Annotated in this window: 50 protein-coding genes and 1 tRNA gene (1 of these 51 cut by a window edge); 30 read left to right on the top strand and 21 right to left on the bottom strand. The window is 58.5% G+C overall.

The genetic code is table 11. The annotated features are described in order from the left end of the window. The first annotated feature begins 245 nt into the window (after nt 1-245). The 5 genes from DXT96_RS12245 (at nt 246) to DXT96_RS12225 (ending at nt 5,310) form a co-directional block, all read left to right on the top strand. Nucleotides 246-1,352: an ABC transporter substrate-binding protein gene (locus tag DXT96_RS12245; RefSeq protein WP_149900141.1), complete on the top strand. Its 1,107-nt coding sequence runs from the start codon at nt 246-248 to the stop codon at nt 1,350-1,352. A gap of 102 nt (nt 1,353-1,454) precedes the next feature. After that, entirely contained in the window at nt 1,455-2,339 is an 885-nt protein-coding gene (locus tag DXT96_RS12240) for an ABC transporter permease subunit (protein ID WP_149900140.1), read from the top strand. Further along, nucleotides 2,336-3,118, top strand: a complete 783-nt coding sequence (locus tag DXT96_RS12235) for an iron ABC transporter permease (protein WP_149900139.1) — start codon at nt 2,336-2,338, stop codon at nt 3,116-3,118. Before DXT96_RS12240 ends, DXT96_RS12235 begins: the two co-directional genes overlap by 4 nt. Before the next feature lie 12 nt (nt 3,119-3,130). Further along, on the top strand, nt 3,131-4,189 hold the full coding sequence (locus DXT96_RS12230) for an ABC transporter ATP-binding protein (protein WP_153515022.1): 1,059 nt from the start codon (nt 3,131-3,133) through the stop codon (nt 4,187-4,189). Between the two features lie 77 nt (nt 4,190-4,266). Further along, complete coding sequence (locus DXT96_RS12225) at nt 4,267-5,310, top strand: zinc-dependent alcohol dehydrogenase family protein (RefSeq protein WP_153515127.1); 1,044 nt, start codon at nt 4,267-4,269, stop codon at nt 5,308-5,310. A gap of 44 nt (nt 5,311-5,354) precedes the next feature. Here the strand turns inward: DXT96_RS12225 and DXT96_RS12220 are convergent, their stop codons facing one another. Then, the gene (locus tag DXT96_RS12220) at nt 5,355-5,999 is read right to left on the bottom strand and encodes a hypothetical protein (RefSeq protein ID WP_153515021.1); all 645 of its coding nucleotides are present in this window, start codon (nt 5,997-5,999) and stop codon (nt 5,355-5,357) included. A 333-nt stretch (nt 6,000-6,332) separates the two neighbouring features. Here DXT96_RS12220 and DXT96_RS12215 point away from each other — a divergent pair, with 333 nt between their 5' ends. Together DXT96_RS12215 and DXT96_RS12210 are read left to right on the top strand one after the other, a co-directional pair. Further along, nucleotides 6,333-7,109 (top strand): AAA family ATPase, encoded by a 777-nt coding sequence (locus DXT96_RS12215; protein WP_153515020.1) that lies wholly within the window; start codon nt 6,333-6,335, stop codon nt 7,107-7,109. A 79-nt stretch (nt 7,110-7,188) separates the two neighbouring features. Next, nucleotides 7,189-8,520, top strand: a complete 1,332-nt coding sequence (locus DXT96_RS12210; protein WP_153515019.1) for an MFS transporter — start codon at nt 7,189-7,191, stop codon at nt 8,518-8,520. A gap of 67 nt (nt 8,521-8,587) precedes the next feature. Here DXT96_RS12210 and metH read toward each other — a convergent pair whose 3' ends face one another. Further along, a complete protein-coding gene (gene metH, locus DXT96_RS12205; protein ID WP_371418849.1) occupies nt 8,588-12,361 on the bottom strand; it encodes a methionine synthase in 3,774 nt (1,257 codons plus the stop codon). Nucleotides 12,362-12,553: 192 nt separating this feature from the next. On the opposite strand from metH, the gene DXT96_RS12200 reads away from it, so the two are divergent. Beyond that, on the top strand, nt 12,554-13,795 hold the full coding sequence (locus DXT96_RS12200) for an AGE family epimerase/isomerase (RefSeq protein WP_153515017.1): 1,242 nt from the start codon (nt 12,554-12,556) through the stop codon (nt 13,793-13,795). 165 nt (nt 13,796-13,960) lie between these two features. Here DXT96_RS12200 and DXT96_RS12195 read toward each other — a convergent pair whose 3' ends face one another. Both DXT96_RS12195 and DXT96_RS12190 read right to left on the bottom strand, forming a co-directional pair. Further along, a complete protein-coding gene (locus DXT96_RS12195) occupies nt 13,961-14,521 on the bottom strand; it encodes a dual specificity protein phosphatase family protein (protein WP_153515016.1) in 561 nt (186 codons plus the stop codon). 211 nt (nt 14,522-14,732) lie between these two features. Continuing rightward, nucleotides 14,733-15,185, bottom strand: coding sequence for a hypothetical protein (locus tag DXT96_RS12190; protein WP_149900130.1), 453 nt, complete (start codon nt 15,183-15,185; stop codon nt 14,733-14,735). 433 nt (nt 15,186-15,618) lie between these two features. Between DXT96_RS12190 and DXT96_RS12185 the strand changes: the two genes are divergently transcribed. From DXT96_RS12185 to DXT96_RS12175, 3 genes are all read left to right on the top strand, one after another. Continuing rightward, the gene (locus DXT96_RS12185; RefSeq protein ID WP_052818041.1) at nt 15,619-16,251 is read left to right on the top strand and encodes an outer membrane protein; all 633 of its coding nucleotides are present in this window, start codon (nt 15,619-15,621) and stop codon (nt 16,249-16,251) included. Nucleotides 16,252-16,468: 217 nt separating this feature from the next. Then, on the top strand, nt 16,469-16,843 hold the full coding sequence (locus DXT96_RS12180; RefSeq protein ID WP_149900128.1) for a hypothetical protein: 375 nt from the start codon (nt 16,469-16,471) through the stop codon (nt 16,841-16,843). 229 nt (nt 16,844-17,072) lie between these two features. Continuing rightward, the gene (locus DXT96_RS12175) at nt 17,073-17,936 is read left to right on the top strand and encodes a DUF4238 domain-containing protein (RefSeq protein ID WP_153515014.1); all 864 of its coding nucleotides are present in this window, start codon (nt 17,073-17,075) and stop codon (nt 17,934-17,936) included. Nucleotides 17,937-18,045: 109 nt separating this feature from the next. Here DXT96_RS12175 and DXT96_RS12170 read toward each other — a convergent pair. Further along, nucleotides 18,046-18,121 (bottom strand) — tRNA-Ile (locus DXT96_RS12170). A 181-nt stretch (nt 18,122-18,302) separates the two neighbouring features. Here DXT96_RS12170 and DXT96_RS12165 point away from each other — a divergent pair. Beyond that, nucleotides 18,303-19,046 carry an SIMPL domain-containing protein gene (locus DXT96_RS12165; RefSeq protein ID WP_153515013.1) on the top strand — a complete coding sequence of 248 codons (744 nt, stop codon included), beginning with the start codon at nt 18,303-18,305 and terminating at the stop codon, nt 19,044-19,046. A 164-nt stretch (nt 19,047-19,210) separates the two neighbouring features. Here DXT96_RS12165 and DXT96_RS12160 read toward each other — a convergent pair whose 3' ends face one another. Then, on the bottom strand, nt 19,211-19,558 hold the full coding sequence (locus tag DXT96_RS12160) for a hypothetical protein (RefSeq protein ID WP_149900104.1): 348 nt from the start codon (nt 19,556-19,558) through the stop codon (nt 19,211-19,213). 149 nt (nt 19,559-19,707) lie between these two features. Then, nucleotides 19,708-20,130 carry a secondary thiamine-phosphate synthase enzyme YjbQ gene (locus DXT96_RS12155; RefSeq protein WP_149900103.1) on the bottom strand — a complete coding sequence of 141 codons (423 nt, stop codon included), beginning with the start codon at nt 20,128-20,130 and terminating at the stop codon, nt 19,708-19,710. Between the two features lie 266 nt (nt 20,131-20,396). Here DXT96_RS12155 and DXT96_RS12150 point away from each other — a divergent pair, with 266 nt between their 5' ends. Further along, nucleotides 20,397-22,949, top strand: coding sequence for an HWE histidine kinase domain-containing protein (locus DXT96_RS12150; protein WP_153515011.1), 2,553 nt, complete (start codon nt 20,397-20,399; stop codon nt 22,947-22,949). A gap of 268 nt (nt 22,950-23,217) precedes the next feature. Here the strand turns inward: DXT96_RS12150 and DXT96_RS12145 are convergent, their stop codons facing one another. The 3 genes from DXT96_RS12145 to dnaG all read right to left on the bottom strand — a co-directional run bounded on the left by DXT96_RS12145 (nt 23,218) and on the right by dnaG (nt 28,824). Further along, nucleotides 23,218-24,141 carry a DUF930 domain-containing protein gene (locus tag DXT96_RS12145; RefSeq protein WP_207133868.1) on the bottom strand — a complete coding sequence of 308 codons (924 nt, stop codon included), beginning with the start codon at nt 24,139-24,141 and terminating at the stop codon, nt 23,218-23,220. Nucleotides 24,142-24,398: 257 nt separating this feature from the next. Beyond that, complete coding sequence (rpoD, locus tag DXT96_RS12140; protein WP_149900100.1) at nt 24,399-26,453, bottom strand: RNA polymerase sigma factor RpoD; 2,055 nt, start codon at nt 26,451-26,453, stop codon at nt 24,399-24,401. Between the two features lie 382 nt (nt 26,454-26,835). Beyond that, nucleotides 26,836-28,824, bottom strand: coding sequence for a DNA primase (dnaG, locus tag DXT96_RS12135; protein WP_153515009.1), 1,989 nt, complete (start codon nt 28,822-28,824; stop codon nt 26,836-26,838). Nucleotides 28,825-29,010: 186 nt separating this feature from the next. On the opposite strand from dnaG, the gene DXT96_RS12130 reads away from it, so the two are divergent. Both DXT96_RS12130 and DXT96_RS12125 read left to right on the top strand, forming a co-directional pair. After that, on the top strand, nt 29,011-29,304 hold the full coding sequence (locus DXT96_RS12130) for a BrnT family toxin (RefSeq protein ID WP_153515008.1): 294 nt from the start codon (nt 29,011-29,013) through the stop codon (nt 29,302-29,304). Beyond that, entirely contained in the window at nt 29,267-29,596 is a 330-nt protein-coding gene (locus tag DXT96_RS12125; protein WP_149900097.1) for a BrnA antitoxin family protein, read from the top strand. The genes DXT96_RS12130 and DXT96_RS12125 overlap by 38 nt, the downstream gene beginning before the upstream one ends. 289 nt (nt 29,597-29,885) lie before the next feature. Here the strand turns inward: DXT96_RS12125 and DXT96_RS12120 are convergent, their stop codons facing one another. Continuing rightward, nucleotides 29,886-30,338: a GatB/YqeY domain-containing protein gene (locus DXT96_RS12120; protein WP_153515007.1), complete on the bottom strand. Its 453-nt coding sequence runs from the start codon at nt 30,336-30,338 to the stop codon at nt 29,886-29,888. Nucleotides 30,339-30,672: 334 nt separating this feature from the next. On the opposite strand from DXT96_RS12120, the gene carA reads away from it, so the two are divergent. After that, entirely contained in the window at nt 30,673-31,878 is a 1,206-nt protein-coding gene (carA, locus tag DXT96_RS12115) for a glutamine-hydrolyzing carbamoyl-phosphate synthase small subunit (RefSeq protein WP_153515006.1), read from the top strand. A gap of 40 nt (nt 31,879-31,918) precedes the next feature. Here the strand turns inward: carA and DXT96_RS12110 are convergent, their stop codons facing one another. Then, entirely contained in the window at nt 31,919-33,316 is a 1,398-nt protein-coding gene (locus tag DXT96_RS12110) for an MATE family efflux transporter (protein ID WP_153515005.1), read from the bottom strand. A gap of 329 nt (nt 33,317-33,645) precedes the next feature. Here DXT96_RS12110 and DXT96_RS12105 point away from each other — a divergent pair, with 329 nt between their 5' ends. Together DXT96_RS12105 and DXT96_RS12100 are read left to right on the top strand one after the other, a co-directional pair. Beyond that, on the top strand, nt 33,646-35,736 hold the full coding sequence (locus DXT96_RS12105) for a methyl-accepting chemotaxis protein (RefSeq protein ID WP_153515004.1): 2,091 nt from the start codon (nt 33,646-33,648) through the stop codon (nt 35,734-35,736). A gap of 137 nt (nt 35,737-35,873) precedes the next feature. Then, the gene (locus tag DXT96_RS12100; protein WP_153515003.1) at nt 35,874-36,353 is read left to right on the top strand and encodes a DUF2938 domain-containing protein; all 480 of its coding nucleotides are present in this window, start codon (nt 35,874-35,876) and stop codon (nt 36,351-36,353) included. Between the two features lie 40 nt (nt 36,354-36,393). On the opposite strand, the gene DXT96_RS12095 is transcribed toward DXT96_RS12100, so the two are convergent. Then, the gene (locus DXT96_RS12095) at nt 36,394-37,329 is read right to left on the bottom strand and encodes a neutral zinc metallopeptidase (RefSeq protein ID WP_153515002.1); all 936 of its coding nucleotides are present in this window, start codon (nt 37,327-37,329) and stop codon (nt 36,394-36,396) included. Nucleotides 37,330-37,415: 86 nt separating this feature from the next. Then, nucleotides 37,416-37,904 carry a DUF2306 domain-containing protein gene (locus DXT96_RS12090; protein WP_153515001.1) on the bottom strand — a complete coding sequence of 163 codons (489 nt, stop codon included), beginning with the start codon at nt 37,902-37,904 and terminating at the stop codon, nt 37,416-37,418. A gap of 48 nt (nt 37,905-37,952) precedes the next feature. Here DXT96_RS12090 and DXT96_RS12085 point away from each other — a divergent pair, with 48 nt between their 5' ends. From DXT96_RS12085 to DXT96_RS12075, 4 genes are all read left to right on the top strand, one after another. Next, a complete protein-coding gene (locus DXT96_RS12085; protein WP_153515000.1) occupies nt 37,953-38,807 on the top strand; it encodes a LytTR family DNA-binding domain-containing protein in 855 nt (284 codons plus the stop codon). Nucleotides 38,808-38,963: 156 nt separating this feature from the next. Then, nucleotides 38,964-42,452 (top strand): carbamoyl-phosphate synthase large subunit, encoded by a 3,489-nt coding sequence (carB, locus tag DXT96_RS12080; RefSeq protein WP_153514999.1) that lies wholly within the window; start codon nt 38,964-38,966, stop codon nt 42,450-42,452. 146 nt (nt 42,453-42,598) lie between these two features. After that, nucleotides 42,599-42,727 carry a hypothetical protein gene (locus DXT96_RS27320; protein WP_256368011.1) on the top strand — a complete coding sequence of 43 codons (129 nt, stop codon included), beginning with the start codon at nt 42,599-42,601 and terminating at the stop codon, nt 42,725-42,727. A 4-nt stretch (nt 42,728-42,731) separates the two neighbouring features. Further along, nucleotides 42,732-42,920, top strand: coding sequence for a hypothetical protein (locus tag DXT96_RS12075; RefSeq protein WP_153514998.1), 189 nt, complete (start codon nt 42,732-42,734; stop codon nt 42,918-42,920). Here DXT96_RS12075 and DXT96_RS12070 read toward each other — a convergent pair. The 3 genes from DXT96_RS12070 to DXT96_RS12060 all read right to left on the bottom strand — a co-directional run bounded on the left by DXT96_RS12070 (nt 42,917) and on the right by DXT96_RS12060 (nt 46,888). Next, nucleotides 42,917-44,056, bottom strand: coding sequence for a GGDEF domain-containing protein (locus DXT96_RS12070; RefSeq protein WP_153514997.1), 1,140 nt, complete (start codon nt 44,054-44,056; stop codon nt 42,917-42,919). The two genes, DXT96_RS12075 and DXT96_RS12070, sit on opposite strands and share 4 nt — an antisense overlap. Nucleotides 44,057-44,204: 148 nt before the next feature. Next, a complete protein-coding gene (locus tag DXT96_RS12065; RefSeq protein WP_153514996.1) occupies nt 44,205-45,656 on the bottom strand; it encodes a UdgX family uracil-DNA binding protein in 1,452 nt (483 codons plus the stop codon). Further along, the gene (locus DXT96_RS12060) at nt 45,656-46,888 is read right to left on the bottom strand and encodes a putative DNA modification/repair radical SAM protein (protein ID WP_153514995.1); all 1,233 of its coding nucleotides are present in this window, start codon (nt 46,886-46,888) and stop codon (nt 45,656-45,658) included. Before DXT96_RS12060 ends, DXT96_RS12065 begins: the two co-directional genes overlap by 1 nt. Before the next feature lie 221 nt (nt 46,889-47,109). Between DXT96_RS12060 and greA the strand changes: the two genes are divergently transcribed. Further along, nucleotides 47,110-47,586 (top strand): transcription elongation factor GreA, encoded by a 477-nt coding sequence (greA, locus tag DXT96_RS12055; protein WP_149900083.1) that lies wholly within the window; start codon nt 47,110-47,112, stop codon nt 47,584-47,586. Between the two features lie 84 nt (nt 47,587-47,670). After that, a complete protein-coding gene (locus tag DXT96_RS12050) occupies nt 47,671-48,726 on the top strand; it encodes a glycosyltransferase family 4 protein (RefSeq protein WP_153514994.1) in 1,056 nt (351 codons plus the stop codon). A gap of 31 nt (nt 48,727-48,757) precedes the next feature. On the opposite strand, the gene DXT96_RS12045 is transcribed toward DXT96_RS12050, so the two are convergent. Further along, the gene (locus tag DXT96_RS12045) at nt 48,758-49,225 is read right to left on the bottom strand and encodes an Lrp/AsnC family transcriptional regulator (protein WP_149900081.1); all 468 of its coding nucleotides are present in this window, start codon (nt 49,223-49,225) and stop codon (nt 48,758-48,760) included. Between the two features lie 250 nt (nt 49,226-49,475). Between DXT96_RS12045 and trxB the strand changes: the two genes are divergently transcribed. The 4 genes from trxB to DXT96_RS12025 all read left to right on the top strand — a co-directional run bounded on the left by trxB (nt 49,476) and on the right by DXT96_RS12025 (nt 53,503). Next, entirely contained in the window at nt 49,476-50,450 is a 975-nt protein-coding gene (trxB, locus tag DXT96_RS12040; protein ID WP_153514993.1) for a thioredoxin-disulfide reductase, read from the top strand. 24 nt (nt 50,451-50,474) lie between these two features. Next, entirely contained in the window at nt 50,475-51,371 is an 897-nt protein-coding gene (locus DXT96_RS12035) for a LysR family transcriptional regulator VtlR (RefSeq protein WP_003513405.1), read from the top strand. A 601-nt stretch (nt 51,372-51,972) separates the two neighbouring features. After that, nucleotides 51,973-52,263 (top strand): helix-turn-helix transcriptional regulator, encoded by a 291-nt coding sequence (locus DXT96_RS12030; protein WP_149900079.1) that lies wholly within the window; start codon nt 51,973-51,975, stop codon nt 52,261-52,263. A 127-nt stretch (nt 52,264-52,390) separates the two neighbouring features. After that, nucleotides 52,391-53,503, top strand: coding sequence for an alkene reductase (locus DXT96_RS12025; protein ID WP_153514992.1), 1,113 nt, complete (start codon nt 52,391-52,393; stop codon nt 53,501-53,503). Nucleotides 53,504-53,557: 54 nt separating this feature from the next. Here the strand turns inward: DXT96_RS12025 and DXT96_RS12020 are convergent, their stop codons facing one another. Then, nucleotides 53,558-53,947 carry a DUF6220 domain-containing protein gene (locus DXT96_RS12020; RefSeq protein WP_153514991.1) on the bottom strand — a complete coding sequence of 130 codons (390 nt, stop codon included), beginning with the start codon at nt 53,945-53,947 and terminating at the stop codon, nt 53,558-53,560. After that, a complete protein-coding gene (locus tag DXT96_RS12015; RefSeq protein WP_153514990.1) occupies nt 53,947-54,984 on the bottom strand; it encodes an NAD-dependent epimerase/dehydratase family protein in 1,038 nt (345 codons plus the stop codon). The genes DXT96_RS12020 and DXT96_RS12015 overlap by 1 nt, the downstream gene beginning before the upstream one ends. 89 nt (nt 54,985-55,073) lie before the next feature. Here DXT96_RS12015 and DXT96_RS12010 point away from each other — a divergent pair, with 89 nt between their 5' ends. After that, a complete protein-coding gene (locus DXT96_RS12010; RefSeq protein WP_153514989.1) occupies nt 55,074-56,018 on the top strand; it encodes a LysR family transcriptional regulator in 945 nt (314 codons plus the stop codon). A 109-nt stretch (nt 56,019-56,127) separates the two neighbouring features. Here the strand turns inward: DXT96_RS12010 and DXT96_RS12005 are convergent, their stop codons facing one another. After that, on the bottom strand, nt 56,128-56,394 hold the full coding sequence (locus DXT96_RS12005; RefSeq protein WP_153514988.1) for a DUF2188 domain-containing protein: 267 nt from the start codon (nt 56,392-56,394) through the stop codon (nt 56,128-56,130). A gap of 197 nt (nt 56,395-56,591) precedes the next feature. Here DXT96_RS12005 and DXT96_RS11995 point away from each other — a divergent pair, with 197 nt between their 5' ends. Beyond that, nucleotides 56,592-57,671, top strand: the 5' portion of a protein-coding gene (locus DXT96_RS11995; RefSeq protein WP_149900073.1) for a calcium:proton antiporter. 27 nt of this gene lie beyond the right edge of the window; 1,080 of the gene's 1,107 nt are visible here — the first part of the coding sequence; the start codon lies at nt 56,592-56,594; its stop codon lies beyond the right edge, outside the window.

Raw genomic sequence — 57,671 nt, 5'->3', positions numbered from 1 at the left:
ATTGGATACCTGTGATCGCTACCAGCACGATAAAACAGGGGAAAACACCAAGCTGGGGAACGTATCCTGCCAAACGGACGACAACGGACAACTCCCGCAATTGCAGGCAAAAAGCCTGATAATGGCGGAAAACGGGCGTAAAGTGACGGAATCCGGATAAATAAATTGCAATCCGGCCGTCACATTAGCTTCATCTAGAATCCGTATCAGCGTCCGCAATATGAGAACACGAAGAGGAGAAAAAAGTGATCTCTCACTGCCGCCGACTGCTCGCTACGACCACCGCACTGGTCATCGCCTCCACCGCCATCGCTGCCGCTGAACCGAGCGCCGAACTAATCGCTGCCGCCAAGAAGGAAGGCATGCTGACCACCGTCGCGCTGCCGCACGACTGGTGTGGTTACGGCGACGTCATCGCCGCCTTCAAGGCGAAGTACCCGGAAATCACCGTCAACGAACTGAACCCCGACGCCGGCTCCGCCGACGAAGTGGAAGCAGTCAAGGCGAACAAGGACAACAAAGGCCCGCAGGCTCCTGACGTCGTCGACGTCGGTCTCGCTTTCGGCCCGCAGATGAAGGCCGAAGGCCTGCTGCAGCCTTACAAAGTCTCCACCTGGAGCGAAATCCCTGATAACGTCAAGGATGCCGACGGTTACTGGTACGGCGACTATTACGGCGTGATGTCGATGTTCGTGAACAAGGACCTCGTCAAGAACACGCCGAAGGACTGGGCCGACCTGCTGAAGCCGGAATATTCCGGTCAGGTCGCTCTTGCCGGCGATCCGCGCGCCTCCAACCAGGCCATCCTCGGCGTTCTCGCCGCTGGTCTTTCCACCGGTGCGAAATCCGGCAAGGAAGCCGGTGAAGCTGGCCTGAAGTACTTCGCCGACCTCAACAAGGCCGGTAACTTCCTGCCTGTTATCGGCAAGGCCGGCACACTGGCACAGGGCGCAACCCCGATCATCGTCGCCTGGGACTACAACGCACTGTCCTGGAAGAAGACGCTGAACGACAACCCGCCGACGGAAGTCGTCGTTCCCGAGAAGGGCGTTCTGGCTGGCGTCTACGTGCAGGGCATCTCCGCTTACGCGCCGCATCCGAATGCTGCCAAGCTCTGGATGGAACACCTCTATTCCGACGACGGTCAGCTCGGCTGGCTGAAGGGTTATTGCCACCCGATCCGCTTCAACGCCATGGTCAAGGCCGGCAAGGTTCCGCAGGAACTGATCGACAGCCTGCCGCCGGCAGCAGCCTATGAAAAGGCGATCTTCCCGACGCTCGAGGAAGTTGATGCCAACAAGGCCGCGGTTACGGCCGGCTGGGATAGCGTCGTCGGCGCGAACGTGAAGTAAATTGTTGAAAACGCACCCCGGCTGATCAAAGGCCGGGGTGTTTCTCTTATAATAAATACCTTAATAGACAGACCGTTCGAAAACGGCGTTTGGGGACAACGCATGCCATCAACCAACACCGGCGGACCATCCGACGCGGGCAGAAAGTTGCCGTTGCACTGGATAGGCGTCTTACCTTTTGCCGTTTTTGTCATGCTGTTTCTGATCATGCCGACGATGAAGATCGTCATCGGCGCGTTTCAGGATGCCGATGGCAGCCTGACATTGGAAAACATTGCCGGGCTTTTCACCCCGTCCATCCTCTCGGCCTACTGGATTTCAATCAAGATCAGCCTCGCTTCGGCGGCCCTCGGCTGCCTGATCGGCTTTGGCGTCGCCGCCGCCGTCGTGCTCGGTGGCCTGCCGCAGCGCATTCGTGGGCCGCTTCTGACCTTTTCCGGCGTCGCCTCGCAATTTGCGGGCGTGCCACTCGCCTTTGCCTTCATCGCCACCCTCGGCCCGGTTGGCCTGCTTACCGTCTTCCTGAAGACGCAGATAGGCATCGATCTTCGGCTGCTCGGCTTCAACATCCTGTCCTTCTGGGGCCTGACGGTCACCTATCTGTTCTTCCAGATTCCGCTGATGATCCTCATCATCACACCAGCGCTGGACGGCCTGAAGCGCGAATGGCGCGAAGCGGCGGAAATTCTCGGCGCAACCGGCTTTCAATATTGGCGCATGGTGGCATTCCCCATCCTGCTGCCGTCGCTGCTCGGCACCATGTCGCTGCTGTTCGCCAATGCTTTCGGCGCGGTGGCCACCGCAATCGCGCTCACCGGCTCCTCGCTCAACATCGTGCCAATCCTGCTCTTCGCGCAGATCCGCGGCGACGTTCTCGGCAATCCGCACCTTGGTTACGCGCTCGCCTTCGGCATGATCGTCGTGACAGGCATTGCCAATGCGCTTTACATCTGGCTGCGCGCCCGCAGCGAAAGGTGGCTGAAATGAAGAAGTTCTTCGCCTGGGGCGCGCTAATCTTCGGCCTGCTCTATTTCGCCCTGCCGCTGATCGGCATGACCAACTTTTCGCTGAAGATGCGGCGCGGCGAATATTCCTTCGACGCCTATGGCAAGGTGCTCAGCGATCCGCGTTTTCAGGAGACCTTCAGCTATTCGGTGGTGATGGCGCTGTTCACCATCGTTTTCGGTGTTCTGCTTGTCGTGCCCACCGCCTATTGGGTGCGGCTGAAACTACCCGGCCTGCGGCCCTATATCGAATTCATCACGCTTTTGCCGCTGGTCATCCCGGCCATCGTCATCGTCTTTGGTTACATCCGGCTTTACAACACCTCCAGCTGGCTGCCGCTGACCGGCACGACCTTCGGCACCAACCTGCTTTTGATGTTCGGTTATGCGACGCTCGCTTTGCCCTATATGTACCGTGCCGTCGATACCGGTCTCAGAACCATCGATGTCTCGACGTTGACGGAAGCAGCGCAAAGCCTTGGGGCCGGCTGGACGACCATCCTGTCGCGCATCATCCTGCCCAATGTTCTGGTCGCCGTGCTGTCAGGTGCGTTTTTGACCTTCGCCATCGTCATCGGTGAATTCACCATGGCAGCCCTTTTGAACCGCCCGGCCTTCGGCCCCTACATGCAGCTGCTCGGCGCCAACCGCGCCTATGAACCGGCAGCGCTTGCCGTGATTTCCTTCGGCATCACCTGGGGTTGCCTGGGTCTGATCCAACTCGTTTCACGCTACCAGAAGGGCGCGCCTCCCAAGGCCTGAGGACAGATTTTCATGAGCTTTTTGACACTTAGCAACATCAAGAAATCCTTCGGTTCCGTGCAGGTCGTGCATGACTTCGACATGGCCATCGAAAAGGGCGAATTCGTCTCCTTTCTCGGACCATCGGGCTGCGGCAAGACCACCGTGCTGCGCATGATCGCCGGCTTCGAAATCCCGACCGGCGGATCGATCGTCATCAACGGCAAGGACCAGACGACACGCAGGCCTAACCAGCGCAATATCGGCATGGTGTTTCAGGCCTATGCGCTGTTTCCGAACATGAATGTCTACGAGAACGTCGCCTTCGGCCTGAAAGTCGCCGGCAAGCCGAAAGCCGAGATCGACGCCCGCGTGAAGGAAATGCTCCAGCTTATCCATCTGGAACATCTGGCCGACCGTTATCCCTACCAGATGTCGGGTGGCCAGCAGCAGCGCGTGGCGCTTGCCCGCGCTCTGGCACCAAAACCGGAAGTGCTTCTTCTGGATGAACCGCTCTCGGCGCTCGATGCCAAGATCCGCGTATCGCTGCGCGAGGAAATCCGCCAGATTCAACAGAAACTCGGCATCACCACCATTTTCGTGACCCACGATCAGGAAGAAGCCCTGTCGATCTCCGACCGTATCGTCGTGATGAATTCTGGCCGCGCCGACCAGATCGGCACGCCCTTCGATATCTACAACAAGCCCGCGACCCGTTTCGTCGCCTCCTTCGTCGGCACGCTGAACCTCATCGATGCGACCGTCATTGACTCCTCGACCAACACCATTCGTGTCGGAGAGCAAAACGTGACACTGCACAAACCGGTCGAAGCTGCGAACGGTGAAAAAATCACCCTCGCATTGCGCCCGGAAGCAGGCGCGCTCGGCAGCGATGCCAAAGGTGATGTCGCCATTTCCGGCCTCGTCACCTCCAGCCAGTTCCTCGGGTCGGTCATCCGAACCCGTCTTGATCTCGGCGGCTCGACCCTGTCTTTCGACATGTTTAACGATCCCGGCACCGCGCCACCCGCCCTTGGCGAACAGGTAACGCTCAAATTCGCAGCGGGCGATCTGATGGTCATCAAGGACTAAATCGCTTTTCTCCATCGGTGGAAGACGCTAGAGCAGGTATTAAATTCGAACCTGCATACCAGCGATAAGAGGCCATGATGCGCGCGCTTTTCTACGAACGATTCGGCGAGACCCCTGTCGTCGCATCCCTGCCCGATCCGGAGCCAACCGATGGTGGCGTGGTCATCGAGGTGAAAGCGACAGGCCTCTGCCGCAGCGACTGGCACGGCTGGATGGGGCATGACACGGATATCCGCCTGCCGCATGTTCCCGGCCACGAATTCGCTGGCGTCATCGCCGCGGTCGGAAAAAACGTCACCCGCTTTCGGGCAGGCGACCGTGTCACGGTCCCCTTCGTTTCCGGCTGCGGTCATTGCCATGAGTGCCGCTCCGGTAATCAGCAGGTCTGCGAAACGCAGTTCCAGCCGGGCTTCACCCATTGGGGTTCCTTCGCCGAATATGTCGCCATCGATTATGCCGACCAGAATCTCGTGCATCTGCCGGAATCGATGAGCTATGCCACCGCCGCCGGTCTCGGCTGCCGTTTCGCCACCTCCTTCCGCGCCGTGACCGATCAGGGACGTCTGAAGGGTGGCGAATGGCTGGCGGTGCATGGCTGCGGCGGCGTCGGCCTCTCCGCCATCATGATCGGCGCTGGCCTCGGCGCGCAGGTCGTCGCCATCGATATTGCCGAAGACAAGCTCGAACTCGCCCGCCAGCTCGGCGCGACGGTCACCATCAACAGCCGCTCGGTCGCCGATGTTTCGGAAGCGGTACGCGAAGTAGCGGGCGGCGGCGCGCATGTGTCAATCGACGCGCTCGGCCATCCGCAGACCTGCTGCAATTCCATCAGCAACCTGCGGCGGCGCGGACGCCATGTGCAGGTGGGTCTCATGTTGGCCGATCACGCCATGCCCGCTATTCCCATGGCCCGGGTCATCGCCCACGAGCTAGAGATTTATGGCAGCCACGGCATGCAGGCGTGGCGTTACGAAGACATGCTGGCCATGATCGAAAGCGGCAAACTTGCACCGGAAAAACTGATCGGCCGCCACATAACCCTCTCCGACGCCATCACGGCCCTGCCCGCCATGGACAGTTTCAGGGAAAGCGGCATCAGCATCATCGACCGTTTCGAATAGTGCAGGCACCCGCAACCACCTTAGATTCGCGAATTGCGTCCGGTTCAGGCACCCCTGCGCCCGAACGCCCGGACAGGAGCGGCTCCCGGGGCAGACGCATGGACCGACGATGCTGCCGGGATACGCGTCGCGTGATCCGTCTGGCTATCGCTCCATTGACGGTTCACCAGCTGTTTCGTGCGGACTTCCAGCGGGTCGGGGGCGTCCTCCTCCTGGTACTGCTTACTTCCCGTGACTGCGGAGGTCGTCGCCAATCGCGAAATCCACCGCACGATCTGCATGCCCTTGTGAACAAGCACAAAGATACCAATAATTGCGACCGCTATGATAATCACGAGGTTCCAGGGAGCATCGCTGCCCCTTGCCGCCCGCTCCATGCGATCTTTTGTCGTCGGATCAAAACCAAGCGTCGCCTTCAGCCTGGCGATGTCAGCATCACTGAGCCTGCTGTACCGCTCGCCACGATACAGTACATAACCGCTCCTATCCCCGCTGTTGAGATAACCAATGTCGAATGCTTCCCCGTCGCGAAGAAAAGGCCCGTTGTCCGGCAGATCATAAACGAGATCGATGGTCTCGCCGCCGCCAAATCCGGGGACGGCGAAAAACCGAGACCTCCGCGCCTCAGCTTCGCTCACGAATATCGCGGAAAATAGAATCGCGACCGAAAAAAGCGCAATATGCTTCATTCACCCTCTCCAATAACAACGAGAATGATGACAACTGGCATTACTGAATTAATTTGAAGTTTATACTTACGATAACATCTTAAATTTAAGGCATTTATTGCGTATATCTAATATATATCACTTTATTACTAAGAGTTAGCTGTACTAATTTATAATAAAATGAATTTCTAACGATGCGACATGACGTATCTCCGCCAACGCTGTAAACCATTGGTGCGAACAGCGCCCCACGTTAAGCCGCAATCGCACGCAATTGCTTTGAGCATAGCGCCGCGATGATGCGACAGAGCGCAACGTCGGTGAACATGACGGATGAGATGCAAGGACCGTGACATGCTGTTTCTCGATAGCGTAACCATGAAAGAAACCCCGGGCGGACGGGATGAATATCCTTTCTCGGTTCCGGCGCTGCGCCATCTGGAACGCCTCGAATTCAAGTCGCCGATCACTTTTTTTGCCGGCAATAACGGCTCCGGTAAATCGACGCTGCTGGAAGGACTGGCGGCCGGAATGACGGCCTACGCCATCGGCAATCATGGCCAGGTTTCGGGTGATCTTTATCTTCAGCATGCCGAGACAGTGGCGAAAGCCTTCTATTTCGCCCGCAAGAAATATCCGAAGATCCGCATGTTCATGCGTGCGGAAGATGTGCTTGGCTATATACGCCGGCTGAACGAGGAGACGCTGGACGATTTTCGCTGGGAGCGGGAAAAAGCCTTGCAAAAAGGCGAAGATTTTCCGGAAGAAACCCCGGAGACCTTTCGCAGGATCGTCAGGAACAACACCATCGATCGGCGGTCGCATGGCGAAGGCTTTCTCGACATCATGCAGCAGCGGGTCCATGGCGCCGGCCTCTATTTCCTCGACGAACCGGAAAGCCCGCTCTCACCGCAAAAACAGCTGGAGCTTGCAGCCATCGTCCGTCACGCCGCCGATAGCGGCGGGCAGCTGATCATCGCCACCCATTCGCCCGTGCTTTTGGCTATTCCCGAAGCGACAATCTATTATTTCGATGAGGACGGTATAACCGAGCGCCTCTATGACGAGCTGGAGAACATCTCATTTCTTAGGCGATTTCTCGATCGTCCATCAAAATTCATGAGCGATTAGGGACCGATAAGGCTTGAAATCCCGCTTCTCTTGCAGCATGCCCATTAGCAACATGTGAATTAGAAAAAGAAGCAGGCTTATGTCTCCCACCAGCACACCGGCAGCGGCCCGGCCCCTGAACAGCCAGGATTACAGAACTCTCGGCCTTTCCGCCCTGGGCGGCGCGCTCGAATTTTACGATTTCATCATTTTCGTGTTTTTCGCCACCGTCATCGGCCACCTGTTCTTTCCGCCGGAAATGCCGGACTGGCTGGTGATGATCCAGACTTTCGGCATCTTTGCCGCCGGTTATCTGGTGCGACCGCTCGGCGGCATCATTCTGGCGCATTATGGCGACCGTTATGGCCGCAAGCGGGTTTTCGCCTTCTCTATCCTCCTGATGGCGCTCTCCACCCTCGGCATGGCGCTCATGCCGACCTATGCCACCATCGGCGTCGCCGCTCCAATCCTCCTCATCATCCTGCGCATGCTGCAGGGTGCGGCCATCGGCGGTGAAGTGCCGGGGGCCTGGACCTTCGTTGCCGAACACGTCCCTTTCCGCCGCGTCGGGCTCGCCTGCGGCTTTCTGACATCCGGCCTTTCCTTCGGCATCATGCTGGGATCGCTGATTGCCTTTGCCATAAACTCGCTCTTTTCGCCGGAAGATGTTGCCGGTTATGCATGGCGTATTCCCTTCCTGCTCGGCGGAATTTTCGGCTTGGTCGCCGTCTATCTGCGCCGGTGGCTGGAAGAAACGCCGATCTTCAACGAGATGAAGAAATCGAAATCACTGACGGACAAGCTGCCGCTCGGGCTGGTGCTGAAGCACCATATGCGCGGCGTCATCATTTCCGCCCTGCTCACCTGGGTGCTGTCGGCGGCCATCGTGGTGACCACGCTGATGACGGCCACCTTCCTGCAGAAGCTCTATGGCTACACCCCGACGCAGGCGCTTGCCGGCACCAGCTTCGGCACGCTGTTTCTGATTTTCGGCGTCATCATCGCCGGCGCATTGATCGACCGTGTCGGCTCCGGCATCTTCTTCATGGCGGCCAGCATCTTCTTTGGCATCGCCACCTTCACCTTCTACAGCTATGCCGGCGCGTCGCTTGAAACCATGTTCATTCTCTACGGCGTCATGGGCCTTTCGGTCGGCATGGCGGGAGCCGTGCCCTATGTGATGGTCCGCGCCTTCCCGGCATCAGTCCGCTTCTCCGGCCTCTCCTTCGCCTATAACGTCTCCTATGCCATCTTCGGTGGGCTGACGCCGATTGGCGTGACCACGGCACTTGCCATCAATCCCATGGCGCATGCCTGGTATCTGGTGTTCATCGCTGTCCTCGCCTTCTGCATCGGCCTTTACCTCTATCTGCGCGGCAGCGAGGTCGAGAGCCATGTCGGCATCGAGGAACTGGCGGCGCTAAGGTCGTAAGCTCAACGACGAGACAAAAAAAGCGCGGGCAGGACCCGCGCTTTTTTATTGCAACACGCCCGGAACATCAGGCCGCGCTGTCGATTTCCTCTGCACCATTTGTCGGCACGTAGTTGAGCACCGGCCCGAGCCAGCGCTCCACCTCCGTGACCGGCATATCCTTGCGGCGCGCATAGTCGAGAACCTGATCCCGCTCCACCTTGGCGACACCGAAATAATAGCTCTCGGGATGGCCGATATAGAGGCCGGAGACCGAAGAGCCCGGCCACATGGCGTAGCTTTCCGTCAGTTCCACGCCCGCCGCATTGGTGGCGTCGAGCAGAGCAAACAGCGTCTTCTTTTCGGTATGGTCAGGCTGCGCCGGATAACCGGGCGCCGGGCGGATACCGGCATAGGCCTCGCCGATAAGTTCATCGCCTGCAAAGGCCTCGTCCGGCGCATAACCCCAGAATTCCTTGCGCACCCGCTCATGCATGCGCTCGGCAAAGGCCTCGGCGAAACGGTCGGCCAGCGCCTTGACGAGAATGGACGAATAATCGTCATTGGCCCGCTCGAAGCGCTCGGCAATCGCCACTTCCTCGATGCCCGCCGTCACCACGAATCCACCGACATAATCGGCAACGCCACTATCGACCGGCGCGACGAAATCCGACAGCGCCACATTCGGGCGTCCATCACGCTTGGAAAGCTGCTGGCGCAGCGTGAAGAAGGTCGCCAGCTCTTCGTTACGGCTTTCATCGTTGAACAGCTTGATATCGTCGCCCACCGCATTGGCGGGCCAGAAGCCGATCACCGCCCGCGGCCGGAACCACTTCTCCTCGATGATCTTCGCCAGCATCGCCTGCGCATCGGCATAAAGCTGCCGCGCCGCCTCACCCTGCTTTTCGTCTTCGAGAATGGCCGGGAAACGGCCCTTCAATTCCCAGGCCTGGAAGAACGGCGTCCAGTCGATGTAACGGGAAAGCTCTTCAAGATCATAGGTCTCGAACACCCTGGTGCCAAAGAACTGCGGTTTGACGACGCTGTAGCTCGACCAGTCGATCTTGTGCGCGTTGTCACGGGCACGGGAAAGCGGCAGGCGCTGCTTTTCGCGCTCATTGCGGGCATGGGCTTCCGCCACCTTCTGATATTCGGCGCGGATGCCGTCAATATAAGCGGGCTTCTGCTCGGCCGAAAGAAGTGCTGAGACGACACCCACGGCGCGCGAGGCATCGGTGACATAGATCGCCTGCCCCGCCTCGTAACGCGGATGGATTTTCACTGCCGTATGCACACGGCTGGTCGTCGCGCCGCCGATCAAGAGCGGAATGTCGAAACCCTGCCGCTCCATTTCAGCCGCCACATGCACCATCTCATCCAGCGACGGCGTGATGAGACCGGAGAGGCCGATCACATCCACCTTCTCCGCAATCGCCGTCTCAAGGATTTTCGTCGTCGGCACCATGACGCCGAGATCGATGATCTCGTAATTGTTGCAGGCAAGCACGACGCCGACGATGTTCTTGCCGATATCGTGCACGTCACCCTTCACGGTCGCCATCAGTACCTTGCCGGCGGCACTGCGCTCGGAGCCGCCATTCTGGCGCTTTTCCTCTTCCATGTAAGGCAAAAGCACGGCAACCGCCTGCTTCATCACGCGGGCGGATTTCACCACCTGCGGCAGGAACATCTTGCCCGAACCGAACAGGTCACCGACCACGTTCATGCCCGCCATCAGCGGCCCTTCGATGACATGCAGCGGCCGGGCGGCCTGCTGGCGCGCCTCTTCGGTATCAGCCTCGATATATTCGGTAATGCCGTTGACCAGCGCATGTTGCAGCCGCTTTTCGACGGGCAGCTCACGCCAGGAAAGATCCTGCACCTTCGCCTGCTTTTCACCCGTGCCTCGAAAACGCTCCGCCACTTCGAGCAGGCGCTCGGTCGCGTCGTCACGACGGTTCAGCACCACGTCTTCGCAGGCCTCGCGCAGTTCCGCATCGATATTGTCGTAAACTGCAAGCTGCCCGGCGTTGACGATGCCCATATCCATGCCGACCTGAATGGCATGGTAGAGGAACACGGCATGCATCGCCTCACGCACCGGCTCATTGCCGCGGAAGGAGAAGGACAGGTTGGAGACGCCGCCGGAAATATGCGTCAGCGGCATAGTCTCGCGAATGGTCTTGGTGGCCTCGATGAAGTCCACGCCGTAGTTGTTATGCTCCTCGATACCCGTCGCCACCGCAAAGACGTTCGGATCGAAGATGATGTCTTCCGGCGACAGGCCCGCCTTTTCGGTCAAGAGCTTGTAGGCACGCGCGCAAATCTCGATCTTGCGCTGATAGGTATCGGCCTGCCCGGTCTCGTCGAAAGCCATGACGACAACCGCCGCACCGTAATTGTGGACGAGCCGCGCCTGCTGGAGAAACTTCTCCTCGCCTTCCTTCAGCGAAATCGAATTGACGATCGATTTTCCCTGAACGCATTTCAGGCCAGCCTCGATGATCTCGAACTTCGAACTGTCGATCATGACAGGCACGCGGGCGATATCCGGTTCGGCGGCGATGAGGTTCAGGAACTCGACCATCGCCTTTTCGGAGTCGATCAGGCCCTCATCCATGTTGATGTCGATGATCTGCGCGCCGTTTTCCACCTGATCGCGCGCGACAGCCAGCGCCGCCGTATAATCACCGGCGGTGATGAGCTTGCGGAAGCGGGCCGAGCCGGTAACGTTGGTGCGTTCGCCGACATTAACGAAGGGAATGTCCTTGGTCAGCACGAAAGGCTCGAGGCCCGACAGCGACATGAACGGCTTGTGCTCGGGAATTTCGCGCGGCTTGTAGCCTTTCACGGCCTGAGCAATCGCCCGGATATGCTCCGGCGTCGAGCCGCAGCAACCGCCGACGATGTTGACGAGACCGTCGCGAACGAAGCCCTCAACCTGACGCGCCATCATCTCGGGCGTTTCGTCGTACTGGCCGAATTCGTTAGGTAGGCCGGCATTGGGATAGGCGCAGACGAAGGTATCGGCGACATCCGACAATTCCTGCAAATGCGGACGCATCGCATCCGCACCCAGCGCGCAATTGAGGCCGATGGTGAAAGGGTTGGCGTGGCGCACCGAGTTCCAGAACGCCGAAGGCGTCTGGCCGGACAGCGTGCGGCCGGAAAGGTCGGTGATCGTGCCCGAGATCATGACAGGCAGACGGATGCCCTTGGCCTCGAAACGCTCCTCGCAGGCGAAGATCGCCGCCTTGGCGTTCAGCGTATCGAAAATCGTCTCGATGAGGATGATGTCCGCACCGCCGTCGATCAGGCCGTCGATCTGCTCGCCATAGGCGATGCGCAGATCGTCGAAGCTGACGGCGCGGTAACCTGGATTGTTGACGTCAGGCGAAATCGAGGCCGTGCGGTTGGTCGGGCCGATTGCACCGGCGACGAAACGACGGCGACCGTCTTCCCGCTCGGCACGCTGGGCGGCACGGCGAACGATCGCGGCACCCTCGCGGTTGAGGTCGTAGACGGCATTTTCCATCTCGTAATCGGCCTGCGCGATGCGCGTCGACGAAAACGTGTTGGTTTCGAGAATATCCGCACCTGCCATGGCGTAGCGATAATGGATTTCTTCGATGGCGTCAGGCTGGGTCAGGATCAGAAGGTCGTTATTGCCCTGCTGGTGACAGGCGCAGCCGATAAAACGCTCGCCCCGGAAATGGTCTTCATCAAAACCGAGACCCTGGATCTGTGTGCCCATCGCGCCGTCGAGAATGAGGATGCGTTCGCTGGCGGCCTTTCGCAGCGCCTGCAAGATTTCCGCGCCGTCGCGCTTTGCCCCTTCAGGACCGAACAGGTTGTCAAACACGGGCACACTCCTCATTTCGATTTGCAAGAACGCAAGCCGTCAAGTCACATAAAGATATGTTTATGTCAATATATCTTCAAGGGCCAGACATAGCTTTGCGCCGTTGCGGCAGCCTACGAAATTTCACTGACAGATGACAGGTTTATACGGCAAGGATATAAGCGCAGGCAGCAAATCGCATGGGAGAACGACATGGCCGACGACGATCGCAAAAACTGGAACGCTTTGCCATGGCACCGCCAATGGCTGGTCAAGCAGGCAGAGGGGCTTTTCGACTTCTTCCAGTACCGCGCCGTGAATTCCGCCGGCGGCTTTTTCGACCTCGACCCCAAGGGCGCACCGTTACAGAAAAACGACCCCGTGCGCGGCATCCATGCTTCGGCGCGCATGGTGCATTGCTTCTCCATCGGCCATCTGCTCGGCCGGCCCGGCTGCGGCGATATCGTCGACCACGGCATGACCTATCTCTGGAACAATCATCGCGACAGCGAGCATGGCGGCTATTTCTGGCAGGTGAACGATGCCGGCCCAGTGGACGCCACCAAGCAGGGTTACGGCCATGCCTTCGTGCTTCTGGCCGCCTCTTCCGCCAAGACCGTCGGGCATCCGCTGGCCGACCGGATGCTGGCCGATATTACCGAAGTGCTGGAAACCCGCTTCTGGGAAGAAGAACACGGTGCGATTGCCGAGGAATTCAACCGCGACTGGTCGCCCATCGACAATTATCGCGGCCAGAATTCCAACATGCACCTGACCGAAGCGCTGATGGCCGCCTATGAGGCAACAGGCGACAGCAATTATCTCAACAAGGCCGAACGCATCGCCGATCTCGTCATTCGCCGCCGCGCCGGCGAACTGGATTTCCGCGTGCCGGAGCATTTCGACGAGAACTGGACGCTCGACAAGGATTATCGCGGCAATGAAATGTTCCGCCCCTCCGGCTCCACCCCCGGCCACTGGCTGGAATGGGCGCGCCTCATCCTGCAATTATGGGTGCTGGGCGAACGCCGCCACGACTGGATGCCGGTGGCGGCAAAATCGCTGTTCGTGCAATCCATGGCGCTCGGTTGGGACCGGGAAAAGGGCGGCTTCTTTTATACGCTCGACTGGAACGACACGCCCGACAAGACGGCAAAGCTGTGGTGGCCGATGTGCGAGGCGGCGGGCGCTGCCCACTTCCTCAACGAAAACCTGCCGGCAGACCCTTTCTACGAAGACAGCTACCGCCGCATCTGGAGCACCATCGCCAACAACTTCATCGACCACGACAATGGCGGCTGGCACGAGGAACTGACGGATAATCTGGTTCCGGCACATACGCTATTCCCCGGCAAGGGCGATATCTACCACGCGCTACAGGCCTGCCTCATTCCACTTTTCCCGGCCACGGGAAGCCTGACGAAGGTGATTGCGGAAAGCGGCGGGGATTATTGAGAGTGTTGCGATAGGCGGATGGCGACGGAGGTCGCGAACCACTCTCCGTCATGCTCGGGCTTGTCCCGAGCATCTGCAACCTATCGACTCAACGAGACGTGGATGGATCCTCGGCACAAGGCCGAGGATGACGTCGAGAGCGGTATCAAAAGCCCTTGAACCGCATCAAAAGCCGATGGTTTCCTCGAAGTCATCCCACGACTGATACATCTCATATCTGCCGATACCGGGAATAGGCACATGCCCGTAATAGGGCGAAAGCTGGAATTCGGCCGCCGCCTCACTCTTGCCAGCCACGGCCCCCACATAGATCGCCGAGGCAAGCCCCGTGCGGTTAGCGCCATGTTCGCAATGGATGAGGATCGGCCTTTCCGCATTCTGCAGCACGGCCACCAGCGTTTCAGCATCTTGCGGCGAGAGCTTTTCGCTTGAACTCATCGGAAAATCGACAAGCCGGATGCCATTGCTTTTCGCCGCCTGGCTTTCGGCGTCATACCAGCCTTCGCGCTTTTCATCGCGCAGGTTGATGATGGTCTTGATGCCGTAGGATTTGGCATAGGCTGCGATGTCCTTACCGCTCGGCTGGGCCGAACGATAAAGCTCGCCGGGGATGACCTCGTGAAAATTTCCGGTCAGCTGGCCGATGCCCATATGCGCGCCCGCCAGAACCGGCAGGGCAACAAGACCGATGGCCGTGATTTTCAAAAACTTCAAAACAATACGCAAAACATCAACCCGCGACATTCATCGAACGGGTGCGGAGATGGCATCGCAAACCGGCGAAAACAAGTCCGACGCCGGCCGAACGGGCATCGGTGTGGCCGGCGGCCCGATGGCAGCCCTCGCACACCCGTTGCGCCGCAGGGGTTTGCCGGTGGCTGCGCAACGGCGCGGAAGTTTTCAAAATGCCGTGATGACGGGAACCGCGTCCAGCCGCTTAGTCGAACTCCGCCGAAATAACGGTAACGCGCCATTCCAGCCGCTGCGGTTCCACGGTTTCATTGTTGCGCAGCCGGAAAGCCCGGCATGCGGCGAAAGTCTCCCCCGCCTCGATGCGCCTTTCGCTGACCTGATAGGGATCAAACGCGACGGAGGCGCGGAAGGCCGGCTCGAACCCTTCAAGCGTATAGGTCAGGCGCTGCACGGCCACATCATTGTCGTTGCGGAAGCTGACGCGAATGGGCAAAGCCGGATCCGCACAGGTCGTATCAAAACTGGCTGTCGCAACGACATGGCCGAGCCGCTGGCTGCCGCGCCACCAGTCATAAATGACAAAGGCAGCGGTCGCCCCCCAGATCAGCAGCAGGCAGATGACGACGGGTTTGAGATGCCGAGGAAATGCAATGAGGGTGAGGAGAAGAATGGCGCTGAGAACGGCTCCGACTATCACGTCGCCCCTCCCACATAAAAACAAACCCTCATACGATCCTGCCCTCCCTTACTCATTCTCGCCTGCGGTAACCATGATCACCACGCCGTTGCAATGACGACCCCGCCACACCTTTTCCGGTGCGCCCGAAGCACCGGACACGCCGCAGACAGCACAACTCTATGGTCATGCCCCCTGCTGTCAAGACAACCAAGCGTGACACCGGCCAACCGCGCCGCCGAACCTTTGAGGACAAGATCAAGGGAACCAAACACCGCCAAAGACGTTCGCAGCATCAGAACAGCATGACGGGGGCGCAAAAAAACGCTCGCGATCCGGGCAAGACAGCCAGAGACACAATGGGAACGATGCCCCTTGGAACTGCCGAGCCCCAACCCATATTAAATTGACCTAATATATGCTAGGAAGGTCATTCAGCTCAGGGAGAATAACGATGAAAACGCTGATCGTAACGTCACTTCTGGCCCTTTCGGCCAGCACCGCAATGGCCGCGGATGCCGTCTACGAAACGCCGGCACCGCCGGTCGCGCAGGAAACCCTGCCGGTCTTCACCTGGTCTGGTCCCTATCTTGGTATTCAAGGCGGCGCGGGCTGGGCGAATGGCGATTTTTCGGCTGGCGGCCCCGTCGCCTCGGATAATTTCGATGGCGGCATTCTCGGTGCCTTTGCCGGTTACAATTACCAGTTCGACAATAATTTCGTCGTCGGCATCGAAGGTGACGTCGATTATAACTGGAACGACAATGACTATGCCGGCGTACAGATCGGCACCGACTGGCAGGGCTCCGTCCGTGGCCGCGTCGGTTATGCCTTCGACCGCGCCCTGCTCTACGGTACGGCCGGCTGGACAGCCACACGCGGTTTCATCGAAACTCCCGGCGCCGGCAAGGACAGCACCACGTTCAACGGCTTCACCGTTGGCGCGGGTCTTGACTACGCCTTCACCGACAATGTGTTCGGCCGGCTCGAATATCGCTACAACGATTATGGCGACAAGGACATTTTCGGCGTCAATACCGATTTCGACCAGCACACCGTCAAGGTGGGTCTCGGTGTAAAATTCTGATCCTGTCCAACCGGATTGAGCATCAAAAGCCCGGCCATCGCCGGGCTTTTTCTTGACTGACAAAACAATGCCCGCCTCAACCCGTCGCCGACGTTAGCGACGCGAAAAACATGAACCCCTCAACAACGAAACATTCACAAACCGTTCAGCAGACCCGTGCCATCATGCGGGCATAATAAGCCTCTATCTCCCAAGGCAGGCTTATGGAGTAGCCCCGATGAAAAAGATCATTCTTTCCACCCTTGCTGCGCTGGTCGCCACCGGCAGCGTCTTCGCATCCTACGGCACCGCTGCCGCGCAGGATTATCCCTATCGTCCGCGCCACGACCGTGGTTATGACCGTGGCGGCCCACCCCCGCCCCCCTACCGCGAACACCGCCGCCACAATGATGGCGCCGCAATCGCCGGCGGCCTCGCTGCAGGCGTCATCGGCGGCCTGATCGGCGGCGCCATCGCCAACGGCAACAACAACGCCCCCCGCTACTACGAACCCCCACCGCCGCCCCGCCCGCGCTGCTGGTTCGAAGACCGCCGCGTTCCCAATTCCTATGACGGCGGCTGGCATACGGAGAGCATGCGAGTTTGTAACTGACCGCATAGCTGAGATTTATAAACGGATGATCCGATCAGTCTGAATGGCTGGTCGGATTTTTTGTTTGGCGGACAAATCCCAAAGACTGCAATGATGATTGAGGTATCGATTCGGTTTGTGGAATCTCGTTAGTGAGAAAAAGGGTGTCTGCAGAAACTGAGGAGATCACCTCGGTGAAATATTTGAACTACCGAGGTTTTCAGCCAAAGCCTACTACTGGAGGACCACTTTGAGCAAAGAAGGCGACCATCACTATGTCCCGCAGTTCCATCTTCGAATGTGGGAGGGAGCGGACGGCAAAATTAATCAGTGGGGTCGTATCCCTTTCAACGACAAGCTCATCTGCACACCCGTCACGTCAGCGGCCACCGCCTACCTACCCGGTCTTTATTCGCTTGAGCATGTAAGCCAATCAGAAGCACAACAGATCGAAAGGGACATATTCGGAAAAATCGAAAGTGAGGCCGGACCAGTTTTGGCGAAGCTAATTAACAAAGGCCCGGACAGCCTGACAACTCGTGAACGGTATTGGTGGGCTATCTATTTGAATGCCTCACTCCTTCGCGTGCCGCATGTGGTCGAAAAGATCAAAGTCGGAGCGAAGGAAATCGTGGAAAAGGAACTCTCGCAGAACATTCCCGAGTACGATGCAGCTAAAGGTGATGCTCCCGAAGCAACACTTTTCGATTGGGCCGCAAATCACGCGCCTGCACGGTTAGCCAACTCAGGCTTGAACGTGCTGGTTAGTTTGCTCGGGAGCAAGAAAGCAATCTATCGTATTATTCAACTTAGTTGGCTGATAAAAGATGTATCATCAGCCTCGCACCGTTTGCTTCTGGGCGATAACCCGTTCGAACGAATTGGAGACCTCTACAAGCCGCGCACGCTGATCTCCATCCCGCTTTCGCCAACACACGTATTTTTCGGTAGTGATGCTTTGGACATCATTGACCATTTGGTGACATTGTCCGCCCGAGAAATTGTGAAAGCGAGCAACGTGTCGACACTAAATACCTCGAAGAAATTTGTGTACGGTGATGCAGAACGACAGTTCATTGAACAACATTTGCCTCGCAATCAACTGAACGCATAAGCGTGCCGCAACATCGATTCGACAGACGGTTTGGTAACGATCAGATCGTTCTAAAGGACTTTAGAAACACTGATATTTGAGACACGCTATGATATGACGTTGAAAAAATTGGTGGGCCTGGAGAGACTCGAACTCCCAACCAAGCGGTTATGAGCCGCCGGCTCTAACCATTGAGCTACAGGCCCTTATCGGAGCAAGGTGATCCGAAATACCGGTTTCGCAATGGTTCGAATCCGGTGGGTCACGCTCTAACGTAATTTTTATAGCCCGACAAGCCATTGATGCTTTCGCAAGGCAGTGCCGCCGTAATAGCTTCACAATCTAAGGCAATACCCTCCAAAGGGACACAATCAACGAGGAAACACCATGACGACAAAAAAGGTCCGCCTTTTCGCACTCACCGCTTTGACCGCAGCAGCAATGGTGCCGCTGGCCAGCCAGGTGCTTGCGCAGGACGCCAACCCGCGTGAAGCCACCATCAGTGTTTCCGGTGAAGGCCAGGCGGCCATTGCCCCTGATATGGCGATCCTGTCCTTCAGCGTCGTCAAGCAGGCGGAGACGGCGGCTGCGGCGCTTACGGAGAATTCCAAGGCGCTCGCCGAGGTTCTGAAAGCGCTGAAAGAAGCCGCCATCGAAGACCGGGATCTGCAGACCAGCAATTTCTCGGTACAGCCGCTTTACAAGCATTATGAGCCCAAGGATGGCGTTTATATTGCGCCAGAGATCACCGGCTATCAGGTTTCCAACGGCCTGACCGTGCGGGTGCGCGACCTGAAGAAGCTCGGCGCGATCCTCGATACCTCCGTCAAGCTTGGCATCAATCAGGGCGGCGATATCACCTTCACCAATGACAAGCCCGAAGCCACGGTGACCGAGGCCCGCAAGCAGGCCGTGGCCGATGCTATCGCCAAGGCGAAGACGCTGACGGAAGCGGCAGGCGTGAAGCTCGGCCGCGTCATTCAGATCAGCGAAAACTCGCAGCGCCCGATGCCGGTACCAGCCGGCGCGATGCGTGCTTCGATGATGAAGGAAGCCGACAGCGTGCCGATCGCTTCGGGTGAGAACAATTACAGCGTGGTGGTCAACGTCACCTTCGCCCTCGAACAGTAAGCACACTTCAGGGGCGGCACCCGCGTGTCGCCTCCCGCCTGTTTTTAAATCCGGCCATCGGCCGGTTAAAAAAGAAATGCCCCTCGCATGCCTTTCCGGACAAGCGAGGGGCATTTTTTATCCATCCGGCGGACGGGGATGTCACCGGATCGATAGTGTCCGCTTTAGCGGCGGATGACCGGGCAGCCGCGCTCATTAGCGAAAACGATGCGGTCACGGCCTCTACGGTCGAAGCCTGCAACCACAACGCGGCGCGGCGATACATCAACAACGCGGGCACGGCGAAGACCCATGCGGCTTGCCTTTTCTTCCGCAAAACGCGGCGAGCAACCAAAGCGCGGGCGATCAGGACGACCCCAGCCCGGGCCACGGCCTCTGTCATGGCCATAGCCATCCTGAACCTGAACTCTGAACTGAACATCCGAACCAGCCGAAGCCGCAGGAGCGGTGACGGAGATGCCGCCGAAGGCAATGAGAGCGGCGAGGCCGGCTTTTGCAAAGGTGTTGAACATGAACTCACTCCATTTGTTCTTCGCCGGCAGGGAACGTCCCTCAGCGATTGAGGAGACCCTAGCCTCAAACATCTGAATATGAACAGAACCGCATGTTCAGCAGAGGTTCATGGTTGTTAACGGGAGAACACACATTATCGAACGAAATATCAGGCGGAGATATGCAGCACGATTTCGCGGCGATGCGGTCGGTCTCGGTGCTCGAACAGATAAAGCCCCTGCCACGTGCCAAGCGCGAGCCTGCCCTGCCCGATCGGTACGCCAATGGAAACCGCCGTCAGGGCAGATTTGATATGGGCAGGCATATCGTCAGGGCCTTCCAGCGTGTGGATAATCCAGCGCATCGAGGCGTCGTCCGAAGGCGGCACGAGGCGGGAGAAGAACATCGAGAGATCGCGCCGGACATCCGGATCGGCATTTTCCTGGATAAGCAGCGAGCAGGATGTGTGCCGGACGAAGACGGTCAGCAAGCCTTCATCCACGCCGGTCTCTCTCACGAAACCCGTGGCCTCGGATGTGAATTCGTAGAGCCCCTGACCATGGGTGGCGATGGTTATTGTCTTTTGCGGCACATTTTTTCTTTCAAACAGGCTGGAACAAAATCGGCGCTGCCAACGTTACGGCATGTCAAATTCTATCCGATAACGATAGAGATAAAATAATAACGCGACGGCGGGCCGTAACAACTAACGGAAAAGCAGCGTCACGGTTGCAAGAAAACGGGGAAGGGTTGGCAATATCAGAATGAACTATTCAGGCTTCCCCGTCCCTCGACGAACAGATCATTTTCAGCGCAAGACAAGAACCAAGCCAGGCACAGGGTGCGAAAGACTTCTTCATGGCATCCACTGACTATCAAGTCGACCTGACCAATTGCGACCGCGAACCCATCCACATTCCAGGTTATATTCAACCGCATGGCTGTCTGATCGCCTGCGACAATTCCCTGCGCATGGTTCTGCGGCATTCGGAAAACTGTCGCGACATTCTGGGTATCGAGGGCGATCTGAACGGCAGGACTGCCGAAGAGGTGCTCGGAAAAGACCTCGTCCACGATCTTCGCAACGCGCTGACTGTCACCGGCAGAACCACGCGCCCCGCCATGCTGCCCCACATGCAGATGATCGATGGCCGCAACTTCGATATTGCTCTGCACCGCTACAAATCCACCACCATCATCGAGTTCGAACCGTCGCAAAGCGAAACACAGCCGCTCGGCACGGCACGCAAGATGGTGGACCGCATCCGCGAGGCCGACAGTCTCGAAAGCCTGATTTCCAGAACGACCCGGCTGATAAAGGCGACGCTCGGTTACGACCGGGTGATGATCTATCGTTTTGAGGAAGACGGGGCCGGCAAGGTCGTGTCTGAGGCAAAGCAGCCGGAACTGGAGAGCTTTCTCGGGCAGTATTTTCCGGCCAGCGACATACCGCAGCAGGCGCGCGCGCTTTATCTCAAAAACACGCTGCGCATCATTTCTGACGCCAGCGGCGCACGCGTTGCAGTCCTGCCCGCTCTCGATGTCTCCGGCGAACCGCTCGATCTGTCCTTCGCGCATCTGCGCAGCGTCTCACCCATCCACTGCGAATATCTTCGCAACATGGGTGTCGGCGCCTCCATGTCGATTTCGGTGATTGTCGATGGTGCTCTCTGGGGCCTGATTGCCTGTCACCATTATTCTCCGCGCGTGTTGACGATGCCGGTCAGGATCGCCGCCGAAATGTTCGGAGAGTTTTTCTCCATGCATCTGCAGGTCCTGAAGCAGAAGCGCCGGCTCGATACCGTCAACCACGCCCATGCTGCACTTGACCGCTTCCTGCGGCTTGCCGCCCACCACGCCAACATCGAAGAACTGCTGATCGACAGTTTTCAGGATTTTGCCGATCTGATGCCCTGCGATGGCGTCGGGCTCTGGGTGGGCAACAACTGGCACGGCCATGGCGCAACACCGCCGCAGGACACCATTCCAAGACTGACGCGTTTCGTTGCATCCGCTTCCGAAGGCAAGGTCTGGGCCACCCATGCGCTGTCGCAGGCCATACCGGAAGCGGAGATCTATGCCGGCACCGCTGCCGGAATGCTCGCCATTCCGTTGTCGCAGGTCAAGAACGACTATCTGCTGTTTTTCCGCAAGGAGATCGTGCAAAATCTGAACTGGGCAGGCAATCCGGAAAAATCCTATGAGACCGGGCCGTTGGGCGACCGCCTCACCCCCCGCAAGAGTTTCGCGATCTGGAAAGAAACCGTTCGCCTGCAGGCGCAGCCCTGGTCGGAAGCCGACCGGGAAATTGCCGAAGCCGCCAGAATTGCGCTTGTCGAGGTCGCCTTCCATCACAGCGAGCTGATGGCCGGCGAAAGGGAGCGCGCGGAAGTGCGCCAGCGCATGCTGAACGAGGAGCTCAACCACCGCGTCAAGAATGTTCTGGCCATCATCAAATCGCTGGTCGGCAATCCCTCGCAGGAGGGCAAGACCCTGCAGGAATACGTCACCGCGCTGAAGGGCCGCATTCAGGCGCTGTCCTTTGCCCATGACCAGATCATTCGCGGTGAAGGCGGCGGAGCGCTGCGCGACCTGCTGGATGCCGAACTGTCACCACATCGGTCGCCGGAAACCGTGGTGCACCTTGCCGGACCCCAGGTCACGCTCGATTCGCGCGCCTTCTCCGTCATGGCGCTGGTTCTGCATGAACTGGCAACGAATGCCGCCAAATATGGTGCGCTTTCGCAGACCGGCGGGCAATTGCACGTGCACTGGGAAATCAACGAGAACCGCGATTGCGAAATCAAATGGCGTGAAACCCTGCCAACCACGCTGCCGACGCCGTCGCGCGCCGGTTTCGGCACGGCGCTCATCAGCCGCAGCATTCCTTATGATCTCGGCGGACGCAGCACGATGCGATATTTGCCGGACGGGCTGGAGGCGGACCTTGTCCTGCCCTCCCGCCACGTTTCATCGGTCGCGGCGGCTTCCACCGCAAAAACCGAAGAAGAAATCGCGCCACAGGCCAGACGTTACAATCGGGAGGAACCGTTGAAGATATTGCTTGTCGAAGACCAGATGCTGATCGCCATGGATGTCGAAAACATGCTGGAAGACAACGGCATCAAGACGATTGAAACAGCGACCTCATCGGCGATGGCAATCGAAAAGCTGAAGACTTACGTGCCTGATGTCGCCATTCTCGACATCAACCTCGGTTCAGACACTTCGATCCCGGTCGCCAGAGAACTTCACCGCCGCGGCGTTCCCTTCCTCTTTGCCACCGGTTATGCGGATGGCAGCATGGTACCGGATGAATTCGGCAATGTGCCGGTGATACGCAAACCCTATGACGAGGATGCGTTGATGGCGGGTATCGGGCTGTTGGTGGGTGATCCGGAGAGGGTGTAACGCCGTTGATTCGCGAGAACGCTGACGCCGTACTCTAAGACATCCTCGGGCTTGTCCCACTGCTGTCCGGTCTGAATTTCCGTGCAGGCTGCAGTCCCCTTGCCGTGAATCGTGAAGGGTGCGCACTCCCTCAACGTCATCCTCGGCCCTGTGCCGAGGATCTAATCACGTCGAATGAAATCAATACGTTGGCAGATCCTCGGGACAGGCCCGAGGATGACGAAAGAGATGTTGGGAGTTTCACTGGCGACATCAGAATCTACCGCCACTACTGGAAACGCGTGAAGCCCCGCTTTTTCGCATCTTCCGGGCTGATGGCGTTCCCGATTTTAAACCGGAATTCCGTGACTGCGTAGTTTTCCAGATCGACGTCACACTGGAACGATACATCATACCAGGTTCCACCGACGTTGAATGCACCGCCAGTCGCGTCGATCGAACTTCCGGAAATCTTACGACCGGTATCCGATGTCGGTATCATGCCACGGGCGGGAAAACCCGCATTTTGAATTTGGGCCAGAGCTTCCGTGCTGCAAAGATTAACAATACGGCGACGCGGCGGCAAATCACCGAACATCTGACGTCTCTGGGCGGGGGAAAGCAGCGACGAGGAAAGCAGACTTTTGGCAGCAGGAAGTTTTGCGGGCTTTTCTTCCGCCACGTCAGCTGGCTTTTCCTCAGTGGGCTTCGCCTGCGGCACAGGCGCCCGCTCCGGCTCAGCCTCTTGCCTGACGGGCGAAACCGCAATTTCCCCCTGATCGGCGGACGCCTGAAGATCGCTATTGGCGGCAGCAGGCGCGGGCTTCTCCTCTGCCGTTTTTTCCGGCTGGCTTTCTGGTTGCTCGGAAGGCTCGGTCTTTTCCGCTTCTTCCGCCTTTCCCGGCTTGTCTTCGGGGTCCGACTGCGCCTCTTCCGGCCTCATGGCGATGGCGGGCAGCGTTGCCGGCATGGGCGGCAAAGGTTTTGCTTCCTCTGCCGGCGGCGCAGGCGGTGGTGGTGGAGGTTGCGGTTTCTCCTCCTGCTTTGCCTCTTCCGCACCGGGCGGCTTGCCTTCCTCTGCCTTCTTCTCCTCGGGCGGCGGCACCAGATCGACACTGATGCTTTCCGGCTCCTGCGGTTCGGCTATCCGCTCCGGCAGTTCGAAAAGGAAGATCGCGACAACGGCAAGATGCAGCAGCACGGAGACGGGCACAGCCCAACCTCTCCACCGCCATTTTTCTGCCGAAACCTGTTCCATCTCATCGAACCTGAGCATTGCCTGTCAAAGCGAAACCGCCGTCACATCAGGACAATGCGTAAAAACAAAGGGATAAAGCATCTGGCTTTTCAGAGAAGAGCGGAGCGCTTTATTTTCACACATAAGGCTTGTCGCAGAGTTCGCCAGTGCGGGAAACAAAAAACCCGGCCAGAGATGACTGACCGGGTTCAATTTTAAAGGAAGCGGAACGCTTAGCTGTCGAGGAAGCTGCGCAGCTTTCTCGAGCGGCTCGGATGCTTCAGCTTGCGCAGCGCCTTCGCTTCGATCTGGCGGATACGTTCGCGCGTGACCGAGAACTGCTGGCCGACTTCTTCCAGCGTATGGTCAGTGTTCATGCCGATGCCGAAGCGCATGCGCAGAACGCGTTCTTCACGCGGCGTCAGCGACGCCAGAACGCGGGTCGTCGTCTCACGCAGGTTCGCCTGAATAGCAGCGTCGATCGGCAGCAGCGCGTTCTTGTCCTCGATGAAGTCACCGAGATGCGAATCCTCTTCGTCACCCACGGGGGTTTCGAGCGAGATCGGCTCCTTGGCGATCTTCAGAACCTTGCGCACCTTTTCAAGCGGCATGGCCAGCTTCTCGGCCAGCTCTTCCGGGGTCGGCTCGCGGCCGATCTCGTGCAGCATCTGGCGCGAGGTACGAACGATCTTGTTGATCGTCTCGATCATGTGAACCGGGATACGGATCGTGCGCGCCTGATCGGCAATCGAACGGGTGATCGCCTGCCTGATCCACCAGGTCGCATAGGTCGAGAACTTGTAACCACGGCGATATTCGAACTTGTCCACCGCCTTCATCAGGCCGATATTGCCTTCCTGAATGAGATCGAGGAACTGAAGACCACGGTTGGTGTATTTCTTCGCAATCGAGATCACCAGACGCAGGTTGGCCTCAACCATCTCCTTCTTGGCGATACGCGCTTCGCGCTCACCCTTCTGCACCATCGAAACGATGCGGCGGAATTCGGCGATGGAAATGCCGGTTTCCGTGGAGAGGTTCTGGATTTCCTGACGAATTTCCCGGATCGTGTTGCTTTCCTCGCGGGCGAATTCCTTCCAGCCGCGAGCGGCCAGATTGGTAATCGACTTCATCCAGTTCGGATCGAGTTCCGCACCGTGATACTGCTCGAGGAAGCTGTCGCGCTTGACGCCGTAGGATTCGGCAAGGCGCAGCAGCCGGCCTTCATTCTGCATCAGACGCTTGGAAATGTCGTAAAGCTGCTCGACGAGGCTGTCGATACGGTTCTGGTTCAGCGACAACGACTTGACGGCCGTGATCAGCTGATCCTTCAGTTCCTTGTAACGACGCTCCTGTCCGGAAGACAGGGTGCCCGTGCAGGCAAGACGCGCCTCGACCTGCTGGTCCTGAAGCTTGCGCAGCTTCTTGTAGGTGTCAGCGATGGTGTCGAGCGTTTCCATGACCTGCGGGCGCAGTTCGGCTTCCATCGCGGCAAGCGAAAGATTGGACTCGTCGTCGTCCTCTTCTTCCTCTTCCGGCGGAAGGCCATCGCCGCCCACGTCAGTCACATCTTCGTCGCCGGTCGGCGCGCGCAGTCTGCGGGTCTTTTCCTTCTCTTCGGCGGCCTTGCGGTCCGCCTCGATCTTTTCCGGGCTCTGGAACTGCGGTGCCGCCTTGGCTTCCGGACCGGAATAGGTGGTTTCGAGATCGATGATCTCGCGCAGCAGCGTCGTGCCTTCGTTCAGTTCGTCGCGCCAGATGATCAGCGCCTGGAACGTCAGCGGGCTCTCGCACAGGCCCGAAATCATCGTTTCGCGGCCGGCCTCGATGCGCTTGGCGATGGCGATTTCGCCTTCGCGCGACAGAAGCTCGACGGAACCCATTTCGCGCAGATACATGCGCACCGGGTCATCGGTACGGTCGGTCGGTTCTTTCTTCTTGGCGGTCGCGAGCGCTGTGCCGCTGGAAGGCGCCAGTTCGCCGCCTTCGGACTCTTCCGATTCCGAATCGTCGCTTTCAGCCTCGCCAGACGCTTCTTCAGCATCCTCGTCTTCGATGACGTTGATGCCCATATCGGACAGCATCGCCATCGTGTCTTCGATCTGCTCGGACGTCACCTCTTCGGACGGCAGGACGGAATTCAGCTCGTCCATCGTCACATAGCCGCGCTTTTTGGCGGCCTTGATCATTTTCTTGACCGCGTCATCCGAAAGATCGAGAAGCGGACCGTCCGTCGCACCGTCGCGTTCGTTTTCTGCTTCTTCGTTTTCTTTGACTTTGGTTGCCATCTATCTCGTCGCTTTCCCTGACGCTAACACCTGTTCCGCCGCATCGCCGTCCGCCCCTTGAGCATCCAGCGGTTTGCCGCGAATCACTGTCAGACACCTAACGGAGTGATCTTTAATTGCCGATTAACCACGGCAGCCTCAGGCAGAATGCAAAGACAGTGCACCCGGAAATGCTTGCTCATGCAATTTCTATCCGCCAAGGCTCATTCCACTTTACTATTCATGAAATGGTGATTCCCGCTATTTCCCGCCCCGTCAAGCCTTTGAGGGCGAGACAGCCACGGAATTTCTCAAAAAAGGCCGCATTTCGCGGTTATCACCAGACTATCCCCTATTTAGGACGCTTGCCGGAAAAGGCAACCCCACACGTCTTTCAATTCTCTCAGCCATGGCCAAAGGCTGGCCCCTTCACCCGGCCGGACATGACCCCGAAACCATCGATGATCGCTTCCTGATTTTCCATGCGGCCGATTTCCAGCTGCACCTCGGCCAGCGCCCGCACCAGAAGCGTGCCGCGCTCGTCATCCGTCGCCTCGGCAATTTCCCGCTCCAGCTCCCGCTTCTGCCAGAGCAGGGATTTCGTTCTCTTGTGCAGCGAAAGCGCCTGTACATAGCCCTCGCGCGCATCTTCCATCGCCGCCTGTTCGGTCGCGGTCCACAGGCGGGCATTGCGCACCTGCTGGTCCATGGTCTTCAACAGCACCTGGAAATCCTGCAGTGACAGGCGCTCGATCAGCCCTGCCCGCGATATATCAGCCGCGCTTTCCGCCGCATAGGTCAGCACTGTCGACCACAGCCGCTGCAGATCGCGGTTCTCGTAGTCAATCGCAGCGATCTCGTCATATTCCTCGAGCAGCAATTCAGGATGGTTGACGATGGTGATGGCAAGAACGCTTTCCCGGAGCGACGGTTTGGTCTGATGCCCCCTGACCAGACCCGACTGCGTCAACCGGTCCGATATACTGCTGGCCGGCGCGGACATGGCCCCGCCCCGCCCCGACGCATTGCGCTGGAAGCCACGGCCCGTGGTCTGCGCACCATTATTGCGGCGGAAGTTATTGCCCTGTTGCCCGCCCTGCTGAAAGCGGGGCTGGAAGAAACCATTCAGCCTGTCGCGCATATCCTGCTGGTAAAACCGCCGTACCGCCTCGTCGCCGATGACGGCAACGATCTGCCGCAGGCGGCTTTCAAGCTGGGCGCGTTTTTCCGGCGTATCGAAGGTCATCGACGACGTCTCGCGGCTCCAGATCATCGCGGCAAGCGGCTTGGCTTCCGAAAGCACGCGGTCGAATGGTGCACGCCCTTCGAGCTTCACGAGATCATCCGGATCCTTGCCATCAGGCAGAAGAGCGAAGCTGACGGAGCGATCCGGCTTGATATGCGGCAAAGCCAGATCAGCCGCACGGTTGGCGGCGCGAATGCCCGCACCATCGCCATCGAAGCAGAGAACCGGCTGCGGCGACATTTTCCAGAGGAGATCGAGTTGGCTTTCCGTCAGTGCCGTGCCGAGCGGCGCCACCGCATTTTCGACACCGGCCTGATAAAGCGCGATGACATCCATATAACCTTCGACGGCGATGACCGTGCCGCCGGCCGCCTGCGAAGCGCGGCGCGCACGGGCGAAATTGTAGAGAACATTGCCCTTGTGAAAAAGCTCGGTCTCGTTGGAGTTCAGATATTTCGCCACCGCATCCGCCGCCATGGCGCGGCCGCCGAAAGCAATGACCTTCTCGCGCGACGACAGGATGGGGAACATGATGCGGTCGCGGAACCGGTCATAGGAAACCGGCACATTTTCATGCACCACCAGCCCGCAGGCCTCCATCTGCTCCTTCGCCACGCCCTTGCTAGCCAGATGTTCCTTCAGCGCATTGCGGCTATCCGGCGCATAACCAAGTCGGAACGTTTCTATGGTGCGCCCGGTCAGCCCGCGATCGCGCAAGTAAGCCCGCGCCCGCGCACCAGGCGCCGTCTGCAACTGATCCTGAAAGAACAGCGTCGCCATTTCCATGACGTCCTGCAGGGAGGTGCGCTCACGTTCACGCTTTTCCGCCTGCGGATCGGGCTGCGGCATGGAAATGCCGGCCATATCGGCGATCTGCTGCACGGCCTCGGGAAAACTCAGACCCTCAAGATCGGTCAGAAACCGGAAATGATCGCCGGACACACCGCAGCCAAAGCAATGATACCGCCCCTTGCGGTCCTCGCAGTGAAAGCTCGGGCTTTTTTCGCCATGGAACGGGCAGCAGGCCCAATAATCACCCTTCGGCGTGTTGGTCTTCTTCTTATCCCAGGACACACGTCGACCGATCACATCGGAGATGTTCACGCGGTCGCGTATCTCATCGAGAAAAGAATTGGAAAAGCGCATGGGTTACCTGTTGGAGGCCAGTCTTTCATATAAGCGCATAAAGACCGCATTACAAAACGGGTAGGTAAATAATACCCGATATTCACAGGCGGCATTGACATCAGTGTATATACAGGCGCATATACGAACGCATATACACGCGCGATGCATAAGTGCCTATGAGCTGAAAACAGCGATAGGTAACTCATGGATGTGGTGACGAAAAACTTCATTTCCTTTGAATGGGATGAAAACAAGCGACTGAGCAACATCGAGAAGCACGGCATCGACTTTCCAAGGGCGGCAAGAGCACTTTCACAACCCCATCTGGAAAGTCGCTCCGATCAAAACGGGGAGTGTCGTATTCTGGCGATATGCCCGGAAACAGACGATCTCATCGCAATCATCTATACGATGCGGGGCGAGGTCTGCCGGATCATATCGGCAAGAGCGACAAGGAAAAATGAGCGAAGAACGTATCGTCAGATATTCTCTGGATGAGATCCGGGAAAAGATCGCCAGAGGTGAAGATCGCACCGATTTGGCCCGCATCGACGCCATGACCGACGAAGATATCGACCGCGCCACGCGCGACGATCCGGACTGGGCCGGCTTTGAAGACATCGACTGGTCAAAGGCCGAAGTGGTTTTCCCCACCCCCAAGCAATCGATTTCGATCCGCGTCGATCAGGATGTCGTGGACTTCTTCAAATCTACTGGCAAAGGCTATCAAACCCGCATGAATGCGGTGCTGCGCCACTATGTGAATGAGCAAAAAAAGCGGCCGGGTTGAAGACGGCCGGCCGCCATTGCGCTGGCTTCAGGCAAATTTATGGCAGTGCAACATCACCAAAAATTATGTTTTTGTAATTTGAGCGGCCCATCGCGACGATGTAAAAACAAAGCACAGTCAAAGGCAGTGCTTGAACATTCCCATAAATCTGCCGACGCCCGCAGGCACGTCCCCCGAAAAAAGCCTGCGCGGAAGAGCATTTTGATCCGCCGGAATGCATCTTCGTCGGCAGAAAAAAGGCAGGGTAGCTCCGGCTACCCTGCCTTTACTTCTCTCAAGTGGCGGAAACCTACTTCAGCAAATCCTTGACGACGCCAGAGGCCTTGGCGAAGTCGATCTGGCCGGGATAGCGTTCCTTCAGCGCATTCATGCATTTGCCCATGTCACGCAGGCCGGAGGCGCCGGTCTCGCTGATGACGGCCTGGCACAGTTCGCGCACCTTTTCGGCCGGGATTTCTTCCGGCATGAATTCCTTGATGATGACGATTTCCTCGCGCTCCTGCGCGGCAAGCTCGGGTCGGCTGGCGCCTTCATAGATGGCGGCCGACTCTTCGCGCTGCTTCACCATCTTGGTCAGGATCTGCATGATATCTTCTTCGCTGACGGGGTCTTTTCCCACGCCGCGATTGGCGATATCGCGATCCTTGATGGCCGCCTGAATGAGACGCACGGTCGATGTACGTCGGGCATCACGAGCCTTCAGCGCATCTTTCAAAGTATTTGCGAACGTGTCGCGCAGCATTTTTCTTCTCCTTGGGAAAGCCCATTCCGCAGCTTCGCGATAGGCAAACTTTCCACCTTATTTTTCGCAACGACATAAACGAGCAACTACGCTCAAGCAAATCAATTGCATAAGCCCTTGAATCCACGGCATCTTAAATCCGCGTAAATCTTGAGCCTGCGGTTGACCGCTTGGGCTGCTTTCGTTATTTTCCGGCACCTGCACGAGATTTTAACGAAGGGTCGGAACGCGAGTTTTTCGCGCGCCCCTTTATGTCACGAAGCCTGCGACAAAAATGGCCCCTTACCCCCTGCCTTTCAAGAGGCGGGGTGCGAAGCGGCAGAAACGGAACGAGATGACCGAGACAGCGCCCTGGACTACCCGCAAACCCACCGCAATGCTTGTTCTTGCCGATGGCACGGTGATCGAGGGAACAGGCATCGGCGCAACCGGCAAGGTTCAGGCCGAAGTCTGCTTCAACACGGCGCTGACAGGTTACGAGGAAATCCTCACCGACCCGTCCTATCTCGGCCAGATCGTCACCTTCACCTTCCCGCATATCGGCAATGTCGGCACCAATGAAGAAGACATCGAAGACCTGACACCCGCCGCCCGCCGCGGCGCCGTCGGCGTCATCTTCAAGGCCGACATCACCGAACCGTCGAACTTCCGCGCCGTCAAGCATCTGGATGCCTGGCTGAAGGCCCGCGGCGTCATCGGTCTTTGCGGCATCGATACGCGCGCGCTAACCGCATGGATCCGCGAAAACGGAGCACCGAACGCGGTCATCGCCCATGATCCGAACGGCGTCTTCGACATTGAAGCGCTGAAGTCGGAAGCCAGGGCATGGAGCGGCCTCGTCGGCCTCGACCTCGCCATCGAAGCCACCTCCGGCCAGTCTTCGACCTGGACGGAAACGCCGTGGGTCTGGAACAAGGGTTATGGTTCGCTCGGCGAAGCCGATGCGAAGTACCACGTTGTTTGCGTGGATTTCGGCGTCAAGCGCAACATCCTGCGCCTCTTCGCCGGTCTCGATTGCAAGGTGACGGTGGTTCCGGCCCAGACATCGGCGGAAGACATTCTGGCGCTGAAGCCGGATGGCGTGTTCCTCTCCAACGGTCCGGGAGACCCGGCCGCGACAGGCGAATATGCCGTTCCGGTCATCCAGAACCTCATCAACAGCGACCTGCCGATCTTCGGCATCTGCCTCGGCCACCAGATGCTCGGTCTCGCCGTCGGCGCGAAAACCGAAAAGATGCATCAGGGTCACCACGGCGCAAACCACCCGGTCAAGGACTTCACGACAGGCAAGGTGGAAATCGTCTCGATGAACCACGGCTTTGCAGTCGACGCCAAGTCGCTGCCTGAAGGCATCGAGGAAACCCACACGTCGCTGTTCGATGGCACCAATTGCGGCCTGCGCATTATCGGCAAGCCGGTCTTCTCCGTCCAGCATCACCCGGAAGCATCGCCCGGCCCGCAGGACAGCCACTACCTCTTCCGCCGCTTCGTCAACTTGCTACGCGAGAGACAAGGTGAGGCAGCGCTCGCCGAGCGCTGATAGACTTTCAGAATATCCGGTAAGAATATGCGGCCCGCTATCAGCGGGCCGTTTGCATTTCGCGCTTCACCAGAATGACGAAACGTATGGTGAGCAGAACAGCCGCCGTCGAAAGGCCGATCACGAAACCGAACCAGACGCCGCGCCCGCCAAAACCGAGCGGGAAGGCCATGGTCCAGGCAAGCGCCAGGCCGATCGGCCAATAGGAAATCAGCGCCAGCATCGCTGGAATACGCGCATCCTTCAGCCCGCGCAGCAGCCCCGCCGTCACGGCCTGAATACCATCCACCAGCTGGAAGACGCCGGCGATCACCACGAGACTGCTGGCATAAGCGAGCACTTCCGCCGCTTCCGGCAATTTTGGATCGAGGAACCATTTCGCCAGAAAGTCCGGAACGACCGCAAACAGGATGCCGCCGCAAAGGGCAATGCCGCAGGCAATGGCGTAGATCATGATCGATGCGCGAATGAGGTTTTTGAAATCGCCCTGACCGCGGGCGATGCCCACGCGCACGGTTGCCGCCTGTGACAGGCCGAGCGGGATCATGAAGGCGATGGAGGCAAGCTGCAGGGCAATGCCATGTGCCGCAAGCTGCACGGTGCCGATCTGCCCCATCAGGATCGATGCGGCGGCAAACAGCGTCACTTCGGCAAGGATGGTGATGCTGATCGGCAGCCCGAGACGCAGCACTTCGAACAGCGCATGCCAGTCCGGCCGCCAGAAACGCACGAAAAGCTCGTATTTCTTCGTCTCCTCACGCGTCTGCACATAGGCAACGATGAAGATGAAGCTGAAGGCATTAACGATGACGGCAACGACGGCAGCGCCATTCATGCCCATTACCGGCAGGCCGAAATGGCCGAACACGAGCGCATAAGCCATCAAACCGTTCATCACCAGCATGATGATGGTGACGTAAAGAATGATGCCTGCACGACCGATGGCGCTGACAAGTCCGCGCAGCACGTAAAAAAGTAGCGCCGGCAGGAGGCCGAACTTGGCGATGGCGAGATAATGGCCGGTCAGCGCCGAAACTTCGGGGTTTTGCCCAAGATAGACCAGAATTCGCTCGGCATTGACGAATATCGGCAGGGCAAGCACCCAGTAGGCAATCGCCACCCACATGCCCATGCGCAGCGAACGGCGGGCCGCCGTCGCATCGCCCTGCCCGTAAGCCTGCGCCACCATCGGCACCACGGCCACGGAAAATCCCGAGCCAAAAATAAAGACGACGAAGAAGAACTGCCCGGCCAGCACCATGGCCGCCAGCTTTTCAGCCCCCAGCTGGCCCACGATGACCATATCAGTCGTATGGATGCCAAGCTGTGCGAGCTGCGCACCGATAAGCGGAATTCCAAGCGCAAGCGTAGCCTTGAAATGCGAAAGCCACGACCCCGATCCGGAGGGAACGGTTTCTGCAACAACCGACGAAGACATTGTAATTCACCTGAATTTTGGCCATTGCCCGCGAATTGCGCAACGGCAGCAGGGTGATGAATAAAATATTCCCTTCCTGCACGCAACCTTTGCAGCCCAATGATCAAAATTTACGCAGAATTACAAAGCCTGCCCGCACCAACTGAAACGGCATGAACCAAAACAAATTTAGTCGAATTTTACCATTTCACTTTACCTATTAGAACATCGCGTAGTTCTTTTAAATCATAAGCTGCATGACGCAGAATATTCCCGCCTTAGAGGCATGTCTTTCCCCCCATTCTCCAAGATGACCCGACCGGGTACATCTGGTTTCAAGGACGTGTAGCTTGCCAAAAAAATCCAACCTCATGACGCGCATTCTGTTTGCGGCGTCATCATTGGTCGTCGCCGCCTTTGCGGGCTTTTCTTTCTATATCGATAGTCTTCAGCACCGGGTCACGACGGAAGCGGTGGCAGAAAACATCGACTCGTCCGGCAAACAGGCCGCGCAGAGCATCGCCAACTGGCTGAACGGCCGCATCATGCTCACCGACACGGTGGCGAAAACGCTCTCCAAGCTTTCCGACGATGATGCCAAGGTGCAATTCCTGCAGAACGACGTGCTGACCGCACAATTCATGTCTACCTATTTCGGCAATGCCGAAAACGGCGTCTTCACGACATTCCCGAAAACATCGCTGCCGGAAGGTTATGATCCGCGCAAGCGCCCCTGGTATCTGGATGCGGTGAAAGCCGGCAAGCCGGTGTTGACCGAACCCTACAACGACGCATCGACCGGTGGTCTCATCATCACTGCCGCTATTCCGGTCTCCATCGACGGCAAACTGGCCGGCGTAACAGGAAGCGATTTCTCGCTGGAATCACTGGTGACGATGATCAAGTCGGTGGATGCCGGCACGGACGGTTATGCCTTCCTCGTCAGCAAGGATGGCAAGATCCTTATTCATCCCGATCCGAAATTCGTCGACAAGCCGCTGACCGATCTTTTCAAGGTCAACACACCGACAATTTCCTCGGCAATTTCCCAGACCGAAATTGACGGCAAGGGCAAGATCACCAGCTTCATCCCGGTTGCCGGCCTGCCTTCGGTCGACTGGTATCTCGGCTTCGTCGTCGATTCCGATGTCGCCTACAGCGCAATCGGCCAATTCCGGCTGGCGGCGACAATTGCCACGGTTCTTGCCGCTGCAATCATGATCATGCTGCTTGCAACCGTGCTCTCCCGTTTCATCGTCCGCCCCGTCACACAGATGACCTCGGCCATGGAAGGCCTTGCGGCCGGCAATCTCGATGTCGCCATTCCCGGCCAGGAACGCAGCGACCAGATCGGCTCGATGGCGGCAGCGGTTGCCGTTTTCAGATCGAACGCCATGGAGCGTCTGCGCCTCGAAGGTGACGCGGAACAGAACCGCACGCTTTCCGAACAGGAGCGCAGCGACCGTGAAAGACTGACGGCAAAAGACGCGGCGGACATCCAGTTCGCAGTCGACTCGCTGGCCAAGGGTCTGACGCATCTTTCGAACGGTGATCTCAATTACCGTATCGACACGCCGTTCGTGAGCCGCATCGACCGCCTTCGCGACGATTTCAACAATTCCGTCGCCAAGCTGAACGTCGCGCTCAGCACCGTCGGCCAGAACGCGCTGGCAATCGACGCCGGGGCTGGCGAAATCCGCCAGTCCGCCGACGATCTGGCGCGGCGCACCGAACAGCAGGCGGCTTCCGTGGAAGAGACGGCGGCAGCACTCGAGGAAATCACCACGACGGTCAAGGATTCCGCCCGCCGGGCAGAAGAAGTCGGCCGTCTGGTGGACCGCACGCGCAACAATGCGGAACAGTCCGGTGTCATCGTCGGCGACGCCGTTCGCGCCATGGAAGGCATCGAAAAATCATCGTCGGAGATCAGCAATATCATTGGCGTGATCGATGAGATCGCCTTCCAGACCAACCTGCTTGCGCTGAATGCCGGCGTGGAAGCTGCCCGTGCCGGTGAGGCCGGCAAGGGTTTTGCCGTCGTCGCGCAGGAAGTCCGCGAGCTCGCCCAGCGCTCCGCCAATGCGGCAAAAGCGATCAAGACGCTGATCAACGCCTCGACCTCGCAGGTGCAATCCGGCGTCGATCTCGTCGGCAATGCCGGCAAGGCACTGGAAACCATCGTGCGCGAAGTGCAGGAGATCAATCGCCACATAGACGCCATCGTGACGTCGTCGCGCGAACAGTCCACCGGGCTTCAGGAAATCAACACGGCCATCAACACCATCGATCAGGGCACACAGCAGAATGCCGCCATGGTCGAAGAACAGACAGCGGCAAGCCATGGTTTGGCTTCGGAAGCGGCAGCGCTCAACGATCTGCTGGCCCAATTCCAGCTCGCCACGGCAACCCGGCGGCAGGCGGAATATGGGCGTGCGGCCTGAAGGCCAAAAACGGAAAAGCCTACAATCAAAATGGCCGGAGCGATCCGGCCATTTTTTTGTCCACCCTCATAATAGCCGGTTCCCGCCACTCACACGATCCGCTAGAGCTTGATCGATCATGATTTGCGGAGGGATTTATGCTGGAACTGATTTGGCGCGGCATTGCCATGGGCATTGGCGGCACGGTGTTTATGGATATATGGGCGATTGTGCTGCACCGGTTTTTCGGCCAGTCAGCGCCGAACTGGGCGCCGGTTGGTCGCTGGTTCTGGCATGTGCCGAAGGGCACAATATTTCACGATAGCATCGCCACGGCCGCACCTTACGAGCATGAACTGGCGCTCGGCTGGATTTCGCACTACGCCGTTGGCATCCTCTACGGCATCATTCTGGCGCTGGTGGTGCCGGCTGCCTGGTTTGTGAACCCGTCCTTCATCCAGCCATGGATCGTCGGCATCGTCACGGTCGGCGCGGGCTGGTTCCTGCTGCAGCCGGGTCTTGGCATCGGCTGGGCGGCATCGAAAACGCCGAATCCCACCAAGGTTCGTATTCTCAACCTCGTGGCCCACACGGTCTTTGCGCTGGGCATGTATGCCGTGGCGCTTTTGATGCGCTAAATAAAAAGGGGGCTGAAAAGCCCCCTCACCTGTTTAAGTCTCAGATATTCGCCGAGAAGGTGTCGCAATCTTCGACACGGCCGTTCTGGAAACCGCGCTTGAACCATTCCATGCGCTGCGCCGAGGTGCCGTGGTTGAAACTATCAGGCACCACATATCCTTGCGTCTGTTTCTGCAACGTGTCGTCACCGATCTGGTGGGCGGCATTGAGCGCTTCCTCGAGGTCGCCGGTTTCCAGAATGCCCTTCTGCTCGGTGAACTTGCCCCAGATACCGGCATAACAATCGGCTTGAAGCTCCACACGCACCGACATCTTGTTGGCGTCCGCCTGGCTCATGGACTGACGGCGACGGTTGAATTCCGGCAGAACGCCGGTCAGGTTCTGGACGTGATGGCCCACTTCATGCGCAATCACGTAAGCCTGCGCGAAATCGCCGGAAGCGCCGAAACGCTTGTCCAGTTCATTGAAGAAACTGGTGTCGAGATAGACCTTGCGGTCACCCGGGCAATAAAACGGACCGCTGGCCGCCGAAGCAGAACCGCAGGCAGACGATACCTGGCCCGAAAACAGCACCAGCGTCGGTTTCTGATAGGTCTCGCCGGCGGACTGGAAAATGCCGCTCCACGTATCTTCGGTCTCGGCCAGCACCGTGCGCACGAAAGCCGTCGTCTCATCGGACGATTGGCCCTGCGGACGCGTGCCGGACTGCTGGGTTCCGGATTGCTGCTGTGTCGTGCCACCGCCATCCAGTGAAATATCGCCGCCTGAAAGCAGCGTCAGCGGATTGATTCCAAGCACCCAGCTGATCAGGAGGATGACCAGAATACCGCCGATACCAAGACCACCGCCGCGACGCCCGATCGGCACGCGCATCCCGCCTCGGGAAAAGGGATCGTTGCCGGATGGCCCCGAACCCGCCGACATGCCGCGCCGGTCCTCGATATTGTCCGACTGGCGACGCCCTCTCCATTCCATACTATTCTCCCGGCGAACATCGCCTCAACAAGCTGCCTTATAACGGCACTATAATACATCTTGTTCCGGAAGAAAGCTTGGCCCGCTCAGACTGTTCTCCTTCTTTGCTTGATGACGGTCAGAAGCAGGACGGCAAAAACGAAAATGCCGGCGGAAAGGGTCGCAAAACCCGCCTTACCGTCAGCGAAAACAACCTCATACATGATACGTCCCGGAACGAAGGTGAAGCCGCCGGCAATCACGATACCGCCGAGATAAACGCTTTGCATGATGCGCATATGGCGTCTGATATCGCCACGGCGCGCAAAATAGACCGATTGCAGACAGCCATATATGGTGAAGATGGACAGCAGGTGGATCGGGCTGAAACCATAAAACATCCTGAGTTCATGGATGAAGAAGGTTGAAATTGATGTCATGACCATCAGCGCCACCCAGATCTTGCCCAGCAGCCGGTGGATGGCGGTGCCCTTGGGTCGCAGAAAGACGAAGGCTCCGAGAAGGGCGGCGGGAACGACAGTGAAGACATGAAATTGCACGGCAAGCGGTGCGTTTAGCAAAGGCTGGAGTGACATGGCTTTCCTGTCTGGCCCGGTTGAAATCACCGGCAATTTCGGCAAAACATGCACGAAAGAAAAATGGATTGGCGTCAATCGCAGGAAAACTTCGTGGATCACCCCTATCTGCAATCCACGCTTCGTGAAATGCACGCCATCCTGCAGTCCCGCAGGCTGTGGCTGACATTCCTTGCGATACTGGCGATCTTCATCCTGACCGGACCTTTCGGAACGAGCGAAACCATGAGCTTCGCCGACCGGCTGCTTTACTGGACCATCGTTCAGACTGGGGCTTGGGCAATCGCCATAGTCTTCTCCATTGTCGCCAATGCCATCCTTGCAGCTCGTATAAAAAGCATGCTGGCGCGAATGATGATCGGCTCGCTGCTAGCGTCTTTGCCGATCGGTTTGTTGCTCGGCCTTACGAACCACACCTTTTACGACAAGCAACTCGGCGTCCTCTCCATTCTTAAAAGCAGCCTCACCGCCCTGCCGCTCTGCGCGATCTTTTGTCTGCTGAGTTATCTCACCGCCCGTCAGTCTCTCCAGACGACGGCCGAGACACATGATGATGCCGGTCGCAAGGAGACAAACACCGCAACGCTGCTGGAGCGGCTACCCCCGCAAAAGCGTGGAGAACTGCTGCGGCTGTCCGTGGAGGATCATTACACCGAGGTGGTGACGACCAGAGGACGTCAACTGGTTCTGCTGCGTTTTGCCGACGCCATGAAGGAAATTGGCGCTACGCAGGGCTTGCAGGTACACCGGTCCCACTGGATTGCAGACGCAGACGTCGCCTCACTGCGCAAACATGCAGGCCGTCTGCATCTCATAACAGGGGACGGCACGGAAATTCCCGTCAGCCGCTCCTATAATGCCGCGGTACAGGCCCGTTTCTCCGCCCATGGCCCTAACCGTTAAGAGTTTCTGTCGATTCCGGAATTTATGGGGTTCCGTTCTCAAAAACATTTGCCTATAAGCCGCTTCTAGCCTGAAAACTTTGAATTGCGCGCCCCGGCCGGTGATCCTTCACCCTGGCTGGTGTTTTGCGCAACCAAAACGCGGAACGAGAGAGCCATGCCGAAGCGCCAAGATATCAAGTCCATCCTCATCATTGGCGCAGGACCGATTGTCATCGGTCAGGCATGTGAATTCGACTATTCCGGCACCCAGGCCTGTAAGGCGCTGAAGGAAGAGGGTTACCGGGTTATTCTGGTGAACTCCAACCCGGCGACGATCATGACCGATCCGGGCCTTGCCGACGCAACCTATGTCGAGCCAATCACGCCGGAAGTCGTGGCCAAGATCATCGCCAAGGAGCGTCCGGACGCGCTTTTGCCGACCATGGGCGGCCAGACCGCGCTCAACACCGCGCTTTCCCTGAAGCGCATGGGCGTTCTCGACCGCTACAATGTGGAAATGATCGGCGCAAAGCCCGAAGCCATCGACATGGCCGAAGACCGTGCGCTCTTCCGCGAGGCGATGATGCGTATCGGCCTTGAAACGCCGAAATCGATGCTGGCCAACGCCACCGAAATCAAGGACGCCGACCGCAAGACCCATGAGGCGGCGCGCGCTGAGCTGAAGGCAAAGCTTTCCGGCCCGGAACTCGACAAGGCGCTGGACGATCTCGAAAACCAGTGGAATCTTGGCGAGACCGACCGCAAGCAGCGCTACATGGCGCATGCAATTGCCATTGCCGCCCAGGCCATAGACCATGTCGGCCTGCCCGCCATCATCCGCCCATCCTTCACGCTCGGCGGCACCGGCGGCGGCATTGCCTATAACCGCTCGGAATTCTTCGATATCGTCTCGGGCGGTCTCGATGCCTCGCCGACCACCGAAGTGCTGGTCGAGGAATCGGTGCTCGGCTGGAAGGAATATGAGATGGAAGTGGTCCGCGACACCGCGGACAATTGCATCATCATCTGCTCCATCGAAAACATCGATCCGATGGGCGTCCACACGGGCGACAGTATCACCGTTGCGCCGGCGCTGACGCTGACGGACAAGGAATACCAGATCATGCGCAACGCCTCGATTGCGGTGCTGCGCGAGATCGGCGTGGAAACCGGCGGCTCGAACGTGCAGTTCGCCGTCAACCCCAAGGACGGCCGCCTCGTCGTCATCGAAATGAACCCGCGCGTCTCGCGCTCCTCGGCGCTGGCGTCCAAGGCGACCGGCTTCCCCATCGCCAAGATCGCCGCCAAGCTCGCCATCGGCTACACGCTGGACGAACTGGAAAACGACATCACCGGCGGCGCGACGCCCGCCTCGTTCGAACCGTCCATCGACTACGTCGTCACCAAGATCCCGCGTTTCGCTTTCGAGAAATTCCCCGGCGCTTCGCCGATCCTCACCACCGCCATGAAGTCGGTCGGTGAAGTCATGGCCATCGGCCGCACCTTCCCCGAATCGCTGCAAAAGGCGCTGCGCGGCATGGAAACCGGCCTGACCGGTCTCGACGAGATCGAAATCCCCGGCTTTGAGGAAGGCGAAGGCTCCAAGAACGCCATCCGCGCCGCCATCGGCACGCCGACGCCGGATCGCCTGCGCATGGTCGCACAGGCGCTGCGCACGGGCATGACCGAAGAGGAAGTCCACGAAAACTCGAAGATCGACCCGTGGTTCATCGCTGAGATCAAGGCAATCGTCGATATGGAAGCCCGCATCCGCGAGCACGGCCTGCCGCAGGATGCCGAAAACCTGCGCATGCTGAAAGCCATGGGCTTCTCCGACGCCCGCCTTGCTATTCTGACGGGCAAGCGCCCGAAGGAAGTGGCCGAACTGCGCAACAGCCTTAACGTTCGCCCGGTCTTCAAGCGCATCGACACCTGCGCCGCCGAATTCGCCTCGCCCACCGCCTATATGTATTCGACCTACGAAACGCCCTTCGTCGGCGCTGCCCGCTCGGAAGCGCATGTTTCCGACCGCAAGAAAGTCGTCATCCTCGGCGGTGGTCCGAACCGTATCGGCCAGGGCATCGAGTTCGACTATTGCTGCTGCCACGCCGCCTTCGCGCTGAAGGATGCCGGTTTCGAAGCGATCATGATCAACTGCAACCCGGAAACGGTGTCCACCGATTACGACACCTCCGATCGCCTCTATTTCGAACCGCTGACGGCCGAAGACGTGATCGAGATCCTGCGCGCGGAACAGGAAAAGGGCGAACTCGTCGGCGTCATCGTGCAGTTCGGCGGCCAGACCCCGCTGAAGCTCGCCGAAGCGCTGGAGAAGAACGGCATCCCGATCCTCGGTACCGCGCCTGACATGATCGACCTCGCCGAAGACCGCGACCGCTTCCAGAAGTTGCTGATGAAGCTCGATCTCGCCCAGCCGAACAACGGCATCGCCTATTCGGTCGAGCAGGCCCGCCTCGTCGCCTCGGAAATCGGCTTCCCGCTGGTCGTGCGCCCGTCCTACGTTCTGGGTGGCCGCGCCATGCAGATCATCCATTCGGAAGGCCAGCTCCAGACCTACCTGCTCGACACGGTTCCGGGTCTCGTCCCTGAAGACATCAAGCAGCGTTACCCCAACGACAAGACCGGCCAGATCAACACCCTGCTCGGCAAGAACCCGCTTCTGTTCGACAGCTACCTGACCAACGCCGTCGAAGTGGATGTGGATGCGCTGTGCGACGGGGAAACGGTGTTCGTTTCCGGCATCATGGAACATATCGAGGAAGCCGGCATCCATTCGGGCGATAGTGCCTGCTCGCTGCCGTCGCGGTCGCTGAGCAAGGAAACCCTTGACGAACTGGAGCGCCAGACGACCGCGCTTGCCAAGGCGCTGAATGTCGGCGGCCTGATGAACGTCCAATACGCCATCAAGGACGGCACGATCTACGTTCTCGAAGTCAATCCGCGCGCCTCGCGCACCGTGCCGTTCGTGGCAAAAACCATCGGCGCGCCGATCGCCAAGATCGCCGCCCGCGTCATGGCCGGCGAGAAGCTCGATGCGGCGATTGCCGCCTATGGCGAGAAGCCCGATCCGCGCAACCTGAAGCACATTGCCGTCAAGGAAGCCGTCTTCCCCTTCGCCCGCTTCCCCGGCGTCGATATTCTGCTTGGACCAGAAATGCGCTCGACGGGTGAAGTCATCGGCCTTGACACGGATTTCGCACTGGCCTTCGCCAAGAGCCAGCTCGGTGCCGGCGTCGATCTGCCGCGTTCTGGCACGGTGTTCGTTTCGGTGCGTGACGACGACAAGGATCGGGTTCTGCCCGCCATCCGCATTCTGGTGGAAAGCGGTTTCAGGGTGCTCGCAACCGGCGGCACCCAGCGTTTCCTTGCCGAACAGGGCATCAACGCCGAAAAGATCAACAAGGTGCAGGAAGGCCGTCCGCATATCGAAGACGCCATCCGCAACCGTCAGGTTCAGCTCGTCATCAACACCACCGACAGCAACAAGGCGATTTCGGACAGCAAGTCGCTGCGCCGCGCGACGCTGATGCAGAAGGTGCCCTACTACACGACGATGGCCGGCGCAGAAGCCGCCGCCCTTGCCATCAAGGCACTGAAGGCCGGCAATCTCGAAGTGAAGCCGCTGCAGAGCTATTTCCAGTAAGCAGCCTGCGCGAGAAATCCGCGGATTGAATACTGAATGAAACCGAAACGCCGCAGATCGCAAGATCTGCGGCGTTTCGCATTGCGTAATCCCCCTGCAATCCATTTCCGGTATCAAAAACGCATCATTCCCACGTGAGGTCCGTGATGCCCTTATCCATTGCCGAAACACCGTCGCCGGCCACAGGCGGATATGCGCTTGCCCGCATGATCGCCGGCATTTCCGCGCCTATCGACACAACCCCGATGATCAACACCGAAACCTTGCGGGACTGAAGCTATGGCAGGACGTCCGCCGGGACCGGAACGGGTGGCTTTTCCGCTGCGGATCGAACCCGCAATATTGAACGTGATCAGGAACACCGCCAGCGGCGAATTGCGCAGTATCAATGCCCAGATCGAAATTTTGCTCAAGGAAGCCCTGCACCATCGCGCCGCAGCGGATGAAGTGAACGAGCCGCGAGGCTAGGCCGCCAGCGCCTCGCGCACGCAGTTGCGCCCTTCGCTCTTGGCGCGGTAGAGGGCGCGATCTGCCATTTCCGCCAGCGTCTGGAGGTCGCATCGCATTTCGCCGGTGGTCGCGACGCCAATGCTGATCGTTACGCCGACGCGCAGCCCGCCACAATCGACGTCATTGACCGCAACCGCATTGCGAATACGCTCGCCGATAACAGAGGCTTTCTGACCACCCGCACCCGGCAGAAAGATGATGAACTCCTCACCACCGTAACGCGCCAGCACATCGCCGCCGCGTATGCTGCCGCCGATGCGTTTTGCCACTTCCTGAAGGACGCTATCGCCGACGGCATGGCCAAAACGGTCGTTGATCGATTTGAAGTGATCGATATCGAGCAGCATGGCCGCATCCGCGGGATCGGGTGCCGCAGGCATGGCCTGGAAAAAGAACCGGCGGTTCTTGACGCCGGTCAGCGGATCGGTGTTGGCGAGAACCAGCAATTTCCGTTCGGACCGCTCGGCTACCAGCATCATCACGAACAGCGCGATGGCGAAGTTCAACATGATGATGAAGAAAAACGCATTGACCAGATTGATGGTGGCATAGTCCGGGAAGAATATGCTTTTCACCACGGATAGCGAAATCAGACCAGAAATGCCGGTGATTGCGCCGAGCGCCAGACGGGAGAGAAGCCGCTCCTTGCTCCACCTGGCGAAAAGCCCACCCGCGCCCGCAAGATAGGCGAGAGCCGCGCAACCATTGAAAAGAGCCGCACGATACGCATTGTTTTCAGCCACCTGCAGCGCGACGACAATCGCCAGCAGCGCGACAAGACAGAGGGCGACCACCGTCCGCCGGCCCACAGGGCGTCCGTCGCTCAAAACTTTCAGACCGAGCCAGATCAGCGCATAACCGATAATGCCGAAAACGACACTGCCGAGCTGCGATAGAGCCGGTGACATTATCCCCCATTCGCCGTAACCGGCGAGTGTGGAGCCAATAGTCATGGCTGCAAAGCCGGCGGCAAGAGCAACCGGGCCACGCAATCCACGATTTGACAACTTAAGATAGATGAAACTTAGCAATCCCACAATATAAGAGCATTTTTGCATCAGTATGACTGTCGTGAGGTCGAGTTCACCCAACATGATATGTCCACGCAATAAACAAATAAAACCGATTCAATTATCGTCGATAAGTATAAAATTTCAATAAAAATACCGAACCAAAAAATAGTAAATTATATTCATAAAAGTAAAAGAATAATACAATATATTCATAAATTAATAAAACAATCTATTCGAATAGTCTTATAAACTCCATATCCTTTTTGAAGAGCAGAATTTCCGCCTCTTTCGCCCGCGCATCCGGCAGGCGCAGCAGATAGGATGGATGCACCGTGACAAACAGCGTTCGCCCTTCTTGCATGGGAAGAGGGCGGCTCCGAACGTCGGTGACTTTCTCCTTGCCACCGGTCAGCGCATAAAGCGCCGTCGCGCCCATGGCAACGATGAGCTTCGGCTGCACCAGTGCAATTTCCTGGTTCAACCACCAGCGACATTGCTGCACCTCACCCGCATCCGGCCGCTGGTGAATACGCCGCTTGCCACGTGTTTCATATTTGAAATGCTTGACGGCATTGGTGACGTAAAGCCGCCTGCGATCCACGCCGATCTCGCCGAGCGTCCGGTCAAAGAGCTGACCAGCAGGGCCGAGGAAAGGTTTTCCGGCAAGATCTTCGTGATCGCCAGGCTGCTCGCCGACGATCATCACATCCGCATCCTGCGGCCCCTCACCAAAAACAGTTTGCGTCGCCTTGCAATGCAGTGGGCACCGGGTGCATTGGCTTGCCTGCCGCCTCAGGGAACCAAGCGAATCCTCCGGCTCCCGCGGGGCCTCCTCCCGTGCCGCGGCGGCAACGGCTTGCAAGCGGTGGTGAAACGGCTGCGGCTGGGTTGCGGCCTTGGCCGCCATATCAAGCACCCGCGCCTCCGCCCCCAGAATGAGGCCGGGAATGAGATCCGCTTCCGGCAGGTTCTTCCAGTATTTTTTCGGCATCTCCGCCGTCATCGCCTTGATCTTCAGGCGGGCCGGATTGAATATATTGGCATAATAGGTCCGCCAGAGATCGTCCGTCTCGTCTGTCAAATCGGGTTTGGCGGCGGCCTTCCGCGATGTTTGCAGCACGCTTCCATCCCATCGCGCAAAGCCTTTCGGCGTCGCGATCAGCCAGTCCATGTCAGTGAACCTCCGCTGGAAAAACGGGGCCTCGCGCTCGACAATGAAATGATCCGGCTCGAACCAGGCGACGAAGCGCCGTCGCACGCCCTGCCCCTGCGGTAAGGGTAACTCCTTGAAACGAACGAAGGCTGTCATCTTGTGACAGTCACGACGGACGGATTTTTCGAGCAATCGCGCTTGTGAAACATCCGGATCGGACTTGAACTGCAGCAGAGCCCGATCCTGCCTAAGCCGCCACAGCAGCCGGTAGAGCAGCGCGAAACGGCCCTTCTCGCTGTGACAGATCACCGCCTGCGCCAGTGCCACGAAGGCGGCCGGAACGGAAACCTGCGTTTCACCAGCCTTGGGCGTCGGCAACGGCGCACCGGCAAAATCCAGCAGTCCCGCCTCATCGTCCCGTAGCCGCCAGTCAATCGCCTCCGGCGGCACATCGGCGGCAAGCGCCGAACGCGCCGCATCACGCCACTCGCCAAAATCGCCCCGTCCTTCCAGAACCGGGCCATACATCACAACAGCGACAACTGTTCGGGCTGCGGCGCAAACATCGCCCGCAGATCCGGCCGTTCCGTCAGTTTGCCCGGCGTCCAGCCGTCCGCGACGATAAAGGCCTTCACCTTTTTCAAGGACACCCCAAAACGGGCAACATCCTCCAGCCGTACCCGCCGAAACCGCCGTGATGACAGGATGGAAGCGACCGTCTTGGTGCCGAAACCGGGCACGCGCAGCAGCATTTCCCGATCCGCGGCATTCACATCCACCGGAAAACGGTCGCGATTTTTGAGCGCCCATGCCAGCTTTGGGTCGATATCGAGATCGAGCATGCCATCGCCGCCGATCGCGGTTATTTCGCCGATGTCAAAACCGTAAAAACGGTAAAGCCAGTCCGCCTGATAAAGCCTGTGCTCACGCATCAAGGGCGGCTTGATCAGCGGCAGGTTTTTCGAGGAATCCGGAATGGGGCTGAAGGCCGAATAATAGACGCGCCGCAGACCATAACTGCCATAAAGCCGGGCGCTGGTGGAGAGGATGGTGCTGTCGTCAGCGCCGTCAGCCCCGACGATCATCTGGGTGCTCTGCCCGGCGGGCGCGAAGCGCTTGGTCCGGCGCGTCCGCACCGTCGGCTCGCCCGCCTCCTCGATCTTCAGACGGATATCGGCCATGGAGCGGCGAATATTGGCAGGCTGCTTTTCCGGCGCGAAGCGACCAATACCGCTATCGGTCGGCAACTCGATATTGATCGACAGCCGGTCCGCGTAGAGCCCCGCCTCCTCTATGAGCTTTGGCGACGCTTCAGGGATCGATTTCAGATGGATATAACCGCGAAAGCCATGCGTAACACGCAGTTCCCGCGCCACGCGCACCATCTCTTCCATCGTATGATCCGAGGAGCGGATAATGCCGGAGGACAAAAACAGCCCCTCAATATAGTTGCGCCGATAGAACTCCAGCGTCAGCCACACCACCTCCTCGGCGGTAAACCGCGCCCGCTCGACATTGCTGGAAGAGCGGTTGATGCAATAGGCGCAATCAAAGATGCAGAAATTGGTGAGCAGGATTTTCAGGAGTGAGATGCAGCGCCCATCCGGCGCATAGGCATGGCAGATGCCCGACCCCTCCGTTGAACCCAGTCCGCCTGATACTGCGGAGTTGCGTTTCGTCGTGCCGCTGGAGGCGCAGGACGCGTCATATTTCGCCGCGTCGGAGAGAATGGCAAGCCGTTGCCTGATTGACTTCTTCATAATAATGTTCACTATATGTTCTATTGAAAAATGTCAATCATGTCGACTAAGCCAATGAATAATTGCGGAAATTTCACCGGCTCAAATTTGCTGGCATTTCGCTGTCCTCTTCTGATATAGTCGGCTCAGTTTTGATTTTGGCATGGTTCCGGAGTTCCTCTCCGGAACCTGTTTCTTTTTGTGTCTGCAAGTAAAGCGACCGGAATGCGAAGGATAAAAAAATGGTAGAAAAAGTACCGATGACTCAGGGTGGATTCGTCAAGCTGCAGGAGGAGCTGCGCGTTCGCCAGCAGGAGGAGCGTCCCCGTATCATCGAGGCAATTGCGGAAGCGCGCGCCCATGGCGACCTTTCGGAAAATGCCGAATACCACGCTGCCAAGGAAGCCCAGAGCCATAATGAAGGCCGCATCACTGAACTCGAAGACCTGACCGCGCGCGCGGAAGTCATCGACCTTTCCAAGATGTCCGGCTCCAAGATCAAATTCGGCGCCACCGTCAAGCTGGTGGACGAGGATAGCGACGAGGAAAAGACCTACCAGATCGTCGGCGATCAGGAAGCCGATGTGAAGGCTGGCCGCATTTCCATTTCCTCGCCGATTGCCCGCGCCCTCATCGGCAAGGAAGTCGGTGACAGCATCGAAGTCAACGCACCGGGCGGCGCCAAGGGTTACGAAATCCTCGCCGTACAGTGGGGCTGATTGCTCTCGCAGGCCATGCATCCTCTCGGATGCATGGCGCTCTGACGCGCTGAAGCCAATTAGCCGGAACAACGGAAGCTCATCTTGCCCCACGTCAGTCTGAAAGATGTGCAGGTGCTTGCACCGAACTTCAAGCGCAGGCTCTCCGGCGTTACCTCCACCATCGTACAGCTCATTCCTGTGCAGAACCGGCTGGGACAGAAAGTGGCCGTCATCGGCCCCGGCCTGCCGCCACATCTGCCGCATGTGCGTTTCCGCGATCTGTGGCGTCTCTGGCAAAACGGGCCGTTCGGCGGCCCCCGCATCTGGCACGCCCGCCGCAATCTTGAAATGCTGCCGGGCATTTTCATGCGCGATGTATTGCGCATGAAGATAAAGCTGCTCTTCACCTCGGCAGCGCAAAGACGACATTCCGCCTATACCCGCTTTCTGGTTTCGAAGATGGACGCGGTGGTCGCAACCAGCGGCCGTTCCGGCTCGTTTCTGGAAGTCCCACATAGCGTCGTGATGCATGGCGTCGACACCGATCTGTTTCATCCGGCGGAAGGCCCCGAGGACGCGATCGCCTCAACCGGTCTGCCGGGACACTATCTGATCGGCTGCTTCGGACGCGTGCGCCACCAGAAGGGCACCGATCTCTTCGTGCGCGCCATGATCGAGCTTTTGCCCGCACACCCTGAATGGACGGCCGTGGTTTCGGGCCGCGTGACGGCGGAACACAAGGCCTTTGGTGACAAGCTCCAGGCCGATGTCGCGGCAGCCGGCCTTTCCGACCGCATCGTGTTTCAGGGCGAAGTTGATGACATCAAACCCTGGTACAGACGGCTGACGCTCTATGTCGCGCCGTCGCGCAACGAGGGTTTCGGCTTGACGCCGCTGGAAGCCATGGCCTCGGAAACATCAGTCGTTGCCAGCAATGCCGGCGCCTATGAGGAAATGATCGTCAAGGGCAAGACCGGCATGGTGGTCGAAGCGGGCGACTATGAATCGCTCAGGGATGCGATAAAGCCCTATTTTGCCGATCCGGCTCTGGCCAAGAGCCATTCACTCGCCGGGCTTGCGCATGTGCGCACCGCATTCCCGCTGGAAAAAGAGGCGACAAGTCTCGGTGCGGTCTATGACGCGCTACGGCGCGGATAACGCTCAGCAAAGCAGTTGCAAAGCCCGCCGTTCAGATTTCCACGAGACCGACGCGCTTGACCTGACGGATGGTCAGCATCGTGCGCACCGTATCGACATTCTCGTCCGCCGTCAGAACCTCGATGACGAAATCCTGAAACTCGGTGAGGTTTCTGGCGATGCAATGCAGCAGGAAATCACTTTCGCCAGACACCATCCACGCCTGGCGCACCAGCGACCAGCCAGCGGTCGCCGCCGCAAAGGCCTTCAGATTGCTGTCCGACTGACGCTTGAGGCCGACCATGCAGAAGGCGACGAGGTCAAAACCGAGCTTCGGCGCGTTCAACATGGCGTGATAACCCTCGATTACGCCGGCTTCTTCCAGCTTGCGGACGCGCCTGAGACAGGGCGGTGCGGAAATACCGACCCTTTCGGCCAGCTCCACATTGGTCATGCGCCCGTCACGCTGCAATTCGCGCAGGATTTTCAGATCGATGGCATCGAGGTCGACGCTGGTCACGGAGAGGTTCCTCGTTAATCAGGGGAACTTCCTTGTACTATTCGGTACAGGATTCGCAACAATATGCCGCCAGCCGGACACAAAATTGCGTGTGCATCCACAACTGCCTTGTTGGTAACGCAAGGCTGCCCTTGAATAAAGACACTAGACAACCTTAAATACCGGGCAACGAAGGGGTTGCGGCCCGTCCGCCGCTCTGCGGCTGGAAGGCCCCTTACCGAAAGACCCCGTTATTGAAAGGATTGTTTCCATGTCTGCCCGCCATACCAAGGTATTGATCATCGGCTCTGGTCCCGCCGGTTATACGGCGGCCATCTACGCGGCCCGCGCAATGCTGAAACCCGTGCTGATTGCCGGCATGGAACAGGGTGGCCAGCTGATGATCACCACCGATGTGGAGAACTATCCGGGCTTTGCCGATCCGATCCAAGGCCCTTGGCTGATGGACCAGATGCTGAAGCAGGCCACACATGTGGGCGCGGAAATCGTCAGCGACCTCGTCACCGAAGTTGATACCACCACCCGGCCTTTCGTGGTCAAGACCGATTCCGGTCAGGTCTGGACCGCCGACACGCTGATCATCGCCACCGGCGCCAAGGCCAAGTGGCTCGGCATCGAAAGCGAACAGCAATTTCAGGGTTTTGGCGTTTCCGCCTGCGCCACCTGCGACGGCTTCTTCTATCGCAACAAGGACGTGATCGTGGTCGGCGGCGGCAACTCAGCCGTGGAAGAAGCGCTCTATCTCGCCCATATCGCCAAGTCTGTGACCGTGGTGCACCGCCGCGACAGCTTCCGCTCGGAAAAAATCCTGCAGGAACGCTTGTTCGCCAAGGAAAACGTCAAGATCCTCTGGAACACGGAAATCGCCGAAATCACCGGCGCACCCGCCAAGCCGCCCATGCCACCCTCCGTCTCGGGTGTGCGGCTGCGTGACACCAGAACCGGCGTCGTCAACGACACGCCCATCGACGGTGTCTTCGTCGCCATCGGCCACGCGCCGGCAGTCGAACTGTTCAAGGGCAAGGTGAAGCTGAAAGACAACGGCTACATGTGGACCGCGCCCGATTCCACGGCGACCGACGTGGAAGGCATCTTCGCAGCCGGCGACGTCACCGACGACATTTACCGCCAGGCGATCACCGCCGCCGGCATGGGCTGCATGGCGGCGCTGGAAGCAGAACGCTATCTCACCGCACAACAACCGCTCGCGGTTGCAGCGGAATAACCGAAAGGCAGGATAGGCATGGCAATGCCATTGGACTGGGATAAACTGCGCATTTTTCATGCCGCAGCCGAAGCTGGGTCTTTCACCCACGCTGCCGACAAGCTGCATTTGTCCCAGTCGGCCATCAGCCGTCAGGTCAGCGCATTGGAGCAGGATGTCGGCGTCAAGCTGTTCCATCGCCACGCTCGCGGTCTGATTCTTACCGAGCAGGGCGAGTTGCTGTACCGCACCGCCCATGACGTGCTGCTGAAGCTCGAAACGGTGAAGATGCAGCTGACCGAAACGACGGAGAAGCCGAGCGGCAAGCTGCGCGTGACGACCACGGTTGGTCTCGGCCAGGGCTGGCTGACGGACAAGGTGCAGGAGTTCCTGCAACTCTATCCGGAAATGTCGATCCAGCTCATCCTCGACAATGAGGAGCTGGACGTGAACATGCGTCACGCCGATTGCGCCATCCGCCTGCGCCAGCCGCAGCAATCGGACCTTATCCAGCGCAAGCTGTTTACAGTGCATATGCACGTCTATGCCGCGCCGTCTTACATCAATCGCCACGGCGAACCGCAGTCGATCGAGGATTTAGACAATCACCGCATCATCTCGTTCGGTGAACCGGCGCCCAACTACCTGCTTGATGTCAACTGGCTGGAAAATGCCGGTCGCTCCTCGGACAACACGCGCATTCCGCATCTGCAGATCAACAGCCAGACCTCGATCAAACGCGCCTGTCTGCTGGGAATAGGCATAGCCTGTTTGCCGGATTACATTGTCGGCCGCGATCCGGGATTGATCCAGCTGTCGCTCGCGGCAGATATTCCCTCGTTCGATACCTACTTCTGTTACCCGGACGAGATGAAAAACGCAGCAAAACTGAAAGCCTTCAGAGACTTTGTCGTGGCAAAAGCCCGAAACTGGAATTTCTGACGTTTAAATAGGCCAGCACCATAAAAAATCATACTAATTCAGACGGTTGATCTGTCTGGCGCGGTCGCGCGCCAGACCTTTTGCCAACCAGCATTGCACATAAAATATACCGGAAATATCGAGGCCTGCATCATGCGCATGCCTGACCTGCACAAAAAAGAGTTGTTTCGTGCACAAATAAGCATCATATCGCACTCAGCTGATGCACACGGTGGCTTTTCCTCCCAGTTCCACCGCATCAGCTGTTCCCCTCTGGAGGTTTTTGACCTTCACACTTAAAGGGCCCTGGATCTATCCGGCGGCCCTCTTTTTTTACCCGCAAGAATTTTCCCCAATTTGGCGAAATATCGCACGATGCAACCTTGTTTTGCATTATTAGCGCTCCCATATTTTAGTTGGCTGTCACGCTCCCAAAAGGCACGAGACAGCTGTTCCCCTCTGGAGGTTTTAACCTTCAAACTTATCAGGCCGCGGAGACATCCAGCGGCCTTCTTTTTTGGGAAGCACTCCCGCCACCCTGACAGGCCTCACGGATACGTGATTTGTATATCGTAAATCATCGATATAAATATCGTTCATGCCAGATATTGAAGAAATACCGATGAACCCGGAGGAAATCCTCAAAGCTCTTTCGCACCCCGCAAGGCTGAAGTTCCTTGAATGGCTGAAAAGCCCCGAAAGTCACTTCTGTCAGGACCACCCGCTGAGCATGGGTGTGTGCGCCAACCAGTTCCAGATCAGCGGCCTGTCACAATCCACCGTCTCGTCGCATCTGGCGGTGTTGCAGGCAGCCGGCCTGATAAGGTCGAAAAAGGTCGGGCAATGGGTGTTTTTCGAACGCAACGAGGAAACCATCGACGCGTTCCGCAATTATCTGCACGCGAATCTCTGAGCCTCCCAAGCTTTGAGCCCTGGGGTGCCGAACCGGAAACCACCAAACGGTTTTCAGTCCGGCACCCAGACCGAAAGACAGCGCGCCTTAAGCGCAATTTCACCAACCGACCAGAAAGTGAAGTCGCATGACCAGTCTTTTCGAACCGGCACAGGCCGGCGATATCGCACTCGCCAACCGTATCGTCATGGCTCCCCTGACCCGCAACCGTTCGCCGGGCGCAATTCCCAACAACCTCAACGCCACCTATTACGAGCAGCGCGCCACAGCCGGGCTGATCGTTACAGAGGGCACGCCGATTTCCCAGCAGGGACAGGGCTATGCGGATGTTCCGGGCCTCTACAAGCAGGAAGCCGTCGAGGGCTGGAAAAAGATCACCGACGGCGTGCATTCGGCCGGCGGTAAGATCGTCGCGCAGATCTGGCATGTGGGCCGCATTTCGCATACCTCACTGCAGCCGCATGGCGGCCAGCCGGTCGCTCCTTCCGCCATCCCCGCCAAGTCGAAGACCTATATCATCAATGATGACGGCACCGGCGCTTTTGCGGAAACCTCCGAACCGCGCGCGCTCACCATCGACGATATCGGCCTCATCCTTGAAGATTACCGCAGCGGCGCCCGTGCCGCGCTGGAAGCTGGTTTCGACGGCGTCGAAATCCATGCCGCCAATGGTTATCTGATCGAGCAGTTCCTGAAATCCAGCACCAACCAGCGCACCGACGACTATGGTGGCTCGATCGAGAACCGCGCCCGCTTCCTTCTGGAAGTGGTGGATGCGGTTACGGAAGAAATCGGTGCAGGCCGCACAGGTATCCGCCTCTCCCCCGTCACGCCTGCCAACGATATTTTCGAGGCCGACCCGCAGCCGCTCTACAATTATGTGTCGGCTGAACTCGGCAAGCGCAATCTCGCCTTCATCCACGTCGTTGAGGGTGCGACCGGCGGCCCGCGTGATTTCAAACAGGGCGACAAGCCCTTTGATTACGCAGCCTTCAAGGGCGCTTATCGCAATGCCGGCGGCAAGGGCCTGTGGATTGCCAATAACGGCTACGACCGTGCAAGCGCCATCGAAGCCGTGGAAAGCGGCAAGGTCGATGCTGTGGCCTTCGGCAAGGCCTTCATCGCCAATCCGGACCTGGTGCGCCGCTTCAAGAACGATGCACCGCTGAATGAGCCGAACCAGCCGACCTTCTATGGCGGCGGTGCAGAAGGCTATACCGACTATCCCGCGCTCGGTTGATCATTGATAAAACCAAACGCCGCACTGCTTCTCCGCAGTGCGGCGTTTTGCGTTTCAGGATGGGGCGCGCGCCTGCCGCGCGGCGAAATCGGAAAATGCACCCATGACAAAGGCATTGGCCACATGCAGCGCCTGCAGAAGGCCATTGCCCGTTTCCCGGCCGATGCTCATCAGCGCCACCTGCAGGCAATAGAGGGCGAGCAGCACCAGCGCACGATTGAGGTTCGGCCGCAGATCATCGTAACGCAGCGCAAGGACCACCAGCGACGCGATGGGGACGGCGATAAACATGCCGAGCCCCTTGTGCACCGAAAGCAGCGACCCGTCATAATAGATCGACAGCCCCGCCAGCAGCACCTGTGCAAAAATCAGCACCGGCACGCCTGCCGAAATCACCGCGAACACGCGACGCCGAGCTGAAATCCCATTTGCCGCGGTTGCCATCACACCGTGCCTCCTGCATCCGCCGGATGATGGAGGCTCGCCGGTTGCTTGACCTGCGCGAGGCAGCCGAGGCTCGCCAACGTCGCCGAGACGGCCGCATCAATCGGCGTCCGTGGTTCCGTTCCGAGAAAATCCGCAAGCTTGCGGTTGCTCATGCGGATCGGCATCTGCCAGAGATATTGCATTTCCAGCACTTCGCGAAACAGGGGAACGAAGGGCGCGGCCAGCTTTACGCCCGGCCAGAAAAGCCTCCGCATCTTGACCGGGTGACCAACGACCCGCTCGATCGCCGCAACCAGTTGCAACCCGTCGAAATCCCAGAAACCTTCCATATGAAAGACGGCGAAAGCCGGAAGCTCGCCCGCGCGGTCAAGCAACCGCCCGATCGTCTCCGCCACATCAGGCAGATAGGCCCATTGATGTCCGGCATGGGGTGCCGCAGGGTTCTGAACACTGCGGACAGGCTTGCCCGGACGCACCAGCATCTGCGAAAACCAGTTGTTTTTCGCGTCCGGTCCGAAAAAATCCCCGGCGCGGACAATCAGCACCGGTACGCCGCGCATCGACACCATCTTCAGCCGCTGCTCCATCTCCACCCGCAACGCACCCTTGCGGGTGAAAGGTTTTTGCGGGCTGTCTTCCGTCAGGAGCGGAAAAGCGTCCGGGCCGAAATTATAGACGCTGCCGGGAAACACGATCCTCGCCCCACAAGCCTCAGCCGCCGCGATGGTGTTGTCGAGCATCGGCAGCACCTGCCTGTCCCAGTTGCGATATCCCGGAGGGTTGACCGCATGGACGATGAGCGTTGCCCCTTTCGCGGCCTCCACCACGTCCCGTCGGTTCATCGCGTCGCCGGTCACACGCTCGATACCGTCCGACGCACCGGATGATGCTTGCTGGCGCGTCAGCGCCCTCACCTGCCAGCCGCGTTGCAACAGCATCTTCGCAACATGGCTGCCAACGCCGCCATTCGCCCCGACGATCAGCGCCAGAGGCTTGTTATTCTCTGCTGTATTTGCGTGGTTTTCATTTATCATGACCAACACTCCGTTTTCTGGCTGGAGTATCGTTCCGTCGCGCGATATACGAAATTGTCGAAATGAGTGGAGCAGGTATACAAAAATTTATGATCAAGAGCCGGGATGTCAGCTGGGATTTTTACCGCACCTTCCTCAGCGTGCTGCGCGACGGCTCGCTGTCTGCGGCCGCGCGTGAACTGGGCATTACACAACCGACTGCGGGGCGTCATATCGGCGCTCTGGAAGAGGCGGTCGGTTTTCCGCTGTTCATCCGCTCACCGCACGGGCTGATGCCGACGGAAGCTGCCCTTGCGCTCCGGCCCTATGCGGAAAATCTCGCAGCGACAGCGGCAGCGCTCATGCGGGCGGCCTCCGGCGAAGTCGGCAAGATCGAAGGCACAGTGCGCATCAGCGCGTCTGACATCATCGGCGTGGAAATGCTGCCGCCCATCATCGCGGTCATGCAGGAGATTCACCCGCGGCTCGAAATCGAGCTTTCGCTATCGGATACGCTGGAAGACCTTTTGCGGCGCGAAGCCGATATCGCCATCCGCATGACCGAACCGCAGCAGGATGCGATCGTCATGCGCTACATCGGCAATTTCCGTCTGGGCTTTCATGCGACGCGCGACTATCTGGCGAAAGCCGGCATTCCAAAGGTCATGGAAGAATTAAACGAGCACCGGATGGTCGGTTTCGACCGCAAGACGCCTTTCATCAGGGCGGCCATTCAGCGAATGCGCGCCCTTGATCCGGAAATACCCGACATTGAAGACATCTGCTTCGAAATCCGCGCCGACAGCAATCTCGCCCAGCTTGCCATGATCCGCGCCAGCGCTGGCATCGGCGTTTGCCAGATCGGTCTCGCGCGCAAGGATCCTCGGCTGGTGCAGGTTCTTCCTGGTATAGACATCCCGCTGCACACCTGGGTGGCGATGCATGAAAATCTGAAGACCTCGCCGCGATGCCGTGCCGTGTTCAGCGCCCTCGTCGAAGGCCTGAAGGCGCATCTCAAGGAGACCGATCCGGGCGCTCCGCCGCAACGGCGTTAGGATTACTCGAGAACGGGTTGTCGAGCGCGTCTCGTCCGCGATGACTTGAAAACCAACTGGCGGAACATGGAAGATGATGTGGATTTCGCCGGAAATGCCGGCTCTTTCATCAAAACGGTCTGGCCGACGGTAAAGTCTTGTCCACGACCTCGGCTTCCGGCCGGTCGCCGCCCTGGCTATATTCTTCATGCCATTGGCCGCGTTCGTCCTGATAGCTGATTTCCTCGTCATCGCCGCCCACCTGCTGTTCGGCGGCAACGATACGCGCAGCCTCGACGGCATCCGCATAGGAAGGGAAAGTTTCGGAATAAGCGCCGTTCATGCGGTAGGCGAAGCCACCGTCATGTTCCACGACTTCATACACCACTTTGGTCATGCATGTTCCTCCTGTTTCAGTCGGCGACATGGCAACCACAACCGCGCTTCAAGCATTGCACCCGACAGGGGACAACACGGCATGAGCAGCATGTCCTTGACGGCACCACTATCCTACCAAAAGCACTCAAGCGCAAATCCTGCTTGATCTGAGGGACGATACGTCACAGCCTGCGACTATCAGGGGAAGGGAAATCGATGGTGGGTTCTATTCTGAAGCAGGAGCGCATATTGCTGCTGGCGATACCAGCAGCAATCGCCGCCTATATGGCCGAACATGCAATATTCGAGGGCGGGAAAACGGCATCGCTCATCGCCGCGATCGCCCTGATCGGGCTCATCGTTCTGGTCTCGATGCGAGTTGCCCATCACGCCGAAATCCTCGCCGCCAAAGTCGGCGATCCCTATGGCACGATGATCCTGACACTCTCGGCGGTGGCGGTGGAAGTGCTGATCCTCGCCATCATCATGAATGAATCCAATTCGCCGACGCTGGTGCGTGATACGATCTATTCCGCCGTAATGATCGATATCAACGGCATTCTCGGCCTCGCCGCCCTGCTCGGCGGGCTGCGCCACGGCGAACAGTCCTATAATGACGATTCCGGCAGGACTTACGGGGTGATGATCCTCACCGCCATGGGCATCTCGATGATCGTGCCGGAATTCATTCCGGAACAGAGCTGGCACGTCTATTCCGCCTTCACCATCGTCGCGATGATCGCGCTTTATGCCCTGTTCCTGAAAATGCAGGTCGGCCCGCACAGCTATTTCTTCAGCTATGCCTATCCCCGCAAGGCGCACCCAGCCGGTCAACCGTCCGACAGCCACGCGGAAGAAGAGGACGAAGGCAGCGTGCCGCTCTCCATCGGCCTCATTATCGCTGGCGTGGTGCTGATCGGCGTGCTGGCGGAATTCATGTCGAGCTTTTTAAGCGTCAGCCTTGAAGGCACTAACGCGCCACCGGCGCTGATGGCCGTGGTGGTGGCGACGATTTCGGCATCGCCGGAAATCCTTACCGCGCTCCGCTCAGCCTTGCGCAACCGCATGCAGGCCGTGGTCAACATCGCCATGGGCGCATCACTGTCGACAGTCATTCTCACCGTGCCTGTCATGGAAGGCATTGCGCTTTACACCGGCCAGCCCTTCATCATGGCGATGACGCCGGTTCAAACCGTGATGGTCTTCATCACCCTTATCGCCGCCGCCATCAATCTCAATGACGGTGAAACCAATGCGATTGAGGGTATGACGCATTTCATCCTCTTCGCCACCTTC

The organism is Agrobacterium sp. ICMP 6402 (assembly GCF_009498615.1).
Taxonomy (GTDB): Bacteria; Pseudomonadota; Alphaproteobacteria; order Rhizobiales; family Rhizobiaceae; genus Agrobacterium; species Agrobacterium burrii.
The sequence above is the reverse complement of the archived record's forward strand: the minus strand, read 5'-3'. Positions and strand labels throughout refer to the sequence as shown.

Excerpts from the sequence above, each read along its gene's own strand:
- DXT96_RS12240 (WP_149900140.1), top strand. The coding sequence starts at position 1,455 with ATGCCATCAACCAACACCGGCGGACCATCCGACGCGGGCAGAAAGTTG.
- DXT96_RS12235 (WP_149900139.1), top strand. The coding sequence starts at position 2,336 with ATGAAGAAGTTCTTCGCCTGGGGCGCGCTAATCTTCGGCCTGCTCTAT.
- DXT96_RS12230 (WP_153515022.1), top strand. The coding sequence starts at position 3,131 with ATGAGCTTTTTGACACTTAGCAACATCAAGAAATCCTTCGGTTCCGTG.
- DXT96_RS12225 (WP_153515127.1), top strand. The coding sequence starts at position 4,267 with ATGCGCGCGCTTTTCTACGAACGATTCGGCGAGACCCCTGTCGTCGCA.
- DXT96_RS12220 (WP_153515021.1), bottom strand. The coding sequence starts at position 5,999 with ATGAAGCATATTGCGCTTTTTTCGGTCGCGATTCTATTTTCCGCGATA.
- DXT96_RS12215 (WP_153515020.1), top strand. The coding sequence starts at position 6,333 with ATGCTGTTTCTCGATAGCGTAACCATGAAAGAAACCCCGGGCGGACGG.
- DXT96_RS12210 (WP_153515019.1), top strand. The coding sequence starts at position 7,189 with ATGTCTCCCACCAGCACACCGGCAGCGGCCCGGCCCCTGAACAGCCAG.
- DXT96_RS12200 (WP_153515017.1), top strand. The coding sequence starts at position 12,554 with ATGGCCGACGACGATCGCAAAAACTGGAACGCTTTGCCATGGCACCGC.
- DXT96_RS12185 (WP_052818041.1), top strand. The coding sequence starts at position 15,619 with ATGAAAACGCTGATCGTAACGTCACTTCTGGCCCTTTCGGCCAGCACC.
- DXT96_RS12180 (WP_149900128.1), top strand. The coding sequence starts at position 16,469 with ATGAAAAAGATCATTCTTTCCACCCTTGCTGCGCTGGTCGCCACCGGC.
- DXT96_RS12165 (WP_153515013.1), top strand. The coding sequence starts at position 18,303 with ATGACGACAAAAAAGGTCCGCCTTTTCGCACTCACCGCTTTGACCGCA.
- DXT96_RS12160 (WP_149900104.1), bottom strand. The coding sequence starts at position 19,558 with ATGTTCAACACCTTTGCAAAAGCCGGCCTCGCCGCTCTCATTGCCTTC.
- DXT96_RS12150 (WP_153515011.1), top strand. The coding sequence starts at position 20,397 with ATGGCATCCACTGACTATCAAGTCGACCTGACCAATTGCGACCGCGAA.
- rpoD (WP_149900100.1), bottom strand. The coding sequence starts at position 26,453 with ATGGCAACCAAAGTCAAAGAAAACGAAGAAGCAGAAAACGAACGCGAC.
- dnaG (WP_153515009.1), bottom strand. The coding sequence starts at position 28,824 with ATGCGCTTTTCCAATTCTTTTCTCGATGAGATACGCGACCGCGTGAAC.
- DXT96_RS12130 (WP_153515008.1), top strand. The coding sequence starts at position 29,011 with ATGGATGTGGTGACGAAAAACTTCATTTCCTTTGAATGGGATGAAAAC.
- DXT96_RS12125 (WP_149900097.1), top strand. The coding sequence starts at position 29,267 with ATGAGCGAAGAACGTATCGTCAGATATTCTCTGGATGAGATCCGGGAA.
- DXT96_RS12120 (WP_153515007.1), bottom strand. The coding sequence starts at position 30,338 with ATGCTGCGCGACACGTTCGCAAATACTTTGAAAGATGCGCTGAAGGCT.
- carA (WP_153515006.1), top strand. The coding sequence starts at position 30,673 with ATGACCGAGACAGCGCCCTGGACTACCCGCAAACCCACCGCAATGCTT.
- DXT96_RS12110 (WP_153515005.1), bottom strand. The coding sequence starts at position 33,316 with ATGTCTTCGTCGGTTGTTGCAGAAACCGTTCCCTCCGGATCGGGGTCG.
- DXT96_RS12100 (WP_153515003.1), top strand. The coding sequence starts at position 35,874 with ATGCTGGAACTGATTTGGCGCGGCATTGCCATGGGCATTGGCGGCACG.
- DXT96_RS12095 (WP_153515002.1), bottom strand. The coding sequence starts at position 37,329 with ATGGAATGGAGAGGGCGTCGCCAGTCGGACAATATCGAGGACCGGCGC.
- DXT96_RS12090 (WP_153515001.1), bottom strand. The coding sequence starts at position 37,904 with ATGTCACTCCAGCCTTTGCTAAACGCACCGCTTGCCGTGCAATTTCAT.
- DXT96_RS12085 (WP_153515000.1), top strand. The coding sequence starts at position 37,953 with ATGCACGAAAGAAAAATGGATTGGCGTCAATCGCAGGAAAACTTCGTG.
- carB (WP_153514999.1), top strand. The coding sequence starts at position 38,964 with ATGCCGAAGCGCCAAGATATCAAGTCCATCCTCATCATTGGCGCAGGA.
- DXT96_RS27320 (WP_256368011.1), top strand. The coding sequence starts at position 42,599 with ATGCCCTTATCCATTGCCGAAACACCGTCGCCGGCCACAGGCGGATAT.
- DXT96_RS12075 (WP_153514998.1), top strand. The coding sequence starts at position 42,732 with ATGGCAGGACGTCCGCCGGGACCGGAACGGGTGGCTTTTCCGCTGCGG.
- DXT96_RS12070 (WP_153514997.1), bottom strand. The coding sequence starts at position 44,056 with ATGTTGGGTGAACTCGACCTCACGACAGTCATACTGATGCAAAAATGC.
- DXT96_RS12065 (WP_153514996.1), bottom strand. The coding sequence starts at position 45,656 with ATGTATGGCCCGGTTCTGGAAGGACGGGGCGATTTTGGCGAGTGGCGT.
- DXT96_RS12060 (WP_153514995.1), bottom strand. The coding sequence starts at position 46,888 with ATGAAGAAGTCAATCAGGCAACGGCTTGCCATTCTCTCCGACGCGGCG.
- greA (WP_149900083.1), top strand. The coding sequence starts at position 47,110 with ATGGTAGAAAAAGTACCGATGACTCAGGGTGGATTCGTCAAGCTGCAG.
- trxB (WP_153514993.1), top strand. The coding sequence starts at position 49,476 with ATGTCTGCCCGCCATACCAAGGTATTGATCATCGGCTCTGGTCCCGCC.
- DXT96_RS12035 (WP_003513405.1), top strand. The coding sequence starts at position 50,475 with ATGCCATTGGACTGGGATAAACTGCGCATTTTTCATGCCGCAGCCGAA.
- DXT96_RS12030 (WP_149900079.1), top strand. The coding sequence starts at position 51,973 with ATGAACCCGGAGGAAATCCTCAAAGCTCTTTCGCACCCCGCAAGGCTG.
- DXT96_RS12025 (WP_153514992.1), top strand. The coding sequence starts at position 52,391 with ATGACCAGTCTTTTCGAACCGGCACAGGCCGGCGATATCGCACTCGCC.
- DXT96_RS12020 (WP_153514991.1), bottom strand. The coding sequence starts at position 53,947 with ATGGCAACCGCGGCAAATGGGATTTCAGCTCGGCGTCGCGTGTTCGCG.
- DXT96_RS12015 (WP_153514990.1), bottom strand. The coding sequence starts at position 54,984 with ATGATAAATGAAAACCACGCAAATACAGCAGAGAATAACAAGCCTCTG.
- DXT96_RS12010 (WP_153514989.1), top strand. The coding sequence starts at position 55,074 with ATGATCAAGAGCCGGGATGTCAGCTGGGATTTTTACCGCACCTTCCTC.
- DXT96_RS12005 (WP_153514988.1), bottom strand. The coding sequence starts at position 56,394 with ATGACCAAAGTGGTGTATGAAGTCGTGGAACATGACGGTGGCTTCGCC.